Source organism: Flagellimonas alvinocaridis, from assembly GCF_004916895.1.
GTDB classification, from domain to species: Bacteria; Bacteroidota; Bacteroidia; order Flavobacteriales; family Flavobacteriaceae; genus Flagellimonas; species Flagellimonas alvinocaridis.
In genome coordinates, this window is record NZ_SNTZ01000001.1 from 979,320 (window position 1) to 1,036,990 (window position 57,671).

The following is a 57,671-nucleotide window of genomic DNA, read 5'->3' on the forward strand; positions in this document are numbered from 1 at the left end:
GATTTCGCTAAAACCCTATGGAATTCAACACAAGAATGTCCATTATCAACTTTCTCCAGACGAATTGCACGACCTCACCTTGCAAATGGGCATGGGTAAAGAGTCATCTTCTGGTGCTTTGGCCGTAAATACGGGAGAGTTTACAGGAAGGTCTCCCAAAGACCGTTTTATTGTAAAGGACGACATTACAGAGGATAAGATTTGGTGGAGCAACATCAATATCCCTTTTGAGAGTGAAAAATTTGATCTACTGTACGATAAGGTCATTGATTACCTCAATGAAAAAGAGTTGTTCGTTAGGGATTCGTACGCTTGTGCCGATCCCAAATACAAAATGAACCTGAGGGTCATCAATGAATATCCTTGGTCCAATATGTTTGCCTACAACATGTTTTTGAGGCCCACAGAAGAGGAGTTGGAAGGTTTTGAACCGGAATGGACTGTGGTCAATGCCCCAGGCTTTATGGCAGACCCAGAAGTAGATGGAACGCGACAACACAACTTTGCTATCTTAAACTTTACCAGAAAGATTGCATTGATTGGTGGTACAGGCTATACCGGAGAAATTAAAAAAGGCATTTTCTCTGCCCTGAATTTTATTCTTCCCGTTTATAAAAACACACTTCCTATGCATTGCTCTGCCAATGTTGGTGAAGATGGGGATACAGCCATTTTCTTTGGATTGTCAGGAACTGGAAAGACCACCCTATCCACTGATCCGCACAGAAAGCTCATTGGTGATGATGAGCATGGGTGGACCGAGGCCAATACAGTTTTTAATTTTGAGGGAGGCTGCTATGCCAAGGTCATTGACCTTTCGGAGGAAAGTGAGCCTGAGATTTATGGAGCAATCAAAAAAGGAGCCATTTTAGAGAATGTGATTATGGATGATGACGGGGAGGTCGATTTTTCCAACACTTCCATAACGCAGAATACTCGGGTGAGTTACCCTATTTATCACATAGATAATATACAAGAACCTTCGATAGGGGAAAATGTAAAGAATATCTTTTTTCTCACTGCTGATGCTTTTGGGGTATTGCCCCCCATTTCAAAATTAACACCTGCCCAAGCGGCCTATCACTTTATTTCGGGATATACGGCCAAGGTAGCCGGTACTGAAGCAGGGGTTGTGGAGCCCCAACCTTCCTTTTCAGCATGTTTTGGCGCGCCATTTATGCCATTGCATCCCACCAAATATGCCGAAATGTTGAGCAAAAAAATGAAAGAATCCGGAGTAGATGTTTGGTTGATCAATACAGGTTGGACCGGTGGACCTTATGGTGTGGGTACCCGAATGAAGTTGAAGTATACCCGTGCCATGATCCATGCAGCATTGAGTGGAGAGCTTGGGTTGTATTGTTACGACAAGTATCATATCCATTCTGTTTTTGGGGTGGCCCAACCAAGGGAATGTCCCGGGGTTCCAACAGAAGTACTAAGCCCTAGAGCCACATGGAACAATGACGAAGCATATTATAAAACCGCATTTAAATTGAGCAACGCCTTCAGGGAAAACTTTAAAAAGTTTGAAGCCGATGCAAACGAAGAGATAAGGCGAGGTGGTCCGCAACGCTACGCCTTTTAGAATTGGAAGTAAAGGAAAAAAGCCCGGTAATGCCGGGCTTTTTTTATTGGGATACAAATAAAATTCTTACTTATTTACGCTGGTAATGTATTTCTGTAGTGCCATGGTCATGGACGGCGTCTCCGGTGTGGGAGCCTGAATGTCTATTCGAAGACCGGCGTCGGTGGCAGCTTTTACAGTGCTGTTGCCAAATACGGCAATGCGGGTGTTGTTCTGCTCAAAATCCGGGAAATTCTTCAAAAGCGATTCAATTCCTGATGGGCTAAAGAATACCAATACATCGTAATAAACGTTTCTAAGGTCTGAAAGGTCACTGATGACCGTCTTATAGAAGATACCGCGTTTCCAATCTATACCCAACTCATCCAAAGCCTGGGGCACTGCTGCCTTAAGCGCGTCGGAAGAAGGTAAAAGGAATTTCTCATCCTTATATTTTTTGATAAGCGGAACCAGTTCATTGAACGTACGCTTACCAACATAGATTTTACGCTTTCTATAGACCACATATTTTTGCAAGTAGTAGGCCACTGCCTCTGATTGACAAAAATACTTCATGGTGTCAGGAACCTTAAAACGCATCTCCTCGGCAATTCTGAAAAAATGGTCAACAGAGTTTCTGCTGGTCAGGATAATTGCCGTAAAGTTGTTCAGATCGATTTTTTGCTGCCTTACATTTTTGGCTTCAACTCCCTCTACATGGATAAAAGGCCTAAAGTCTACTTTAACCTTTTCTTTCTCGATCAACCGTGAGTAGGGAGAGTTTTCGATTTTGGGTTCTGGTTGGGAAACCAAAATTGTTTTTACTTTCATAAGCTTTTCAATCTTTTAGGTAGCTTCCAATTATCACCAAGGGCGCAATTTCGAGTGCGCAAAGGTACAAAATAAAATAGACAAAATACGGAAACATGGCTTTTTGATAGTTCTTCAGCAGCTTTGCGATTCCGATGCCATTTATAAGAAGAATTAAGATTATCGCAGCATAAATCACTATTTTGGAATCCTTTAGGATGTAAATCAAAATAATATTGGCAGCACAGAGCACAAGACTGCCATAGTTGAAATAGGAAGTCTTACTGAACACCAATTCCGACACAAGTTCTTGGGTATTGAACACATAGGCCTTTAAGAATTGAACAGAGAATTTAAGCAGTTGAAAAAGAGCCAGAAACCCCATCAGCATAAAAAAAACCATCAGGGAAGGACCTTCCGGTAAGGCGCCAAAAATCTTTAACGACAGAAAAACAAAAAGCGAAAGGTTGGCCAATTGGAACAGGGTAAGCCATATATGAAACCAGTTTAAGAGTTGCCCCTTTTTGTGTAGCAGCACATATTTGTCATTAAAAGGCAGGATTATAAAATTTACAAACCTGTTGTGGTACAAATATTTTCCCAGGGTAAGCAAGAAAAGGGCCATAAACAAGACAATGGTCATCCAATCCAAAGAATTGATGGTTTTCTCAATCGGTATCATTCTTGGATTTTTATTGGCGTTCCGTTCAAACCGGGGGGTAATCCGTTTTCCGATATACCAATCCTAAAATAAGTTGGATTGTCTATTTTCTTGGGTAATGGAAGTTCAAACTTATAATGGGCGGTGTCCTTGCTTTTTAAGTAGGCACTTTCCGGATATAGGCTGGTCACTTTTTGTGGCAGCATTTCCTTTACTTGCTTGTAGGGATTGGAATAGGAAATGGTATATTTTAAATTCTCAAGTAGAATATCAAAAGGATAGGGATTGTAAACTTTTAAGTCGTATCCACTACCTGTTTCCGTTTTGTTTACAATGCACTTTAATCTTCTGTAGGACTGAAAATCATCTATAAATATGCCATAAAAGACAGTGCTGTCCTGATCAATGTATTGTAGGTCCCCACTTTTTCTGTATTGGGTAATATAGACCACCTTTTTGCCTCTTACCCTTTCTTCCGAACCATCTATGGAGTATTGATTTTTTCGATACATATAATTGTTCAGCGAAAAAGTAGGTATTCCTGTATGGAACTCGTACATGGGGGAACGGCGATACGAATTTTCAAATACCACTGGAAAATCCTTTGCCTTTTCATGCAGATCATCTACCCATTCTTCGTTGCCATGGGTTTCATATATCTTAGGAAATAGGGGCTGATATATTAACCATGCCCTTGCATAGAAAAGAAGCAGTACACTTATAATTCCCAGGCGATACATCCATTTTCTGCTCTTGGAATTATCCATGAGATAGTTGAATGCCATAACCACCAAAGGAATGGAAATAACTATGGCCCATTGGGCCTGTACACGTCGATTAAAGCTGGAGATAAAGAAAAAAATCAGAATACCATACACTAAATACAACAGTGCTTTGGAAAAGGTGTCGGTAGCCTTGAACCGAAACAAGGAGGCATAGACCCAGTAAAATAGTAAGCCAATGATTACTATGAGATTTAAAAAATAGCCCAAGGTAAACCCTCCAAACGAATAGGCTTGGTTGGGCCTCTCATATAAGTGAAAGGTGATGGGTGCAAAATCGTTCTGGTAGAGCCAAATAAAATGGGGAATGTAACAAACCAAGGCCAAAATTACCGCCATCCAAGCTTTTTTATTGGCAATGAGCTTAACATTGGATAGGAACACAAACAAAATGACCAGAACCGCATGATACTTGCTGTACATTAAAGCAGCCATGACCAACCCCAGCAATACCGTAGTCAAAGTAGAAGGATTTTTCAGGAAGCATTTGTAGAGCCATAAAAAAAGCGCCGTAAAAAATAGAAGGGGCGTATCTGGAAGCGTCAAGAAACCATAGGCATTCATCAGTGTAAATGAAAACACCAACAGGAAAAAATGGATTATATAATCTTTCTTTCTGGGGTCATCCACAAGTAGCCAAAGCAACATATATGTTCCTGCCGATAGCACGCTGCCCATAAAACGAACCCCAAGCTCGTCGTTAAAAAAGAAACTGCTGATTTTTACCAAAAGGGCCACCATGGGCGGATGGTCAAAATAGCCCCACGCCATATCCTGGGCATAATACCAATAATAAACCTCATCATAAATAAGTTCCGTGAAAAAGCCTTGAACAAGATTTAGGACAAAAACTATGGCCAGTAGAACAAGGAAAAGCTTTGGAAACTTTTGGATCATTAAATGGATTTTTGATGGGCAAAGTTACAAATATTGATGGACAGACGGAGATGCCTAACACAGAACAACTTGTATAGGCAAGCAAGAAAACCGTATTTTTACCTCCTAATAGATTACCAATGGCGGACGGCTTGGTTATTATACCCACTTTCAACGAGATTGAGAACATTGAGGCCATCACAAGAACGGTTTTTGACCTTAAGAAAGATTTTCATGTTCTTGTGGTTGATGACAATTCCCCTGATGGTACGGCTGAAGCCGTACAGTCCCTACAATTGGAATTTCCGGATAAATTGTTCTTGGAGGTGCGCAAAGAGAAAGCAGGTTTGGGAACGGCCTATATACATGGATTTAAGTGGGCATTGGATCGTGGTTACGAGTATATTTTTGAGATGGATGCCGATTTTTCACACCGTCCCGCAGATTTGTCCCGGTTGCACCGTGCTTGCCTAAATGGTGCCGACGTGGCCATAGGCTCCCGTTACAAAAAAGGGGTGAATGTGGTAAATTGGCCGCTCTTTAGAATCCTGTTGTCCTATGGCGCATCCTTTTATGTCAAGTTCATAACCGGAATGAAAGTGCATGATCCAACAGCCGGTTTTATATGCTATAAGCGTAAAGTTTTGGAAGAAATAAAACTGGACAATGTGCGATTTATTGGGTATGCTTTTCAAATTGAAATGAAGTATAGGGCGTACCTCAAAAAATTCAAAATAGAGGAAGTCTCCATTATTTTTACCGATAGGATCAATGGAAAGTCCAAAATGAACTCGGCCATTATCCGGGAAGCCATTTTCGGGGTAATCGCCATGAAATTTAGAAGCATATTTTTCAGAAAGAACTTTTAGGATGCCAAGAATAATATTGAAAAACGCAAAGGTGGTCAACGAGAACTGCACATTTGAAACAGATGTGTTATTGGAGGGTGATTATATTGCACGAATGGATGCTGATATTTCAGATGCCAATGCCTCGGTTGTAGATTTAAACGGGGATTTATTGTTGCCCGGCATAATAGATGACCAGGTGCATTTTAGGGAGCCTGGATTAACCCACAAGGGCACCATTGCCACGGAGAGCCGAGCAGCCATTGCAGGGGGCATTACAACCTTTATGGAACAGCCCAACACTAATCCGCAGACCACTACCCTTCAAAAACTGGAAGAGAAATTTTCCATAGCCTCAAAAGATGCTTTTGCCAACTATTCATTCCTCTTTGGAGGTACCAATGATAACTTGGAAGAGCTAAAGCGATTGGATAAAAATGCCTGCTCAGGAGTGAAATTGTTCCTTGGATCTTCTACGGGAAATATGTTGGTTGATGACGAGTCTGTTCTTGAAAAAATATTCAGCAATACAGAAATGGTGATTTCGGCCCATTGTGAAGATGAAGGGACCATAAGGGCCAATATGGCCAAGTATCAGGAAATGTACGGAGATGATATTCCTGTGGAGATGCATCCTATTATTAGAAGTGCTGAAGCGTGCTATCTTTCGTCTTCAAAGGCCATAGCTTTGGCGAAGCGAACAGGGGCTCGTTTGCATGTTTTTCATATATCTACCGGCATTGAAACCGATTTGTTCACCAATGAAATTCCGTTGGAGAAAAAGAAGATTACCTCTGAAGTCTGCATCCATCATTTATGGTTCTCGGATGAGGACTACGCCAAAAAAGGTACTTTGATCAAGTGGAATCCCGCTGTGAAGACCAAGGAGGACCGTGACAAACTTTGGGACGCCCTTTTGGATGACAGGATAGATGTTGTGGCCACCGATCATGCCCCACATACTTTGGAAGAAAAAAATAATCCTTATACCAAAGCTCCATCTGGCGGGCCATTGGTGCAACATGCATTGTTGGCCATGCTCGAAAAAGAGCAGGAAGGCAAGATCAGTTTAGAAAAAATGGTGGAGAAAATGTGCCATAATCCTGCAAAACTATTTGATATTGATCGTAGGGGGTTTGTTCGGGAAGGGTATTATGCCGATTTGGTCCAGGTGACCCGAAATTCTAAAAACGAGGTTAAAAAGGATAATATTTTCTATAAATGTGGTTGGTCTCCTTTTGAAGGTACTACTTTTGACTCCAAAGTAGCGCGAACTTTTGTCAATGGGCATTTAGCCTATGAGAATGGTCGTTTTTCTGAAAAAAGGAACGCCAAGCGACTTACATTTAACCGATAAGGCATGAAAAAAGCTGTTTTTTTCTTTTTTGGGATGCTACTCCTCTCTTGCGGCGAGAAGGTGGTAGAGAAACCTGAAAATCTTATTCCTAAGGAGAAAATGGTGGATATTCTCCATGATCTTTCGCTTTTAAACGCCACAAAAGCCGCTTTTGGCAGCAAGTTTAAAGAATCGGGTATTGATGTCATGGATTTTCTTTACGAGAAATATCAAATAGACAGCGTGCAATTTGTGGAAAGTGATTTGTACTATGCCTCCATTCCGTTGGAGTACCAGTCCATTTATGAAAAAGTGGAGGAAAGGATTGATAATAGGAAAAACATAATGGAAAACATCAGCAAACAAAAGAACGACAGTATTAAGGAGGTTCAGTTACGACTACGCGATTCCATTAAGGCCAAAAGAGAAGAAAACAAGCCAACGGAGCCCTAATCCGGAAATTTGGAACAACAAAAATCTAGGGCTGCATCCAAATCCTCGAATTTAAAATCAATCGCATTTTTAATTTTTTCGTGGCTGTAAATATCTTGGTGTCGCAATCCTTTCACCATATTTTTGGTAAGTCTACGCCTTTTCCCCAACAAAGAACTTCGAAGTCCATCCAAGCGCCACATAATCTCCAACATCCAAAAAGGGATTTTTTTTGTTGGAGGGGATACCCCCAATTTTGGAGCAATTTTTTGGAACAATTCTGCATAGGACAGATTATTGCTCACTAATATGAATCTTTCCCCGACAATGTTGGAATCCATAAGTTTGGTCATGGCATTGATCACATCACTGATGGTCACAAAACCGGTGCCACCCGGAATATAAGAGGTTTTACCTTTGGCTGCATAGGTGAAAAAACTACCGCTGCCTGACTTCCAAAACCCAGGGCCAATGACTACACCAGGATTTACAATGACCACTGACAGCCCTTCTTGTGAAGCGCGCCATACCTCAAGTTCAGCATCGTGTTTGGTAATCCCATACACCGAAGCATTGGTATTGGTCCATTCAGTGTCTTCCGTGACTTCTTTTTTAGTTATACTAGATCCAATGGCAGCAATGGAGCTTACATAGCAAAGTTTTTTTATGCCATACTTAAGACTCAAGTTTACAACATTGGCAGTCCCTTCTACATTGGCCTGGACCAAAGCCTTGTACATTTTAGGGTCAAAAGAAATTAAGGCAGCGCAATGGTAGACCTCCTCAATGCCAATAAAAAGTTGATCTAAATTGCCCATAGAGGTAATATCGGCCTGTACCCACTGTATTTTTTCCAGAAGACTTTCAGGTTGATTGGAATAATACCCAAAAATCTTGGAAACTTTTCCAAGAGACTCTTTGGTTCTATAGTTGGCTCTTACTGTTTTTCCATTTTTCACCAAATGGAACAGCAGGTGCGAACCTATCAACCCAGTACCTCCAGTGACCAATATCATGTGGTAAAAGTACCTATTTGTACTGAAATTATTCAGGGAAGTGGCAACTTCATTTTATATTTGCAGCTATTCTAAAAGTAGATCATGAAGAAGAATTTTGTTCAGGAATTGCAATGGAGGGGAATGATACATGATGTAATGCCGGGAGCGGAGGAGCATCTAATGGAAGCCATGCGGGCTGCATATGTGGGGATTGATCCTACAGCGGACTCCCTGCACATTGGACATTTGGTGGGGGTGATGATGTTGAAACACTTTCAATTGGCAGGACACAAGCCTTATGCGCTTGTGGGAGGAGCAACAGGAATGATAGGAGATCCTTCCGGTAAATCCGCAGAACGAAATTTATTGGATGAGGAAACACTCAGACATAATCAAGAGGCCATAAAAGCACAGTTGGGTCGGTTTTTGGACTTTGAAAGCGATGTGCCCAATGCAGCCGTTTTGGTGAACAACTACGACTGGATGAAAGATTTTTCATTCTTGGAGTTTATTCGGGATGTTGGAAAACATATCACAGTTAATTACATGATGGCCAAGGATTCGGTTAAAAAACGACTTTCGGCCGATGCCAAGGAGGGAATGTCTTTTACTGAGTTTACTTATCAATTGGTACAAGGGTACGACTTTCTGCACCTTTACCGTGCACACGATTGTACGCTTCAAATGGGCGGGAGCGATCAGTGGGGTAACATTACCACGGGAACAGAATTGATAAGGCGTATTGGCAATGGAAAAGGCTTTGCCTTGACCTGTCCTCTGATAACCAAGGCAGATGGGACCAAATTTGGCAAGACCGAAGGCGGAAACGTTTGGTTGGATGCTGAGCGAACCTCTCCCTACAAGTTCTACCAATATTGGTTGAACACTTCGGATGAAGATGCTGAAAAGTATATCAAAATATTTACCTTCTTGAACCAACAAGAAATTGAAGATTTGGTGGCCGAGCATAAAGAAGCCCCCCACCTAAGAACCCTTCAAAGGAAATTGGCAGAGGAAATCACTATTATGGTGCATTCCGAAGAAGATTTGGACAATGCCATAAAGGCCAGTGATATTTTGTTTGGAAAATCCACTTCAGAAGATTTAAAAAAGTTGAACGAAAAGACCTTCTTGGATGTCTTTGAAGGAGTTCCACAAGCGAAAGTATCAAGAGAAGAGATAACTTCTGGTTTGGATATGATCGGTGCCTTGGCCGCAAAAACCCAATTCTTGGGATCTAATGGTGAAGCCAGAAGGGAGCTTAAACAAAATTCCATTTCAGTGAACAAGGAAAAGGTTAAGGAAGATTACCTAATTACCGAGGCCGATTTGATCAACAACAAATTTGTATTGCTCCAAAGGGGTAAGAAAAACTACTTTGTCATGGTAGTGGAATAGAAAACAAGGGCCATCTTTTAAGATGGCCCTTGTTTTTAGGCGATGAAGGATATTCCGTAACGCCCACAGATTTCACTCACTTTGGCAAAATCAGGGGGTCCTGGGGGCAGTTTCCCCAACTCTTCGAACATATGCTCCAGTCCTGCAGGGAAAACGCTTAGAATGGTTCGGCAATCTTGATTGCCCACTACTTTCCAAGTATGGGGTACATTTTTAGGGGCAAAAGCAAGGTCGCCTGCTTTTAAAACAGTGGTTTCACCTCCAACGGTGACTTCCAGTTCGCCTTCCAAAACTTTGAATATTTCATCTTCGTTGGTATGTACATGGGGTGGGATCATGGTGCCCGGTGGATTCACTTCCTCAATCAATGTAAACATGCCATTGGTGTCTTCACCGGTTAGTTTAAAGGTTTGTTGGTCTCCGATAACGTTCACCTTCTTGCCTTCATCCTTGCGCACGATTTTTGGGCTCAAGGGATCATTCTCTTTTTTCGATGTTGAAGAAAAATGGGCAAACGAGGGTAATGATGCAAGTGCGGCAGCAGAAAGGGCACTTCTTTTTAAGAATGCATTTCTATCCATAATTGTTGGTTTGTTTGATTATTCCAATCAAATTACATAAAACTTTGAAAACCATTAAGAATGGATATATAAGAGGTTTGTATTTATGTGTGGATCGAAGGATTTTGTTGTTTTCCCATCAAAGTGCCATTAAATTACATCCCCGAACATCTGAATGGTCAAACCTGCCTAAAATTTCAAAAGACCCATCGGCGTAGGTTTTACCCAAATCTTGGGTAGCTATAAAGGAACACGAATGAAGGTTGGCCAAATCAATTACGTTGATTCCACCTGTTTTTCCATGAGATTGATTGCTTAGTGGATCTTCCGTGTCCCGTGTCAAGATTTTCATCCATGGAGGAGCCATAAAAATGCCGTTACCTTGGGAATAGGCTTGGGATAAGAGTTCTGTCATCCCATATTCAGAATGTATACTGGGAACCCCAAAGGCATTTTTTAGGATGTCATGTAGTTCGGCACGAATCAATTCCTTGCGCTTTCCTTTCATTCCACCGGTCTCCATAATGGTGGTATGTTTTAAGGGTATGGGAAATTGTTCCGCTAAATCCAACAGGGCAAAAGAGACACCGATCAATAAGGTTTTGGAACCAGAAGCCTCCTGCGCTTTCAGTTTTTGATGGAGGTCTTGAAGATTGTACAGATAAAATCCACTGTTGGGATGTTGTGAACGGGATACCAGCTCATTGACCATGTAGACCAACGACGAACCTTTTCGCTCCAAATAAGATGGCAATAAGGCCAGAATACATAATTCCTCCACAGGGCCGTAAAACAATGTAAAGGCTTCCAAAAAACTACGTTCGTACAAGCTTAGATCGGCCACGTAATGTTTACTTGTCGTATTTTGGGTGGTACCACTGCTCTCAAATACGGTTTCCGGTTTTTTTTGGTCAGTAACTACGGTTTTGGTCTTGAAGAAATCAATAGGCAGGAAAGGAATTTGGGATATGTGATCGACCTCTATGGGAGTTCTCCCCAAATGATTGCAATAATCTGTGTAAATGGGATTGTTTCTATATTGAAATTGAAAAATTTCCATGGCCAAGGAATCAAATTCATTGGAATCTTGGATGGAAAATAGCTGTTGGATATCCGTGTTGTCCATTGGGCCGTAAAAGTACCCAAAAATAAAAAAGCCCTTTGGTAAGAGAGCTTTTTAAAGTGTATATTTTACTTCACGACCAGTTTTCGGGTCATGGTTTTTTTCTGTTCGGTTACTTGGAGTACGTAGACCCCTGGAACCAACCTGGATATGTCTAAAGTGTTGGTTGCGATTCTATCGGTAAGAACCACTTCTCCGAAAACATCGAACACTTTTATTTGTTTGGTCCCGTTGGATTCTGTGGTAATATAGACTTCCTCGCCATAAGCGGGGTTAGGGTACATTTTAAAACCCTGAAGCTCTTGTGCGGGCTCTGTGTTTACACTGACCAATTCCTGACCGTAGGTGAATATAGGTAAAGCCATAATGAGAACAAAGTAGAGTTTCTTCATGAATGCTGATTTGGGGTATGCAATGTAAAAGTATGTAAACCAGTAGAAAAGGGCCATAAAATGTTGTGAAATGGCACTTTGTGTTGGTAAAGCAGGAAAAACTGTGGTTTATGACCTTGTCAGCGGGCTAAAACAGTCAAAATCACTTGACTATTAGCTTTCTAGTGGCCACTTTGTTGTTTTCAAAAACCCTGAGGATGTAAACGCCCTTGTCCAAACGCGAAAGATTGAGTTCTTGACCTATAATTGTGGTTTGTAGCACTTGGGTACCCAGAACATCAAAAATAAGGATTTGTTTGGGTGCGTTATAGGCTGTTTCTATAAAGACTTTTCCTTGTGTAACAGGGTTTGGATAGAGTTTAAACCCTTCTATATCCGAGCTTGCCTTTGCATTTTCCTGAGAAAACCCAATAGCGCAGACAAAAAATAGAATTACAAGGTAAAAGTGCTTCATAAAGTATTGATAACAAAGGCTGTGCCACAAATATAAAAAAATATGCTTGCGATGGTGGGACCGTTCAACGATTAGTGTTTCTTTTTTCGATGAAATGCAAAAAAAAGCCCCCTGACAATATCAAGGGGCTTGTAGGTTATTATGTCAAGAGCATTTTCTTAATTGGTTGCCCAATCAAAGATGGTTACATCTACTGTTGCTGGATTATCATAAGCGGCATCCACATCGATGGTTACGCCGTCAACAGTAACGTTGGTAGTGGCACCACCATCCCTAAAGTCAACGTTGGTTTCATATCCACTTAAAGAAAGACCAGTGATTGCAGCACCAGATTCCTTTTTGAATTGTAATGCGGTACCACCTTGACTGGAAACACAGGTCAAGTTTTCCAAAGTTGGCATGTTGTTATCACCATCCGCTTCAACAGCAGTAGAGAAACCAGCTTCAGTATGAAGTACATAAGCATCAGTCAAAGTTCCGTTCCAACCTTCTGTCCAGTCAATAGCATCGTCCTGGTTGTTTTCCAAGTAGAAGTTGGATGCTGAAACGGTACCTCCAAAGAACTCAACACCATCATCTGCACCGTTCAATACGGCAACGTTGCTGATGGAAGTTCCAGAACCTACAGCATAAAGTGTAAGACCGTTGTATTGAGATTCAGAGTTGATCTGCGCACCAGCGTAGTTAATGATCAAGTAATCAATAGAACCTGAGTCGTCAGTATCGTTGGAACCACCATAAATAATGTTACCTACTTCTGCAACTGCATCGGTACCTTTGGTAGTTGTGGCATTTCCGGCGATGACCAAACCACCCCAATCACCAGGAGTTTCACCGCTAGATGTCATAACAACTGGATTGGCAGCGGTTCCTTGGATATCGATCATACCACCTTTTTGTACTACAATGTAAGTACTTGTTGCACCTGCAGCTTGTACATCGGCGGTAATAGTGGTACCAGCAGGGATAGTCAAAGTAGCACCTGATTCAACGCTCAAAGTTCCTTGCAAAGTATATGCAGTTGAGGCATCCAAAGTCAAATCTGAAGTAACACTTCCCTTAAGGTTTGCTGAAGTGGTAATGTCTTCACCTGTTGCCCAAGAGAACATGTTAATGTCAACAGTTGCCAAGTTGGCATATAGTTCATTTGGATCGGAATCTTCGCCTTCAATCTGTACGTTGGAAACAGCGCCACCATCCCTAAAGTCCAAGATAGTTTCGTAACCAGATATGGAAAGACCAGTGATAGTTGCACCAGACTCTTTTTTGAACTGAAGTGCGGTACCTCCTACTGTTGACAAAACTGTCAAGTTTTCTAAAGTTGGCATGTTGTTGTCACCATCTGCTTCAACAGCAGTAGAGAATCCTGCTTCGGTATGCAATACATAAGCATTGGTCAACGTACCGTTCCATCCTTCCGTCCAATCAATGGCATCGTCTTGGTTATTTTCCAAGTAGAAGTTGGAAGCAGAAACTGTTCCTCCAAAGAACTCAACACCGTCATCAGTACCATTTAACAACGCAACATTGCTGATTGTTGTTCCGGAACCAACAGCATAAAGTGTAAGGCCGTTGTATTGGGATTCTGGATTGATTTGGGCCCCGGCGTAGTTGATGATCAAATAGTTGATGGTACCAGAGTTGTCCGTATCGTTGGAACCACCATATTTGAACTCACCAACCTCTGCGGTAGCATCGGTGCCTTTGGTAGTGGTAGCATCACCAAGGATTACCAAACCACCCCAGTCTCCTGGAGTTTGATTATTGGAAGTCATTACTACAGGATCGGCAGCAGTCCCTTGGATGTCAATGGAAGCACCTTTTTGGATTACAATGTATGTCTCGGTTTCATCACCGGATGCAGCCGTAGCTGTAATAGTGGTACCGGCAGGAATAGTTAACTTAGCACCATTCTCAACGCTTACCGCTCCGTCTAAGGTATAGGCGATAGAAGGGTCAAGTTCCAAATCCTCTGTAATGGGACTGATGGAGGTCAAGTCTGAGGCATCTGTACACGCATTTGGACAAGAACCACCGCAATCTACTCCCGTTTCATCACCGTTTTGAATACCATCATCACATGTTGCTTCAACAGGGCAAGCGCCACAAGTACCACCGCAATCCACGCCTGTTTCTGTGCCGTTTTGAATGCCATCGGAACATGTTGGGCCAGCGGGGCCACCGTCATCGCTACTACAACCCGTGAGTACGAGCGCAAATGCAGCTGCTAAGGCTATTGAAAGTTTAAAGATTTTCGTTTTCATAATTAGGGTTTTTGAAGTTTAAAATATTATGGTTACAGGTTTATATTTAGTTAAAAATTATAGGTTACACCCAGGCTTACAGTGCTGCCCAGTTTATAGGATCTTACCGTTTCGGTACGGATAATTCTTTGTGGCGCGTTTGGCCCCAAACGTTCATTTATATCAGATGAAAAATTTCGAATTTCATTTCGGTTGTCCAGAACACCTTGAGTTCTTTTGATTTCTGGATTCAATAGGTTTTGTCCAGTTAAGGAAAGCTGCCAATGTTTACCAATATCTTTACTTAGTCTACCATTTAAGACTACAAACCCATTTTCAACGATATTGTCATTATAGGAATAATCATATATGTTGAATCCTTCGGCACTACCCAAAACAAAGATTTTGTCCGAAGCGTAATTAGCGTTAAGCGATGCACCAAATGGATTTTCACCAGCAGTTTTAAGGTTCAAGTTTGTGTTGACAATAAAGTCGGATGCTCCTTGCAAACCAGTAGAAGTATTGGTTCCAAATCTGAAGAAGTCTGTAGCGCTGGCCCCATCCTCTGTAAGAACAAGTTTCAAATCTTGTTCATGGTGCATTAGGGTAGTATTGAACACAAGACTTAAATCAATACCTGAATCAACGTCATTTACTTCATCATAGGTGGGCTTGATGAGGTTGATTTTGCTTTCCAACTCAATTCCATAAACCTCAGCTTTTTCTCCTGTATTTTCATAAGTCCAAATACTTTCCCCCCCACGCTGTGTGGTTCTGTTGATAGGGTCTGTAATGTCCTTGTAGAAAACCGCTAAGGAAATCAACTGATCGTTGGTAGGAAAAAATTCCCATTTGAGGTCAAAATTATTTGTAAAGGACGCAGTAAGGTTATCTGCATTACCGGTGACTTCTTGCCCAGAAGGGGCAACATACCTAAAGGGGGCTATTTCTTTGAATTCGGGAAGCGTGATGGTTCTACTAGCTGCAAACCTTAACGCATGCTTGTCATTAATGGAGTATTTTAGATTCAAGCTTGGATAAAAGTTGGAATAATCTTGTTGAGTATCTCCAACAATCCTTGTACCACTACCACCCACATCATAACTGACGAATATTTCATCTTTTTGAAACCTGATACCTGTATTTATTCCAATTTTGTTCAACTGGACATTAAAATTGACATAAGCGGCTTTCGAGGTGTATTCCCCGGTATAGATATCTTTTGTTTCACCGTTGGAGTTTGCACTTAACCGAACAACTTGCAATGAACCGTTGGCAAAATTTTGCGTATTTAGGATTCCGTTTAAATTGTCCAGGCTATTCGTTCTTGTGCTAAACCTATCAACACTGTTGGATTCTGTAACCCCAACAAACTCAGAGCTGAAATCACGCTCTTTGTTTCGATAGAAAACGCCTAGTTCAGCATCAAACTTTTTGTTGGATTCGCCTTCTTCACCCTCTTCATTAATAATATTGATTACATCATTTATGTAACCGTTGTATTCAATATCTTCAATCAATTGAGCGGCTTTTCTTTGATTAAAACCACCTTGTGAGTTTAGTGCCACGGAAGTTTCTGGGGCAGCATCAAAGAATACTTGGTTTCTGATTCGGTTAGGTTCATCGGCATTAAGCAAATTATAACCACCTGCCCAAGTCAATTGATTGTTCTCGAAAAGCTTATGCTCACCTAAAAGCTGTGTGACCAACAATCTGGTTTGTTTGGTGTTTTGATCTCTTACAAATTCCAAGGGAATCCCAAAACTTCCAAAAGCTCCTGTATCATCACTAACCTGTGCCTCGCCGTTTCTACCAAATTCTACAACTTCATCTTTTAATGTGTTGAGAAAAGTGGTGGTGGATTTTATCTTGTTCTTGTCGTTTATATAATAGGTTAAATCCAGTAACCCCGTATTGGTGATTTCTGACTCATATGTTGTATAGTCAGATGCGCCTACTTGAACAAAACCATACTCCAAGATTTGATAGACACCTTCATTATGTCTGAAGCTTTCATTATGCGAACCTGTTAGAATGAAAGAAAGCTTATTGTCAAAAAGTTTTTTACCAAAGGTTAGGTTTAACCCATAATTCAATGGGTTTTCTTTGGTAGCCGGATCCCAAGATTGCTCAGTCAATTGTTGAACAAGCGTTCTATTTGAATCATAAAAGCCAAATGTGGTTTCGTCATCCAAATTTGGGGAAACTAAAAAGTTGTCATTGACCCCGTCTTGATAAACGGAAGTGTTTAAACCACCAGAAACACCTATGCTCAACTCTGAAGTTCCAGCAAGTTCTCTGGAGGCAATATCGATATTACCAGAAGCTTGATCTGCTGAGGTTCTGGCTGAATAGGTTTTACTAATACTAATGTTTTGGATAACCCTTGTAGGGAACAAACCTAAGTTTATGTTTTTCCTATCCACATTATCCGATGGTATGGGTAGGCCATTCAATGTTGTTGATAGGTATCTGTCACCTAGGCCTCTAACAAAAATGTCACCTGAAGCTTCGCTTTCTGTTACTCCGGAAATTTTGGTTGTTGCGGTTTTGGCATCGGAGATACCCAAATCGCCGAGCTCTTGCGCACCAATGCTTTCGACTACCGTAACTGCTCTTTTTTGGTCTAATAATAGTGCCGTTTGAGAGTCTTTTCGAGCAACAGTTGTGATTACCACTTCATCCAAGGCCAACCCGGAAGATGCGCTCATGGGAACGTTTACACTGGTTACTTTACCGGCAATTACTTCCACATTTGGAATTTCAACGGTTTCGTAGCCCAAATAGCTATAGGTCAACGTGTAGATTCCAGGCTCAACACTTGAAATCTCATAGAGACCATCAAAATCTGAAGTGGTACCCATTGTGGTACCTTTAATAAGTACATTTGCAAAGGCCAAAGGATCATCATTAAGCTCTTTGTCAGTCAGCTTACCCACGATACTTCCAGTGGTTTGCTGTGCTACCGCCTGCATGGAAACGGCAAGCGTTAAAATCAGTAAAAAATATTTCATTATCAGCTAAGTATTTGGCGCAAAGAACGCCACAGGCTGTAAAAGCGATGTTAGCTGTGTGTTAAGTGTTTATTCGAAAACTGTTACAATAATGTTAGGAGATTAAATCAACGTTAAGCATTTATGGCATTATAGTATTATCTTTACATTTGGGCGATTAACCTTGAAATACCATCCCATGAAAACGAAGGATATTAAGATTTTACTTGTTGATGATGAGCCTGATATTCTGGAAATTGTAAGCTACAACCTTTCTTCTGAGGGCTATGAAGTCTTTACCGCAAAAAATGGCGTAGAGGCTGTGGCAAAAGCCAAAAAGAAAAACCCGCATTTGATCATCATGGACGTTATGATGCCCGAAATGGACGGTATTGAAGCCTGCGAGGTAATTCGCAACACCCCAGGACTGGAGGATACCATCATCACTTTCCTTACGGCTCGTGGTGAAGACTATTCCCAGGTGGCCGGTTTTGATGCAGGAGCAGATGATTACATTACCAAACCCATAAAACCAAAGGTTTTGGTAAGCAAGGTCAAGGCGCTCCTAAGAAGACTTAAAGAAGAAAAGAAAGAAGTTGAGGAGATTGTTAAGGTGGGCAACATCGTCATCAACCGGGAAGAGTATAAGATCATCAATGATGGGGAAGAAATTGTACTGCCTAGAAAAGAGTTTGAACTCTTATCACTTTTGACCTCCAAACCTAGCAAGGTTTTTAAGAGAGAGGTCATTTTGGATAAGGTCTGGGGCAACGAGGTGGTTGTTGGTGGCCGTACCATAGATGTGCACATCAGAAAGCTACGTGAAAAAATAGGCGATCATCACTTTAAAACCGTAAAGGGAGTAGGGTATAAGTTTGTTCTATAATGGCCATACAATTAAGGAAATCCTATAAGTTTGCCTTACGGTCATCCCTGCTTATCACCATATTTACCACCATATCAATTATTGCCTTCCAGATTCTTAATGGGCAAATGTTGTGGTTGCACACCCTGGCTTTTGCATTGGTTTGTTTTGTTATCTGTTTTGCTGTGCTCCAGATTAGGGTGGAACGGTTCATATACAGACGTATCAAAAAAATCTATGATGATGTTTCCTTGCTGGAGTCATCAAGTTTTTCTTCCAAACCGGTCACTACGGACATGAAAACCCTCACCGAAGAGATAGAAAAATTTGCAGAAGGGAAAAAAATTGAGATTGACACCCTTAAAATAAGGGAAGAATATCGGAGGGATTTTTTGGGTAATGTATCACACGAGCTTAAAACACCCCTCTTTACCGTGCAAGGTTACATCCTTACCCTGCTGGATGGAGCGATGAAGGACAAGAAGATCAGGGAAAAATACCTTCAAAGGGCCAACAAGGGGGTGGAGCGCTTGATCTACATCGTAAAAGATTTGGATTTGATCACGAAGTTGGAAGTGGGCGAACTCAAATTGGATCGTGAAAACTTTGACGTGATCGAGCTTATCCAAAATGTGTTTGACCTTCTGGAAATGAAAGCGGCCCAAAAGGAAATTACACTAACCTTTGATATGGAGTATCCCAACTCTATTTATGTAAATGCCGATAGGGAGAAAATGCAGCAAGTCATCAGCAACTTACTGGTCAACTCCATTAAGTACGGCTCTCCCAAAGGTACAACTGAGGTTAGTGTGGAAAACCTTATTAAGAACAAAGTTATTATCAGGGTCACCGATAATGGCGAAGGAATACCAAGACAGCACATTCCTAGACTTTTTGAACGGTTTTACCGAGTAGACCAGAGCGGTAGCCGCAGTGAAGGCGGTTCAGGACTGGGACTTTCCATTGTAAAACACATTATTGAAGCCCACGGTGAAAAAATCTATGTGGAGAGCGAAGAAGGGATCGGGTCGGAATTTTCGTTTACGATGGAGAAAAAGACCGAAAACAAATCTTCATAGTCAACTTCGGATTCAAACTGGGTCAATCCTTCAAATTCATCCATTCGGTTTAAGTCCTCCAAAACAAAATTCTCCTGGATGTTGTATGGGACCAATCCGTGTTTTTCCAATCGTTTAGCCAGATATTCTTGTTCATATTGACCTGGGGTTGGAATAAAAAAGGCCTTTTTTTCCAGTTTGGCCAAATCCATGACAGTGGTATACCCCGATCTACATAAGACTTTGGCACTTTGGTTCAAGGCAGTTTGAAGCTCTCGGGATTGCATAAAATTATACAACAGGATCGAACCATTGGATGTATGCAGCTCTTCTTTGGTCTGGGATTCCTCAATCTTTCCCTTTACAAAAAGTATATTTCCCTCAAAACCTAGAAGTTCGGACAACAGTTTTTCTTCTAAAAAAGTTCTTTGAGGCTCTGGACCGGACAATAGCACCATAAGGTCGTATAAGATTGAATCGTTTGTTTTTTCAAAACGGCTCAACGGACCCAAATACTTGATGTTCAACTTGGATTTTTTTAAATGACCCAGTTTCCCGGTTAGGTTGGGCTTATCCTTCACATCGGGCACCCAACAGGCATTGAATTTCTTTATGATCTTTTGATGGGCCTTGGAACTCATCCACGTGGTGTTTCCAGAAAGCACATTAAGTTGGTGGGTGATAAAAACACAGGGCACCTTTTTGTAAAATGCCCCCAAGCGGTTGTCAGAAATAATACCGTCCAGCCCATGCTCCTTGACCAATTGTTTTACGGCCTTCTTTTCCTTGGCCATGGCCTTGAGTACTTTGGGTGAATCCCAGATCATTTTGATCTTAAAATTCTTTCCTTTTTCAGCATAGGTAATTTTGTAGGAAGGCAATTCAAAAGAAGGCAATCCTGGAAATTCCTTCTGCAAAAGGGAGAGGGCAACCCCATCCGAAGCAATAAAAGGCTGATGGCCGTGGTCCAATAAAGCCTGAATAATGGGAATGCAACGTGTGGCATGACCCAATCCCCAATTCAATGGGGCCACTAAGATGCGTTTGGAACTTTGCATAAATGCAAAAAAACAAAATCCATATTGCTTGCGGATTTCCTTAGTTTTGCCAAAACATTAAATTATTGCTCAATCTGTAAGCGGTGGGAAGTAAGAATAAACTAAAACGGTTCAAGGAAAACGAGACTTTTACCAATGTGGTCCAGCCTACACGGGACGAGGTTTTGGAAGGATTTGGTCTGAAAGGTCAATGGCACACCTTTTTTAAGAACAATAATCCCATTGTATTGGAATTGGGCTGTGGAAAAGGGGAATACGCGGTTGGTTTGGCCCAACGAAGCCCAAATAAAAATTATATTGGGGTCGATATCAAAGGAGCCCGGTTTTGGCGGGGAGCCAAGTCTGCGCTGGAACAAGAATTGGAGAATGTAGCCTTTCTGCGTACCCAAATTGAGTTGGTAGATCAACTTTTTGGGGAAAACGAAGTGGACGAAATCTGGATAACCTTTCCCGACCCCCAAATAAAATACAAACGCACCAAACACCGGCTTACCAACCCCATGTTTCTCAAGAAATACAAACAGATTCTTAAACCCCAAGGGGTTGTTCACCTGAAGACAGATAGTGAATATATGCATGGCTACACTTTGGGGCTTTTGCAAGGGATGGGACATGAAATCTGCTATGCCAATCACGATGTGTACCGAAACGAAGGAAGTCCACCAGAAGTTTTGGAAATACAGACATTTTACGAAAATCAGTATCTTGAAGCAGGAAAACCGATTACCTATATCCAGTTTAGGATCAACTAACCAATGACCCATATCATAATCCTCTTTTTTGCCACATTTTCGGCAGCCTTCATGGCTACGGTGCCACCGGGTTTGCTCAATATGAATGCTGCAAAAACCAGTGTGGAAAAAGGAAAATTAAATGGCATTGTGTTTAGTTTGGGCGTTTCCTCAATGATTATGGTACAGGCATATGTTGCCGTGCTCATTTCCAAGTTTTTATATAGAAATCCAGAAGTGATAGATCTTCTGCTGAAAATTGCCTTGGTGGTATTTGCCTTTTTTGCCGTCTTCTTTTTTATTACGGCCAAGAGAAAGAAAGCCAAAAAAATGCAAAAGGTAAAAGTCAGTAAAAAGAACAGTTTTTACAAAGGTGTGTTGTTGGCTGCATTGAATTTGTTGACCATACCCTACTACAGCGGGCTCAATGCCATGTGGAACGAAGCCGGATGGATAAAATTCGAGGCCCAGGACATCACTACATTTGTTGTGGCTGCTGGTGCCGGAACCTTTTCCGTGCTATACCTGTACACCTTCTATTTTGATAAGCTGGAGACCAAGACCAATCGATTTTCAAAGAATTCGAACTACATTTTGAGTGCACTCATGCTCGTACTATTGGTAATAACCTTGATCCGGATTTTTTATAACTGATATGGAAGAGGAGAACTTTTTTGATAAAGTATACGAAGTGGCCCAACAGATTCCATATGGAAGGGTCACCTCCTATGGGGCTATTGCCAAATATTTGGGTGCCACCCGAAGTGCCCGAATGGTGGGCTGGGCCATGAACAATTCCGCGGCAAAGGATGTGCCTGCGCACCGAGTGGTAAACCGTGTGGGAGTGCTAACGGGAAAACACCATTTTGGTGGGACCAACCTCATGCAACAGCTTTTGGAAAATGAAGGCATCCAGGTCAAGGAAAACCAGATTGTGGATTTTCAAAAATATTTTTGGGACCCTATCAAGGAATTGGGCTAAAAAAAGGCATAAGTAGAGCCAATCCCACCATCTTCATTTTCAATGGGCAAACTTCCAATAATCCATGCCTAAGGCGTATCTTTGTAATTTAGAATCAATACAAACGACTGCAGAAAAAACAAGATTGATGAAGCTGAAAAAAGCAGATATCCTAAAAGCGTTGGAAAAAATATCCGCCCCAGGTGAAGGCCAAAATATTGTGGAGAGCGGAGGGGTGACCAATGTCCAAGTCTTTGGTGATGAGGTTGAGGTGGACGTGACCATAAAGAACCCAAGTCTTCAGGCCAAAAAGAAGACCGAAGTGGAGATTTTGAAGATCATCCATAGCGAAGTCTATGAAAAGGCCAAGATCAAGGTCAACCTAAAGGTTGATGCACCTGCCAAACCCAAGGTGAACCAGATAAAGGGAAATCCCATACCAGGAATCCAGAATATCATCGCCGTTGCTTCAGGAAAAGGTGGCGTTGGGAAATCCACGGTAACGGCAAACTTGGCGGTTACCTTGGCCAAAATGGGCTTTAAGGTAGGGCTTTTGGATACGGATATCTATGGACCATCCATGCCCATTATGTTTGATGTGGCCACAGAGAAGCCCTTGTCTGTCAACGTAAATGGCAAGGCCAAAATGAAGCCCGTTGAAAATTATGGGGTCAAATTGTTGTCCATTGGTTTTTTCACAGAACCCAACCAAGCTGTAATTTGGCGTGGCCCCATGGCAGCTAAAGCATTGAATCAGATGATTTTTGATGCCCATTGGGGGGAGTTGGACTTTTTATTGTTGGATTTGCCTCCAGGCACCGGTGATATCCACTTAAGTATCATGCAATCCATGCCGGTAACGGGAGCGGTTGTAGTGAGTACCCCACAGGAAATTGCCTTGGCCGATGCCAGAAAAGGGGTAGCTATGTTCCAACAAGAGGCCATCAATGTTCCGGTTCTGGGAATTGTGGAAAATATGGCCTATTTCACACCAGCAGAGCTGCCTAACAACAAATACCATATCTTTGGGGAAAATGGGGCCAAAAATTTAGCTGAAGACTTAAAAGTGCCTTTTTTGGGAGAAATTCCCTTGGTACAGAGTATCCGTGAAGCCGGAGACGTGGGAAGACCGGCATCATTGCAAACGGCAACCCCAACTGAAGAGGCCTTTGAAGAAATTACAAAAAATGTGGTACAGGAATTGGTTAGAAGAAATACGGACCTACCTCCCACTGAAGCAATAAAAATTACAACAATGGCTGGTTGTGCCGCCGTCAAAAAGAAATGAGCATGACATCAGAAGAAATCAAAAACAATGTTGAAAAAGCCTTGGATGAAATCCGACCTTTTCTTCAAAGTGATGGAGGTGATATCACATTGATCTCAATAGATAATGATAGTTCCGTAAAGGTACGGTTAGAAGGAAATTGCATTGGTTGCAGCGTCAATCAAATGACCCTCAAAAGTGGAGTAGAGATGACCATAAAAAAGTATGCTCCACAAATAGAAGAAGTCATCAATGTGAGCTAGCTGACAAAAATCATAAATCCTTACCAAAGCAAGTGGTAATTTGCATCCCTCAAAAATTTTTGTTGAATGATTAAGACCGATATACTCATTATTGGAGCAGGACCTACGGGTCTTTTTGCTGTTTTTGAAGCGGGCCTATTGCAACTCAAATGCCATTTGATTGATGCCTTACCCCAGCCAGGGGGCCAATGTTCCGAGATATACCCGAAGAAGCCCATTTATGACATTCCTGGGTATCCTGAAGTATTGGCGGGGGAGTTAGTGGACAATCTTATGGAGCAGATTAAGCCCTTTCAGCCCGGATTTACTTTGGGAGAACGGGCCGAAACCATAGAAAAGCAAGAAGATGGCTCTTTTGTGGTCACTACCAACAAAGGAACCCAACATCAAGCCCCTGTAGTTGCCATTGCAGGTGGACTGGGAAGTTTTGAGCCTAGAAAACCGTTGTTGGAAAACCTGTCCAAGTATGAAGATAATGGAGTGGCCTATATGATCAAGGAGCCTGAAATTTATCGGAATAAAAAGGTATTGATTGCAGGTGGAGGTGATTCTGCACTGGACTGGTCTATCTTTTTGGCTGATGTAGCGAATGAAGTCACTTTGGTGCACCGACGCAACGAGTTTAGAGGTGCTTTGGATTCCGTTGAAAAAGTACAGCAACTCAAAAACGAAGGGAAGATCAATCTGATTACGCCTGCTGAGGTAGTGGCTTTGCATGGAGCGAATCAACTGGAGAAAGTAACAGTCAAGAATACGGATACGGACCAAGATATAGATGTTGAGGTAGATTCTTTTATCCCCCTCTTTGGCCTTTCGCCAAAATTGGGTCCCATTGCCAATTGGGGACTCGAAATTGAGAAGAATGCCATTAAGGTGGACAATACCTTGGATTATCAGACCAATGTGCCAGGGATTTATGCCATTGGCGATGTAAATACCTACCCAGGGAAATTAAAACTGATTCTTTGCGGGTTTCACGAAGCCACATTAATGTGCCAAAGTGCCTATCAGCGTATCCACCCTGATAAAAAATATGTAATGAAGTATACAACGGTCGGAGGGGTCACTGGTTTTGATGGAAGCAAAAAAGAAGCCCCCAAAGCCGTGGTCAAAGCAATAGATTAACATTGAATTGAAATGCCCTTTTTGGGCTAAGGGAAGTTATCCTTTTAATGAGTATGAGCGATATCAAGATTACAATTACTGACAGAGAAGGTGTGGCACACGAAGTGGATGCGCCAACAGATATGAACATGAACCTTATGGAAGTGGTCCGTTCCTATGAATTGGCCCCTGAGGGCACCATAGGGATTTGCGGAGGAATGGCCATGTGTGCTTCCTGCCAGTGCTATGTGCAATCGAACCATCAGCTTCCTGAAAAGTCCGATGATGAGGATGCCATGTTGTCCGAGGCCTTTTTTGTGAAGGACAACAGTCGCTTGGGTTGCCAAATCCATATTACCGAAGATTTGGACGGCCTTAAAGTAGAGCTCGCCCCTGCTGAAGATTGATTCTGTAGCTGACCCGGATTCCGAAAACGAACAAAACCCTATCTTTAGTCTTTCTTGTATCACAACATGAGAAAGGCATTACTTTTCCATTTTTTTCTTTTCATATCGATTTTGGGCATGGCCCAAGATCAGTATTTGCAGTTAAGGGCCATAGTTACCGATAGTGCCCAAATCTTTACACCGGAACAGCTTAACTCCTTGGCCAGTAAGCTCAACCGTTTTGAGTCGGAGACCACCAATCAGTTGGTGATTCTTACCATAAACGAACTGGGCTACGAAACTATAGAAGAATATGCCAATGGCGCATTCAACCAGAATCGGTTGGGACAAGAGGATAAGGACAACGGTATCTTGATCCTGTTCTCCAAAAACGACCGTGAAGTGCGCATTGAGGTGGGATATGGTTTGGAACCTTATATTACGGACGCGGTGGCATCACGAATTATCAGGAACACCATGATTCCTAGATTTAAGGAGGAAGACTATTTTGGAGGACTGGATTTGGCCACGGACCAAATCATAGAATTTTTGCTTGATCCAGAGGCACTTGAAGAATTCAAAAGAAAGATGGAAGAAGATAGTGCCATGCCGCTCTGGGCAAAAATTGTGATGATCTTGTTTCTCTCTGTCTTCGTTTTTGCAGGCGGATTTGTTTTCTATAAAGGGTATTCGGCACTTATTGAAATGTTCAGGGGGATTTTTATTGGAAAGCTTGGTTTGGTACCGGGGATTTTCATGATCCCCTTTGGGATGCTTCAAGCTGGTTTTGGATTGGTCTTTATGTTGATGCCCCTGTTTTTCCTTTCCATGTTTCTGGAACTCAATATCAATATTGACCCACTAATGGAAAACCTATCATGGCTGTATTATGTGCTTCCTGGCTTTTTTGTTTTCACCATGCTTTTGGCTTTGTTGAAAATAATGTTCAAAGGGAAAGAAGATTTTAAACTCTCATGGGTAAAATCGGACAGCAGTTACATGAGCAAGACCTTTTCCTCTTCGGGAACCCATTCCTTTGGATCAAGTTCGGGCGGGAGTTCCAGCAGTTTTTCCGGCGGAGGTGGAAGTTCGGGAGGTGGCGGGGCTAGTGGCAGTTGGTAAATCAAATTGAAATCCTGTATTTTCACAACATAAACAAACTACCTCAAAATGAGAGCATTTATCCTAGCTATAGTTTTTGTTCTAATGGCCTGTACGCCAAAGCCAATATCAGAAGTTGAAAAATGGCAGGCCCAAGCAGAAAATATCACCATAATCCGTGACGATTTTGGAGTGCCACACATCTACGGAAAAACAGATGCTGACGCTGTTTTTGGACTTCTTTATGCCCAATGTGAGGATGACTTTAACCGAGTGGAACAGAATTATATCTGGGCTATCGGTCGTTTGGCAGAAGTGGAAGGGGAGGAAGCATTGTATAGCGATCTACGGGCCAAACTATTCATGACCGAGGAAGAGGCCAAGGCCAATTATGAAGATAGTCCCGAATGGTTGAAAGAATTGTGCAACGCTTTTGCAGATGGTGTCAATTACTATCTGCATACCCACCCCGAAGTAAAACCCAAATTGCTGACCCGTTTTGAGCCGTGGATGCCCATGTATTTCAGTGAAGGGTCCATTGGTGGGGATATTGAACGTATTTCCATAGAAAAAATCAAGGCATTTTATGAAAGTGATATGGAAATTCCGGAAATGGAATTGATCAAACAGCAACAAGAAGTGGAAATGGCAGAGCCCCAAGGATCCAACGGTATTGCAATTTCAGGGGAATTGACGCAATCGGGCAACGCCATGCTCTTGATCAATCCCCATACCTCGTTCTATTTTAGGGGAGAGGTGCATGTGGTGAGCGAAGAAGGGTTGAATGCCTATGGCGCGGTGACTTGGGGGCAGTTTTTTGTGTATCAAGGGTTTAATGAAAAGACAGGATGGATGCACACATCAACCTATACTGATGTGATGGATGAATTCAAGGAAACCTTGGTTAAGAATGATGGCAAGCTTTTCTATGCCTACGGAGAGGAGCTACGCCCTGTAGATTCTCTAGAGACAACACTGAAGTACAAAGAGGGGGATACCATAAGGGAGAAGACCTTTCCCATGTACAGGACCCATCACGGGCCCATCACTCACATGGAGGATGGCCAATGGACGGCAAGTGCCATGATGTGGGAACCCGTAAAAGCCTTGGAGCAGTCCTATATTAGAGCCAAACAGGAGGGGTATGACGGATTCCGCAAGATGATGGACATCCGTACCAATTCGTCCAACAATACGGTCTATGCCGATGCTGAGGGTAACATAGCCTACTTTCACGGAAACTTTGTTCCTAAACGGGACACCATTTTTGACTTTACCCAACCGGTGGATGGAAGCAATCCCAAAACAGATTGGCAAGGTTTGCACACGGTTGACGAAAATATTTTGGTGTTGAATCCTAAGAATGGTTGGATTCAAAATTGTAATTCTACCCCTTACACATCGGCTTTGGAATACAGTCCTAAACGGGAAGATTACCCCAAGTACATGTCTCGGGATGAAGAAAATTTCAGAGGGGTTCATGCTATTGAATTGTTGACTGATAGAAGCGGGTATACCTTGGACAGTTTAATTGAGCTGGCCCATGACCCCTACCTGCCGGCATTTGAGGCCTTGATTCCAGGATTGGTAAAAGCCTATGATGCCCGTCCAAAACCAGAATTAAAAGAACCTATAGAAGTTTTACGCCAGTGGGATTTCACTACATCAAAGGAGTCTGTTGCCATGACCTTGGCGCATTATTATGGAACACGTTGCTATGCAAAAGCTGAAAGGCCAAAAGATAGCTATGCCATGCAGTGGGTGGAATATTGGGGCAGTGGTTTGCCTAACGAAGAAAAGTTGGCTCTTTTCCAAGAGACCCTTGATCAATTGAAAAACGATTTTGGCACTTGGCAAATGCCTTGGGGAGAGGTAAACCGATACCAACGTTTGAATGGGGATATCCGCCAGCCGTTTGATGATACAAAACCTAGCATGCCCATTGGTTTTGCCAGTGGCAGATGGGGGGCTTTGGCGGCCTATGGGGCACGATATGATAACAACACCAAGAAGATTTATGGGACCCGCGGCAACAGTTTTGTGGCCGTGGTAGAGTTTGGTGATCGGGTAAAGGCCAAGACCATGCTGGCAGGAGGGCAGAGCGGAGACCCCAACTCGCCACATTTTAATGATCAAGCACTGCGGTATGCCGATATGGAATTTAAAGATGTAGCCTATTATAAAGAAGACGTATTGAAAAGGGCCAAACGAACCTATAAACCGGGGGAATAATTATTCGTCTTCCTTGACGATGATCAAACTGGCCCGAGAACCTGTGGAAAGGTTCCAACGGTTGTTGTGGATAACCTCGCCTTTCTCATCGGCCACCACGACTTGGGCTGTATTGGGTCCGGACGAGCCTTGGTTGAGCGCTTCAAACTCAATACGATTAAATCCCTTGACCAAATCTACATTGATTCCTTTAAAGGAACCAGTGAGCAAAAGATTGAACTCGACCACTTCTCCATTGACATAGATTTTAATACGATCACCATCCACATATTCGTGATCTCGGCACACTATGCCCACAAACTTGGAAGAGGTCTTAAAATCCCCCAAATATTGATCTCCAAAATGTTCTTTGGACCCTTTTTTCTCTTTTTCTCCCACTTTTGGATCAATGACCATATCATGCCCTGCTTGTAAAAGTTCCCTATCTGGAAGCATTTTCACGCTTGGCTTGTCATTTTTGTCTTTAAGGTTTTCGTCAAGAACTGAGGGCATGCGAAGAAGTGTCCCTTGATTGCTAGATTTTATGTCCAAATCGTTTCGTTCACCAATCTTTAATGGACGGGTGGTAGGAAGATCGGATTGCGCTTGCAAAACACTGATTCCCAACACTAGACCTAAGAAAGAAAAAACAAGTCTTTTCATAGCAAAAAGGGTAAAACGGCTATGATAAAGTTAACAAATACCTTGCCATGAGGGTGATAAATTGAAGTTAAATCGTTGAAAAGCGCATTCGGAAAATGGTAATTTTTTTAATTGCCCATATAATCCACCAACTTTTCTGGCCCTTCAAGTAATACCCTTACAATCTGTAGTGTACCGTCTGCCTTGGTATCTATATGCCATTTGATCAATGAGATCTTTCCATTTTCGACCTCTAATCCGGTAATGCTTCTGGGGTGAACACAGCTTCCGTCATTGAAAAATGGAATCTGCCCCGGTTCTGGAAAGCGCGGTCTATGTGTGTGCCCAACAATGGTAATTTGAAGATTGTTTCGAAGAATCCAGCGTTTTATTCGTTTTTCAATTCTTATGAGCTCCTTGTAATTCTTTGCGGGGCTAGTTGGGTCTGCAATGCCAACCACCTGAAGGGGTTTCCAGAGTATACGGACCAAAAAACGTCCAATGCGCCAACACACATAGTTCCACCAATCGGCTTGATGTCCGTGTGTACAGAAAAGTTTTTGGCCGGTTTCTGTATGTTTTAAGACTAGGCCTTCGTGGTAAGTGATTCCTTCAAAAAGGGCCTTGTCCGATCCATCAATAGGTTCAAAATAATGAGACAGGTGCTTGTCTACATAATCTTTGTCCCTATAGACCATATCATGGTTCCCCCAGATCATGTGCAAACGTTTTTCCAAATGAAACCTACGAAGCAGTTGGTACACATTTTTGTGAGCTTCAAAAATGGAATCGAACCCAATATTTTCCCAAAGCTCGTCGCCGTCACCCAACTCGCAGTAATGGAACCCTTCTCGATAGTAATGATTTAAGGCATGGAAATAAATATTTCTGTTATTGGCAAAATCATCGGCAAAACTATTGTCTCCCCTATGGCAATCACTGAATAAAATAAACTTGGAGTCGTCATCAAAAGGAATGACTTTGGCATTTTTGTAGGCCCGATCTAATCTGGCATTGGAGGACATGCGATAAATTTTACTAAATATCCTTAAAAATGGCGATTAATCCATAAATATTTCCATTATGAAAAGAAGAGTGGGTGTTTTTGTAACTTTGTAAACTAAACTTCGACCAATAGCTGTATGAGGGGAAATTACAATGCTGAAAGTCCAATGGTGCAGTTGGTAAGCTTTAACAAGCTACTTGAGCATTATGACGAACAACTGAACAGCAAGGATAAGCATCTTGCTGAACGGGCAAAGTATATTCTGGACACACAGGCCCCTTACCCAATACTCAGGGAGGGTTTCGACGATTTTAGTTTGTTGGAAAAATATAAGGATGTCATTGGTGTAATATTGGCTGACACCTTTTCTTCCGTGCTTACCCAAAATGAGATAAAGACCGCATCCACTCCATTTGAAAATTTGACTTTCAATTCATCGGAGCGATTTAAAAAAATATTGAAAGATGCCGGAGAGGATTTTGAACTGAAAATCCGAAACATTCCTGATGAGCTTAGCTACATCATGAAATGTACTGTGATCCTTAGCTTTTATTACGGCTTTAAATTGGATTTTAAGCGGCCCTTCTTTTATGATATCCCTGATGCCAATGGGGTAACGCATCACTATCGTATTCTGTACAACGCGGATTTCATGGAAATCATTCCCACGGAGCAGTCCAAGGAACTCACCCAGGAAGATGTGGATGAGCTTTTGGAAAATTTTGAAAACCTGGAGCTTTGGAAGGAAAAAATTCCACCCAATAGTTTTATCACCAAGGGTTTTGTGATCTCCAATATGTTCGATGTCACTGCGGAGCACTCCATTTCTGAAATCAAATCAACCCTTATAGGAAAGCACAAGCAGGCAGGGGATGACTTTATGTGGAGCTTTCAGGATACATTTAGGTCGTTGTTTAAGCTCAAGGAAATTAGAGTGGGATTTGCGGGCTATGATTCCAATGCCAATCATTTCTTTAAGATTTACGGCAAGGGAATGGAAAGCTTTATCCTCCATGGTGAGGATTCACAGCCCTGTGATGCTATGCTATGTGACTATTCGCACGGAAAACTGTTTCGGGAGAGTAAGTATTTTGCCATTTCCAATGTAGAGAAATCGTTGGCCAGGTCCAAGAATGGTCAGCCCTACAAAAGTTTGAACGAACAGGGTATAAAGAGCGCTATTTTGGCACCCATTTCAAATGACGGAGAGCTTTTGGGCGTATTGGAACTGGTTTCAAACAAGGTCAATGAGCTCAATAGTGTCAATGCCAATAAATTGGATGATGTAATGCCGTTTATCATATCTGCGGTATTGCGATCTATTGAAGAAGAGGAAAATCTGGTAGATGCCATCATTCAACATGAATGTACCACCGTACACCCTTCGGTATATTGGAAGTTTCAGGAAGAGGCCAAACGTTTTATGGCCGATGAGCTTGCAGGGAATCAACCCTTGTTCAAGGAAATTGTATTTAAGGATGTACACCCCTTGTATGGTCAAATAGATATCAAGGATTCTTCCAAGGAGCGTAACCTTTCCATTCAGCGCGATTTAATGATCCAGCTTTCGGAAATCAATGAGATTTTAGAGGCTGCTATCAAAAAGTATAAACTTCCCATTTATGAAGAATTGATGTATAGGGTGGAGACCTATCTCAATGAGGTCAAAGAAGCCCTCTATACCCATACAGAGCAGGCGGTGTTTGATTTTGTAAAAGAGGAAATAGACCCAGTTTTTAAGCATTTAAGGAAAGAGGATAAAGAAATCAAGGACCTTATTCAACAATACGAGTACAAGATTGATGAAACCACTGAATCGTATTATGACCACCGTCGTAATTATGATGAAAGTGTCATGGAGGCCAACATGCAACTAGCGGCTTTGTTGGATAAGAAACAGGTGGCTGCCCAAGAAATGTTTCCGCATTATTTTGAAAGGTACAAGACTGACGGGGTGGAGCACAACATGTATATTGGAAGCTCCATTGCACGGGATAGGAAATTCAACAATCTGTATTTGAGCAATCTAAGGTTGTGGCAGCTTCAGGTTATGTGCGACATGGAGAATAAATACTATGCCATGAAGCCCCATTTGCCTGTAAAACTGGATGTGGCTTCGTTGATTTTGGTATACAGTACTTCCTTGTCCATACGTTTTAGAATGGATGAAAAGCGCTTTGATGTAGATGGAACCTACAACGCCAGATATGAGGTCATCAAAAAGCGAATTGACAAATCGTACATAAAAGGCACCAACGAAAGGCTGACCCAAAAAGGCAAACTTGCCATTGTATATTCCCAGCGTAAAGAGGAAAGGGAGTACATGCGGTATATTCAGTTTTTAAAGGCCAAAGGTTATTTCACCAACAATATAGAGATTGTAGAGCTTGAAGGACTTCAAGGTGTTACAGGACTTAAGGCTATTAGGGCGGAGATTTTGTACAAGAAAGACAAGGCGTCTGAACGCACCTATACCTACGATGATTTAATGGAAGAACTGAAGACGTGATTAAAAGGTAAGCCTATCCGGGCCAAAAAAGCGAAAAGCAATTCCAAAAGCCAGTACAGAGACAATCATTCCCAACATAAAAATGTTGTAGGTAATCCTAAGGATTTTGTACTTTTTATTCAAAACAAGACCTAGATAGTATAAGTCTTTGGTCAATGAGGAATACACATAATCCTTGTCTTTGACCAGTTCTTGAAGCGCCCACTCATATTCCGCCAAATCCATTTTATGAAAATTGCCAAAGAATAAAAGGTTCACCCTTTTTTGCTCCACATCTTCCTTGGTGAATTTTCCAGTGGTAACATTCGGCCTAGTGGCCAAAACCGATAAGATCATGGAAGCCACGCTGAACAGAATCAGAATAAATGTGGGATATATGAGATAGGTATTGGATGGGTTGTCCAGTTTGGTGAGCAAATTGGCCAAGACCAAGGAAATGATTATGGCGTTCACGGATAGTAAGATATTCGCCTTGGTGTCTGCAATATCGCTCAGCTTTAAATGATTTTTTAAGGTAACGCGGTATAGGGTCTGCACGCTCCTGTCTGGGCTTTCCTGTTTGTATTTGGCTTTGAGCGCTTCCTTTTTGGCAATGTCTTTTTCGGTTTTTTTCTCCTTTACCAACTGTTTCAGGTTACGTTCCTTACCTTCTTCCCAATTCTCTCTGGCATAATCGGTATAAAAAACGTGCTCATTGCGGAACATTTTAATATTAATGTCGCGCCATTCTTTTGGGGAATAATCGGCCACGCCAAGTTCTTTTAGTTCCATCCTCAAAAAATCGGTGGTTTCCCAATAGCTTTTTTTGGCAAAATGGGAAGAATCGGCATCACGGATTATCTGTTCGGATAAGTTCTGGGGTTCATGGTGTCTTTCGGTGGCCATGATTAAACTGCAGACTTTATCTATATCAGTGGTGGGATAGTCATTTTCCTTCAAAAAATCCGTGGCAATCTTGCATCCGGCTTTTTCATGGCTTTCACGACCATGGACATATCCTGTGTCATGGAGCCATGCTGTTAAAAGCAATTTTTCCTCCTCATCCTTGTCAAAACCATAGAAATTGAGCAATTCTTTAGTACTTTTAACTACGCGTTGGGTATGTCGTAGGTTGTGATACAAAAACCTTGGATCAAGCTCATTTTTCAAAAGTTCCGAAGCAAAATGTTCAGCTTTTTCTACTATTTCCGACATAACTAATAGTTTGATCATCCAAAGTACAAAATTTTGGATTCAACCTCATGGATATGAAGAAACATTACGTGCTTGCAAGCTTGCTCATCTTGGCGTACGGATGCGCCACATATGAAGCAAAATATGAAGCCCCAGCTAATTCTGATGTGGCCTCTAACGAGGAAGTGGAGCACACGTTTTATTTGATCGGAGATGCAGGGGAGTCACCACTGGGAGACATGAACCCTACCTTAAAGCGGTTTAAGTCCGTTTTGGATAAAGCCAGCACCAATAGCACAGTACTTTTTTTGGGCGACAATATTTATCCTGCTGGATTTCCTGACAATGACGATGACCCAAAGGGCCACGGGTTGGCAAAGAATCATCTGGACGCGCAATTGGCTACGGTAAAATCTTTTCAAGGTAAGACCCTGTTCATTCCCGGAAATCATGACTGGTATAGTAAGGGTTTAAAAGGTCTGGAACGGGAAGAGGAGTACATCCAAAAAGCATTGGATAGCAAAGATGTTTTTCTGCCAGACAATGGATGTCCCATTGAAAAAGTTGAAATAAGCAATGAGATAATGGTCATTGCCATAGATACGGAATGGTACTTGACCGATTGGGACAAGCATCCCACGATGAATGATGAGTGCGAGATAAAGAACCGTTCAAGATTTTTGGAGGAACTGGAAAGCCTGATCAAGAAAAATCTCGATAAAACCATTATTATTGCTCTGCATCACCCCATGTTTACCTACGGTTCCCATGGAGGCCAGTTTTCTGCCAAAGAACATCTAAATCCCTCTGGTGGAAGCTTCCCATTTCCCGTTTTAGGCACAATGGCCAATGTTTTGCGCAGGACCTCGGGCGCATCCATCACAGATTTATCCAACAAAAAATACAATGAACTAAAAAAGAGAGTCATCACACTTTCCCAGTACTCCGAAAAGGTAATATTTGTATCGGGCCATGAGCATACCCTTCAATATATTGAAGAATTTGGAAAACCGCAGATTGTTAGTGGTTCTGGAGCAAAGGAAGGAGCTACGCGCTTACTCAATGGCAGTAAGTTTTCCACTGGGAAGAACGGATATGCCATTCTCAGGGTGTACAAGGATGGCTCAAGTAGTGTAAGCTTTTTTGGTGCGGACGAAAGGTCAGAAGAGTTGTTGTTCCAGACCCAAGTACTGCCTGCAGACCGATCTACAAAAAGTGTATCCATGCCGGCGGATTTTCCCTCTTTTATGGAGGCATCGGTGTATACTGAAGAAGAAATTGACAAAAGTGGCTTTCATAAATTTTTGTGGGGAGAACGCTACCGAAAGTATTACGCAACCAAGGTAAAAGCGCCAACGGTTAGGTTAGATACGCTTTTCGGGGGCTTAAAAGTAGTTCGTAAAGGAGGGGGTAACCAGTCCAATTCCTTACGATTGGAAGATGATCAAGGTAGACAGTATGTTATGCGTGGTCTCCGTAAAAGTGCAGAACGCTATCTACAAGCCATAGCGTTTCAAGAGCAGTACATTATAGGTCAATTTGAAGATACCTTTACCGAGGACTTACTTTTAGATCTATATACTGGGGCACACCCTTATGCACCATTTACCATTGGTAAATTGTCTGATGCTGTTGGGCTTTACCATACCAATCCAAAATTGTACTATGTGCCCAAGCAATCCGTTTTGGGAGGCTTTAATTCAGATTTTGGTGATGGGCTTTACATGATAGAGGAGCATGTTTCCGATGAGCATGATGATCTTGAGAGCTTTGGTAGAACCAAGAAAATTGAAAGCACCTATGATTTAATGAACAAGCTAAGGGAAGATGAAGAATATCGTATAGACCAGAAGGAGTATATAAAGGCTCGATTGTTCGATATTCTCATTGGGGATTGGGACCGACACGTAGATCAGTGGCGATGGGCCGAATTTAAAGAAGGGGGCTACAAAGTTTTTAAACCTATACCGAGGGATAGGGATCAAGCATTTTCCCGATGGGGCGATGGATTGGTCATGGGGTTTGGTTCAAGAGCAGTTCCAGGGCTTCAAATTTTTGAAGGGTTTCAAAAAGAAATTAGAAGTGTAAAGGGCTTTACCTCATCTCCAAGGACTTTTGCACTGGATATGGCTCTTTTATCCGCATCTGATGTGAATCTGTGGATAGAACAGGCCCAATTCATCCAAAAAAATATAGATGAAAATGTTATTGACAATGCTTTTATGGATTTTCCCGAAGAGGTCAGGGATGAATCCTTGATGAAAATAAAGGACATTTTACTGGCCAGAAAGCGAAACCTTGTGGAAACGGCCAAGGAATACTTTTCCGTACTCAACAAGTATAGTGTGGTTACAGGAACGGATAAAGACGATTATTTTAATGTTACATCCATGCCCAATGGTTTTGTTGAGGTGCGTGCCTATCGAATAAAGGGAGGGGAAAGGAAAGATTTGTTTTTTGAAAAGGTGTATAACCCTACGTTCACAAAGGAAATCTGGTTATACGGCTTGGACGACGATGATGTTTTTGATGTAAATACGCCGACTTCCAAAATTAGGGTAAGGATTGTTGGAGGTCAGAATAATGATGTCTACAAGATTTCCGAAGACTCCAAAAAAGTACACACTTATGATTTTAAGGCCAAGAAGAATACATACGATGAGGCCTTTGGGGGAAGCGTCCATCAACTGAACGACTACGAGACAAACACGTATGATTTTTTAAAGGTAAAGGCAAGCAATAATCAGATTTTGCCCACTTTAGGATTTAATCCAGATGACGGGTTCCGGATTGGTTTTACCAATACCTATACCTTTAATGGGTTTAAGCAGAACCCTTTTACCCAACAACATATAGTAAACGCGGCCTATTATTTTGCCACAAACGGTTTTGATGTGGGCTATACAGGTGAATTTGCGAACGTTTTCAACAAGGTAAACCTTGAAATGAAAATACGGTTTACCAGCCCTAATTTCACCCTTAACTTTTTTGGTTTTGGCAATGAAACCGAAAATAACGATGATGAAGAACCTTTGGGCTTGGACTACAATAGGGTAAAGCTGCGAACCTTACGATTTAATCCTTCTTTGGTTTGGAGAGGCTACTTGGGGTCCAAGGTTAGTTTGGGCGTTTCATATGAAAGTATCGAGGTAGAGGAGACCGAGGACAGGTTCATCAATGAATTTTATATTGGAAACGGAGAAGAGAGTCATCAGAATTTCTTTGGTGTTGATGGGGAGTACCGTTATTCCAATACAGATAATGAAGCATTTCCGACTATGGGGATGGATTTTTCGCTACAAAGTGGATACAGGACCAATATTGATGAATCTGGCAGGTCATTTGGGTTTATTGTCCCCAGTTTGGCCGTGGATCATAAAATATCCTCGGATGGTAGATTGGTGCTGGCCACCAAACTCAAAGGTCATTTTATTATTGGTGATGATTTTGAATTCTACCAAGGTGCCAGCATAGGAGGAAATAATGGTCTTCGTGGATTTCGTTTCCAAAGGTTTACAGGAAAAACGGCATTCTATCAAAACACAGATATTCGATATAGCTTTAGAAGCCAGCGAACCGGGGTGTTGCCCGTAACTCCTGGAATTTATGGAGGGTTCGATTATGGAAGAGTTTGGCTTCCCTCCGAAGAATCAAGCAAATGGCACAATTCGTATGGAGGTGGTTTTTTTGTGAATGGGACCGATATCATCACGGCAAATTTTGGCTTGTTCAATAGTATGGATGGCCTCCGGTTTGCCTTTGGGGTAGGGTTTGGTTTCTGATGAAAAAATCAATTTAACTTAAACCGATATAGTTTTCGCCCTGTTTTTTTGTTTTCCTCATCAGCAAGTAGCAAAGTGCTGTTGTCCAAAAATCCAATGGATTCTATCTGGGTTGAAGAGTTGAGATCAATAATTTTTATGTGGGCTTTGGTAATATTGGGAAGATCAAAATCTGTCATCAAAAATACAAACCCATAGCTTAAAAGGGCAATGGACTTGCCGTCCGGTGAAATATCCGCCCCGGTAACGGAGCAATGGTCCTGGTCCATGCAGAGGGACAGACTCCCTAAAAATTCGGCATTATAGTCCCCTTCTGTGTCTGGAATCCTATAGGCTAAGGTTTTCCCTGTGTAAGGCCGTGTTCGGTTTTTGGTAAAAATGTAGAGGAAGCCTTTCCAATGAAAGAAGGCTTCAGCATCATAAAGTAAACCATCTCTTTTAGGGGGAAATTTGTTTTGCTGTGGATAATGGAATCGTATCTTTTTGGCATTGGGCTCTTTTTTGCCAAACTCTGCATGGGATACTTTGTAGATGACCAAATCTTCCCGCATATTGTTGTTGTTGCCAAAGTCCCCAATATAAATATTGCCATCAGAATCTTGGGCCAAATCTTCCCAATCCTTATTTTTTGCATGGTCAATTTTAAAGGTCTCAATAATTTGGGCAGTAGTATCGATTTTATAAATGGAACTTTTGTTGCCACTATCCTGGATAACCCAAATGTTTTCGTTGGAAGCTATTTCCAACCCAGAAACTTCAGAAAGTTTTGATGGAAACTTGCCAAGTGTTTCCAATTGCCCGTAATAGGTTTTTTGGGCGCAGCCCTGTATAAAAAAAAGAACCAATAGGATGGAAATCCTGCTCATTCAGATTCTTTTAAGGGCATATATACCTCAGTTTTCCACAAGAGTTCGTTTCCTCCCATGTTCGGGTTGTTGAAGAAAACCTCAATGGGTTTTTCCTCAACGGGGACATTGTTCTTTTTGGCATACTCCAATAAGGCGTACCATGCCCTATCCGAAGAAACATAATTGCCATTATATACAGCTTTTAAAGCCCTTTTGGCAAAAATGCGCTTGTAATGGATGTTGGGATGATTGGGGAGCTTTTCAGAACGTATTATGGGATAGCAAAAGTTATAGGAAAGGCGGTCTGCTTCCAGGTTCCAATCCACAACTTCAATAAAGGGAGGGCCATTTACCTGCACCTCATTTTCGACCAAAATTGAACTTAAAAACGAATAATTGGCCATCATGCCAGATGCCTTTTCAGCTTGAGGGGTCTCTAAAGAAACACAGGCACAAAAGGTAGAAAAAAGCTCATCTTCTCCCAATATGGTCACCTTGATGTTATTGAGGTGTTCGTTCAAAAACTCGTTAAAATCCAAAAGTGTCTTACGGGAACCTTTTTCAAAATCAGTATCAGAAAATGGAATTTTTATTTTGTTCACCAAGGAGTGATCCAAATCCTTGATGTTCACCTTAACTTGGCTTAAAGAATCATGTATAGGGGTAACGTTCCATTCGTATAAAATTACGGAGTCATTAGATATAATGGTTTGTTCAAAACGGTTTAGACTTTCATAATCAACCGGAATGGTAGTATCCATGGTCTTGTTCCATGCCTTTACGGTTTCATAGATCGTCCCGGGAATTGCCTTGGCCTTAAAACTCACTTGATAATCTTGTGGTTTTAGGAACAGGTACCAAAAGAGCAATAGAGATACAAGGGCAAGAACTGTTACACTGATTCTCTTCATAATTGGTGGCAAAGATAGGGAATCACCCTTTTGTCATGTCCAGTTTGTTAACGATAAATGCTCCTAAATCACGTCCTTGTGTAACACCTACTTCTACGGCGGCACGATAATGGATTCCACCATACATTCTACTTATCGCGGCCTCATCTGCCGCTTCTTTAAATGACTTAAAGGAGCGAACGGGTAAACCAAACGGGATTTCAGTATCGTCATCAAAGGCAAAATTATCTCCAAAAACATCGGTAAGTGCAGTAGATGCTGCTCCAGATACCACACTATGGCCACTGGTATATTCAGGGAATGGAGGGGTTTGCAATATAGGTTCCCAACTATCATCAAAATGTTCGTTGATCAAGGTTTCGGGACGAATGAGATTACTTCTATATTTTTCGTCCCAGCAGCTGATAAACCCATCTGCTATGGCTATGGAAGCCTTGGTGTAAGCATAAATTGTCTTGGCCATATCGGCATTGTCTTTTCTACATGCAATTTTGGTGATGCCAATCCAATGGGCACCTGGTGTTATCTTTTTGGTAGCAAACATTAAATGTCCTCGTGTTACGGAGACATAGGGGTTACAATCCCAGAATTTAGCAATGGCCACTTCTTCTGATTCGTCCCCTCGGGAACTAATATCTTTGCCAATCTCATATACTTCTCTAACTTCTTTATAAAAATCTGAACCTTCTTCCATGGAAAACTCTGGAGGGGGAGCAGGTTTAAATTGATCTGCGGAATCAATGGCAAACGGCCGTATTTTGCTCCAATGAGGCTCCAAACCGTTCATGTATGCCGGTGGAGTTGGTTGCCAACGGGAGGGTTCTTCAGAATTTACCGAAAATTTGGGCATGGTTCGGGTTTGCTTGTAGTTGTCCTTATCCATCCAAGCGGCAATGTGATTGGCTACTTCCAAACCATAAGCCTTGGAAGCATTAAACAGCGTTTCATTTTTGTTGGCCCAAATAGAGTAAAGACTGTCACGGAAGCTTTCAATGCGGTCTTCGGAGAAAATCAACTTTTTGCTCAAATCCATATGGGCCACTAGGGCGGCCAGCTCAAAATTAATGCTGTCCCCTGCTTTGGGGTCTGGTATGGGGGTTAAATCGTGTACCTGGCCCGCCAAGGATTTATAATGATCGTTCTTCTTTGCTATGATTTCATAGGCTGCAATATTGGGATACGCAAAAATTCTACTTGCAACTGGAGGTGAAAAGATATCGTGGATCATTACCTCGATTACCTTGTCCACAGATTTATGGTATTCCTCTGAAGTAATTACGATTTGCTCGGGCTCTTTCTTACAAGAGGTGAAAACCATCAGCAGTATGGCTAATAGACTTAATCTTTCTTTCATGGTTCCTTTTTAATTATTGATTTTATAGACTTGTGCTTTATCGTTGTTGAAAATTGCAAGCAGATAAACCTGCCCATTTAGGGTGACCGTTCCCAAATGTCTGACAGATTTTTTGGTAAAGTCAAGTCCTAATTCATTTCCTAAAATTATGTCATTTTCACTGTTGAGCAATGCCCCGGGAAAAGAATCCAAGCGACCGTGGTATGGTTTTATCCCAAAAAAATTGCCTCCTGCCAATGCTTCCGTTTGTCCATCCCCATCAAAATCGCCTGTTGCAAAAACGGTAAGGGGAGACACTTGCATTGCACTCCCAAATGGGATAAAGTTGAATTTTCCATTGTCATTTCGCAAAAACCCGGATTCCAGGGTATTTACCTCCAACAGTGTGGAATTATCCAGAAGTTCTGATCCGAACAATTCTTCCATTGTTTTTCCAGCGAATTCCCGATAGGTATTGTATTTCTTCTTTAAAAAAACCAGCTGCGAAGCAAGTCCATCCAAGGATTCCAATGGATAATATTTTCCGTTTTTTTCCAAAGCCGTAACGGTTTCGGTCTGTCCGTTGCCATCAAAATCATTGAAAAACAGTTTTAGCGGATATTTTTTGGAAGCCTTGAACTTGGAATTGGTTCCCCAATTTCCGAGTAGGTAGTCCGTGTCGCCATCACCATCAATATCAAAAGGCTTAATACTCTGCCATAGCCCTTTTACATCCAAGGGATTGGATTCGGCAAATGAATCTCCTTGATATTTTAAGAATTTGGGAGACATCCATTCTCCCACCAAGATAAGGTCGGTATGGCCGTCGCCGTCAAAATCGTCCCAGACTGCGTCAGTGACCATTCCCTTAACAGTGAAACCTTTAAAGATTCTGAACATTCCATGATCATTCTCCAAAAGATGGGAGGTGGCCGGTGCTCCAAATTTTGAAGTAATGGTGTGCCCGCCTACAAACACGTCCAAGTCCCCATCCCCATCAAAGTCAAAGGGGCGCACTACCGATGAGTTTTGGAAGAATTTGGGCAGCTCCATAGCAGAAAAAGTGGAATCGGTTTGCAGATAGTAGGCTTCCAAAAGAGCTTCTGATTCACCAAAAAAATCTCCACCACCCGAAGAAGTGAACAAATCGTTCCTTCGATCGTTATTGAAATCGGCAATGACCGCAGATATGGTTTCCTTAATGGAATCTTTGGAAATAGCATCAAACCTGCTAGCCACAAAAGAGGAGTCCTGTTGGAGGTAGATTTGCGAAGGGATGAATTTGGAACCGCCCAAAAAAAGATCCTCCTTGCCATCCCCGTTTATATCGCCCATGGCAAATGCAGGGCCTCTGTCCGAAACTTGATATGGAATCAGCTTTTCGCGGTTAAAGTCGGTATAGTTGTCCTCAACATGGGTAAAATCAAAACCTAAGTTATTGGGAACAGGCGTAAAAAGTGGTTTGCCTTTTTTGTGCAGACTCTTGTAATTGAAGGGTTTTGCATTCTCTGGTTGTACGGTCAAGGTTTGATTTACGGGCACGTTTTTAATCACTTGAAAGGTTTTATTGGGCCAAATGATTTTGATGGAATCCACGTGTTGGATATTCCCATACCCAAAATGGATTAAAGGCTCCGATGATGCCTGAAAACCTCTTGTAGGGAATAATTCCTTGAACTGAAGCCCTCCATTTTGATAAGAGAATACCTTGGTGCCGATTCCAAAGGTGTTTTTTTTGGTGAATTTGAACTTGATTTTTAGGTAATTACCTTTGTTGGATGCCTTGTTGATGTACAGTGAGGCGGGATGGTTAATATTACTGGTGACCAAATCCAAATCTCCATCATTATCCAAATCCCCCATGGCCGTAGCTCCCGAAATCAGGGTGTCATTGGCTATCCATTTGTTGGACATGTCCTGAAACATAAGGTCTTCAGTGCCCTTAAAAATATAATTGTGCACATTCCCCGAAGGCATAAGATTCAGTGCCTCTTGGTCCACTAATTTTGTGTTATCAAGTTTTTTCTGGATTTGATCATTGGAAACAAAATTGATGAAGTCCAGATCGTTTGGTCTTTTTGGAATCCCATTCGAAATAAAAATATCTTGCATACCATCCTGATCATAATCGCCAAAAAGAGCGCTCCAACTCCAATCCGTGGCAGCAATACCACTCATTAAAGCGGTCTCCATGTAATTGCCGTCCGGTTGGTTTACATAGAGCATATTTCGGGTAAATTGATAGTGGTATCCATAACGGTCTACCCGTAGTTTCTGGGTCTGAATGTTATCGTCGCCTTCAGATGATTTTAAGGCTACCTCATCTTCTGGTAGCATGTCCAAAGACAGAAAATCGGGTCTCCCATCGTTATTGATATCCGCCACATCGTTCCCCATGGAAAACCTGCTGGTATGGCCAAAATATTTTTTAAGGCTTTCGGTAAATGTACCATCGCCGTTGTTCAAATAATAGTAATCGTCTTCATGAAAATCGTTGCCCACGTAGATATCCGGATAGCCATCTTGATTAAAATCGGCAATGGCCAGACCAAGACCGTATCCGTTTACACCGCCATAAATTCCTGCTTCTTCACTGACATCCACAAATTTTCCATTGTCGTTTCGAAGGAGTTTGTCACCCGTTTCATATCGGCGTTCAAACCGTAGGTCGAACCGGCCAAAGGAATTTTGGGTATGCACGGCATGGTTAAGAAGGTAAAGGTCTAGGTCTCCATCCAAATCATAATCAAAAAACGAAGCATTTGAGCTGTATGAATCAAAGTCCAAACCATATTGGGCGGCACTTTCGGTAAAGGTATTGTCACCGTTGTTGATGTAGAGCTCGTTGAACCCATTAAATCCGTTGATGCCCACCACGGCGCAGACATAAATGTCCATAAAGCCGTCACCATTTACATCGGCCATGGTAACCCCGGTATTCCAACTGCTGTTTCCTTCAATACCGGCAGAACTGGAAATATCCTCAAATGTTAAATGTCCCTTGTTCAGGTACAGTTTATTTTTGACCTGATTGCCCGTAAAGAAAATATCAGGAAGGCCATCGTTATTGATGTCTCCAATGGAAACACCCCCACCATTGTAAAAATACAGATAGTCCAAAATACTGAGGTCGTCCGAGGGGGTCAGCGTATTGGTAAAGGTAATCCCCGTCTTGTTGGGATCGGGATTCTCAAAAAGGTCCCCGCCCTTCTTGCATCCTACCAAGAAAATAGGTACCAACAGTATGACCAACAGTTTATTCATTTATGGCAAAAATCTTGGGTTTGCTATTGTTGATTGCCGCTATGACAAAAGTTTTTCCCGTTTTATCCCTGAATTGTTTCAGGTACTTTACTTCTTCTTTGATTTTAAAACCACTCACATTATAATTTTGCCATTCAAAACCCAACTTGCCATCGCCCAGTAGAAGGTTACCATAGCCGGCATCTAGTCGGGAAAACTGGGGTTTGAAATCATAATTATTACCTGCCATGATAAGGTCCAGATTGCCATCGTTGTTCACATCGGCACAAGTGATATCACAAACACACGATAACTGTACCCTTGGCGGTAGATTTTGTATGGTAAATTTCCCGCCGCCGTCATTAATGGCAATTACCGAGGCCGAAGTTTCCACTTTCTTTACAATGGATTTGTCCAACACGTCTTTCGGGAAAATTTGATTTATGGTACGATGGGCATAATCCGATGCTTTTAAATTTTGCTTTTTAAGCGGGGGCAATTGTTCCGTAAGTTCTCTTTTTTGGTGTATGGGGTAATCACCTCCATTTTGTGCCAAGGTCACCACCTGTTCAATGGTGCCATTATTGTCGTAATCATTGATCCACATTTTCATAGGGTGCTCATGGGAAGGTGTGTAATGAAGGTTCAAACCTTGATTGCCCAAAATAAGGTCTTGGTCACCATCTCCGTCCAAATCTGCGGTTTCCACGGTGTTCCACCATCCATAAAGACTGTCCAAGGAAGAGAACATCTTGGTAAGTCTACGCCCCGTGTTCTTATATATTTTTGGAGTATCCCACTCGGCAGTTATGATGAGATCATCCTTTCCATCACCATCCATATCAACCCATTTGGAGTCGGTGACCATGCCAGCATCCTTAAGGTCATATGCTAGGCGTTCGGTGACATTGGTAAAAGTGCCATCCCCCATATTTTCCAAGAATAAATGATCTGGGGAAAGACCATAGACCCCTACCACGCTTCTTGACCCAATAAAGACATCCATGTCACCGTCGTTATCAAAATCATAGGGAGAAATTGTGGAAATATTTTTAAACGTGGATGGTAATTCGTTGTCCGATTTTGTGAAATTTCCGTTGCCATCATTAAGATATAAACGCGGTCTGTAGCTTCGTTGTAAGCCTACATTGTTACCCCCGGAACCTACAAGGAGATCAAGGTCGTTATCCCCATCGGCATCGAAGAAAGCGGCGGCCACATCTTCATAATCCCTGTCATCTTCAAAAACTTTTGATATTTTTTGCTTGACTTTTCCACTTCCTGTGTGCAGATATATGGTTCCAGATTGGCCACGAGCACCACCTATGAAAAAATCTTCGTTGCCATCACCATTAATATCCGCCACGGCCAATGAAGGGCCTTCTTGGGACAGTTTTTGATAGATAAGCCCCTCATAGTCAAAATCGTTATAGCTATCTTCCATGTGCGATTCCATGGTTGCTGCATCCAACTCTTTCAGGAAGGAATTTTGGATATTTTCTTTTGGGATTGTATAGGTTTGGGTGGCGTCTTCATAATGTAACACCAATACTTGGTTGGCTTTTACATTTTCCAGTTTTTGGGTTTTCTCATCGGGCCAAACAATGCGGATGGAATCCAATGCTTCGGTTTTACCTAGACCAATTGTCATTTCGTACCCCATGGAAGATTGAAATCCCCGGGATGGAATCAGTTCTTGGTTGATGATGTTTCCATTAAAATAGAATTTGGCCAAAGTTCCTATCGCAAAGGGGTTGTTTTTGGGTCCTTTGAATTTTAATTGAACAAAGTTGTTATCCAATTGGGTTTCTGAATTGTTACGATAGACAAACGTTTCGGTGTTGACATTGTTGATGACCAAATCCAAATCGCCATCATTGTCCAAATCCCCATATGCAGCGCCGTTGGATCGGGACGGTAGTTCAAACCCCCATTCCTTGTTGGCATTTTTAAAAGTAATATCCCCATTGTTTTTATAGGCATAATTGGGTTGGGGCTTAATGGGCATTTTACTGATGATGGAATCTATGGATTCCTTTTTTCCGGTGAGGGCCATTTTTTGCACGATTTCGTTGGCAAAAAAGTCCACAAAATCCAAATCGGTAAGATCATGATTGATACCGTTGGTCACGAAAATGTCCTTTAGGCCGTCATTGTCCATGTCGAACATAAGGCCGGCCCAGCTCCAATCCGTGGCATCGATACCACTGTAATAGGCTACTTCGGAAAAAGTACCGTTGCCATTATTGAGCTGAAGTGTATTTTGAATGTACTGTTGGTAGAAATCCTTGCTCTGTTTTAGGTCGAAGACATTGTAGCCATCGAATTCCATTACGGATTTGACCCTATGTTCTTCTTCGGGCAGCATGTCCGTAATGAAGATGTCGTTATGGCCATCATTGTTGATGTCCGCAATGTCTATACCCATGGCCGACAAACTCAGATGAGATGTCCATGCCTTGATTTCTTCCTTAAAGGTGCCGTTTTTTTGGTTGATGTAGAGGTAATCCCTTTCATAAAAATCGTTGGACACATAAATATCCGGGTAGAGATCCCCATTAAAATCGGTGACCAATACCCCCAATCCGAAGCCGATAAGACTTCCATAGATTCCTGCTTCTTCGCTGACATCAACAAATTTGCCATCATCATTGCGGAGTAGCATATCCCCAACACCTTTGAAAATATCGGGAACACCTTCCCAATCTTGGGCCCTTACTTCTCTTTGTTCTGCATATCCTAGGCTACTCACGGGAATGTTGCTGTTGTTTAGAATATAGACATCCAAATCCCCATCCTTGTCATAATCAAAAAAGGAAGCGTGGGTGGTAAACCCGGTTTTTGCCAAATTGTACTCGTTGGCCTTTTCCGTGAAAGTAAGATCCCCATTGTTAATGTACAGGTCGTTATCATGGTTATTGCCTTCCATATTCCCGGCATTGCAGACGTAGATATCCAGAAGCCCATCTTGGTTCACATCTACCATGACCACACCTGTGGACCACGGTTTATTTCCCATAATGCCTGCACTTTCGGAAATGTCCTCGAATTGAAGATTGCCTTTGTTCAAGTAAAGACGATTGGAAACCATGTTTCCGGTTAGGTAGATATCGGAAAGCCCATCGTTGTTAATGTCGCCTATGGCAACGCCTCCCCCATTGTAAAAATTACGATACTTGAAGATGTTGAAGTCTTTTTGGTTCTCAACGACATTTACGAACGATACTCCAGATTCTTCAGGGGATAAGAGCGTAAACAGCGTTTCTTGTTGCTCTTCCCCACCATTATTTGATTCTTTTTTTCCGCAAGACGCAACAAAAATCAATGTAGCGCATAGGATTGTATATCTGAGTTTCATTCCGAGTTCTGTTTTTTGTTTAAAAAGAAAGGAGAATTGTTGTTGAGTGTAATGATGAATCCCGTATCCCCGTTTCTTGTTATCTTCTCAATTTTACGGGCAGCTCCAGAAATGCTCAAGCTTTGTTTCCAGATTAAATTGCCCTGCCCATCATTTTGTAACAAAAGCCCATGTGAAGCATCTAATCTACCAAGTTGGGTACTTATCTCAAAATTATTGCCGACCATTAATATTTCATTAATCGTTTCTTTATCATTCTTTTCAATAAAGATGTCATTAACGGTAGAGGCTTGTACCATAAAGGGCAATTCCTTTGGGGCAAAGACACCGTTTCCATTGTTTTGGAAATAGGTTGTCTCTAACATGTACACCTTCTTCTTGAGGGCCTTGTCCAATTTATCATTTTCAAAAAGATCTTCTAAGGATGCCTTGGCAAAATCTTTATAGAATAGGAATTTTTTATTGAGGAAAGGCATCTGTTTGGCGAGTTCATCCTTGGATGAAAAAACGGTTTCCCGCTCTCCGTGAAAATAGGTGACCACTGTCTCAATGGAGCCATTGTTGTCAAAATCATTGATGTAAAGGGTTACAGGACGTTCTTTTGAAGCTCTGAACTTGGTGTTAAGGCCCCAATTTCCAGCCAAAATATCCAGGTAGCCATCATTGTCCAAATCGGCCACTTGTATGCAGTTCCACCATCCGTTGGTGTTTTCAAGACCGTTGTTGGCCTGTTTGATGAGCTGCTTGCCGTTATTAAGGAAAATAGTGATGGGAGTCCAATGCCCAGCTATAATTAAATCTGGCAATCCATTTCCATCCAAATCCGTCCAGACGAAATCTTTGACATTGATATTATTTTCAAGATCTGGAGCAAAGGTTGGAGTGATTTCCGTAAACATTCCGCTGCCATCATTTAGAAAAATATATTGCTTGGAAGACTCTCCAAATTTAGTGGGCAACCCATTGGAGGCAATACATATATCTAAATCTCCATCATTGTCAAAATCCACGGCAGCTACCTTGGAGGCATTCACTTCCACTTGAGGAAATTTTGTGCGATTTTTAACGAACTTCCCATTCTCATTAAGATATAATCTGGGCTGTAAAGGTTCCCCTTGGGTAAATTCATTGCCACCACTTACCACAAGAAGGTCTAAATCCCCATCATTATCTGCATCAAAAAGCGTGTGATCAGTATCTTCACTTATGGTATCTTCTTTAAATACATCTTCTTGGTGGTTGGTGAAGTTCCCATTTTCATCTTGTATGAAAAGAACAGAAGCCTGTTTTTTGGCACCACTGATAAAAATATCATCAAAACCATCATTGTTTATGTCTCCTACAGATACAGATGGACCTTCATTTGAATAAGAAAAAGGAATCAGTGGGTTTCTATCAAAATCCAAGGAGGGTTGTTCTTTGTGAACAAAATCGAATGGTTGAGTAGGCTTTGAAAAGATTGGATCACTCTTGTGAGGTCTTGAGGTATAATAATCGCCCTTGGAATCTGTATGGGATACCGTCAAAGTTTTGTTGGTTTCCAAATGATGGAGCGTTTGGTGCGACCCCCCAGGCCAAATAATTTGTATGGAGTCTATGATGCTATCCTTCCCAAGACCAAAGTTTAAGGTGTTGTCTTTTGCGGAAAGAAATCCACGGGTTGGAATGTTTTCCTGGACTGCCTTTTGGGAGTTTTGGAATATAATGACCTTTGCCCCAATGCCAAATGGGTTTTTGGTTGGGCCTTTAAATTGTATTTTGATATAGTTTGATTTTTTTAAGGTATTTTCAAGGACAAAAGCTTCTTGATTGACATTGTTCACCACAAGATCTAAATCGCCGTCATTATCAAGGTCGGCATAGGTGCAACCGTTACTGTAGGAAGCTTTTTTCTGACTCCATACATCCGTGACATTGGTAAAAGTGACACCATCCTTATTTTTATAGAAATAATTGGGGACTTTCTTTTTGGGAAGCTTTTCAATAAGGGACATGTCCTTATCCGAGAGCCCGGATGCTATATTTTTTTGAATTTGTTCATTGGAAATATAGTTGATATAATCCATGTCGTTGGTTACACCTTGAATGCCATTGGATATAAACAGATCCTTGAAACCATCATTGTCAAAGTCTGCAAATAGGGCTCCCCAGGACCATTCAGTAGCCTCAATGCCACTTAAATTGGCAATTTCCCCAAAGCGTTCCCCGTCCAGATTAAGGTGGAGTGCATTTTGCATGTATTGGGGGGCAAATCCATTTTTCAAGTATTGCTGATAAACAGGATAGGGGTGCTCCGCCCCGGATGTTTTGTAGGTCTCCAAGTCTTCTGGGAGCATATCTAGGGATAAAATGTCTGGTAGGCCATCATTGTTCACATCGGCCACGTCATTACCCATGGAAAAATGAGTAGTATGCCCAATTTTGGTATTATCCTCCGATATAACCTCTTTAAATGTGCCATCTCTTTGGTTGATGTAGAGATAATCGTTCTCAAAAAAATCATTCCCCACATAAATGTCCGGATACCCATCATTATTGATATCACTGATAGCCAGTCCAAGGCCATAACCAATACTTCCTTGAAATACTCCAGCTTCCTTGGAAACATTGACAAAATTACCATGGTCATTTCTGAAGAGAACATCACCGGACATAGAGTCGGTTATTGTTCGTTTAGAGCCTTTCCCGTAGGAACGATTGGGGTTTACCGAATGATTTAGTAGGTACATGTCCAAATCTCCATCAAGATCGTAATCAAAAAACGCAGCTTGGGTGGAATAGCCGATAAAGTCCAATCCATACTTTGAAGCTTCCTCCTTAAAAATAGGGGTTCCATTTTCGCTGACTCCTTTATTGATGTAAAGAAGATTTTTTCCAGTTATGGGACCATGGTCCCCAACTTTGCAGATGTATATGTCGATGAGTCCATCGTTGTTAACATCGGCATGCGTTACCCCTGTGGTCCAACCGGTATCGTTTTTAATTTGAGCTGCTTCCGTAATGTCCTCGAACTTAAAATCGCCATGATTCAGGTATAGCTTATCCTCACCTTGATTGGATGTGAAATAAAGATCAACTAGGTTGTCTCCGTTAAAATCTGCCGCCGCAACTCCTGCTCCATTATAAAAATAGAGGTAGTTTAGAATGTTCAATTCTGGTGTTTGATGGAGTTTATTAATGAAGGTTATACCTGTTTGGGACGGTTTTTTATCCGCAAATAGGGAATTTGGATTTTTATTAGTACAACTTGTGGTCACTAAAAAAATCCCAAGAACAAACCAGTATGTGCTGTTCATTTTACCCATAAAAATAGATGGTAAGTTAACCATTTCCATAGGAAACCAGAAGACTGTAAAGGTTAACAATCGTCTAAGGTTTGACTAATGATTGTATAATGGTGAGCTATTGAATGTTTGTGGTTTCACAAATAAAAGAGGCCGCCAATTGGCGGCCTCCTTAGATATATAAAAGCCTAAACTATGGATTGTCTAGTATCCAGGATTTTGAACCAAATTTGGGTTTGACAATAGGGCGTTGTTGGGAATTGGAAACAATAGCTTTGTTTCATCCCCAACAGCATCGGGATCTTTGAATTCCCAATCCCTTGTGTACTGTCCAAATCGAATCATATCACCTCTACGAACAAATTCGACGTAAAGCTCACGACCTCTTTCTGCCAAAAGATCTGCTTCAGAGACAGAACCTAGAGGAGTTGCTCCCCTAAGGGTACGCAATTCATTGACCATGGCCGTTGCATCTCCACTACTGCGCATCATGGCTTCTGCCTTCATAAGATGTGCATCAGCATATCTGAAGATGATTTCATGACCTAGGAATTCCCCATATCGTGCGCCATATTTTTGGACACGAATACCGGTTCTTTCATTGTTACCTACCAAACCAGGAAGTTCTTTGGTGAATTCCAAATTGTTTCCAGGTCTATCCTTTAATGGGTTTCCGTTTGGAGCATATTGCTGTCCAATCAAAAATCCGAAACCAACATTTGATCCATCCTCAAAACCGTCACCGTTTTCATCCTTGGTGCCTGCAGCACTTGTAAACGGGGTTCCAGCGTTTGGTACCCAACCTCTACGCTCTTCTTGACCGTCAAGTGGAGTACCATCCAGTTCTCCTCGGTTGCTATTGGGGTCCCCTTCAAACATATCATAGAATTCTGCCAAGGTGCTGAATCCGTTCCAACCACCACCACCTAGCTCGGTAGAGTTGTAGTGTAGTCCGTTGAAAATACGGTTACCCACTGACGTTTCCAACCACCATATGGTTTCGGTATCAGGAGAATCACGGAAAATATCAAAATAGCCAGCTTGTAGAGCATATCCTTCAGCAGCAATTTCATCCACTAAAGAAATAACACGTGCCATATCTGCAGATTCTGGAGTTCCAGAGCCATTATAGATATGCTTATTTAACAGAATACGGGCCAATAGGAATCTTGCTGCAGCTTTGCTGGCTCTCTTGTTGTCATCCCCACTTGGGGCGGCAACTGATGGTAGGCCAGTGATGGCTGCTTCCAAATCCGAAATAACAAAGTCCATGGCTTCGCTTCTTGATAGCACACGAGGGTTGATTTCTGGTCCTTCATCAACTTCCCTGAACGGAACTTGACCATACAAATCCAAAATCACCCACATACTTAACCCTCTGATGAATTGAGCTTCAGCCAATACACTTGCTGGGGAGTTACTTCTGGAATCAATAACCTCCGACGCTCTAAAAACGTTTTGGTTAAATTGGTTCCAAGTGTTTAGTATGTATTGATGGGAAGCATCCCACGTGTGTTGGTGTAAGGTTCTCCAGATACCATTATCACCCCAGTCAGTACCCCTGGTTGGGACCAACTGTTCATCCGTTGAAACTTCTGTAAGGGCATAATAGTTTGCTTGATCCCCAAAATGGCCATTAAGATCGTTATAGAGACCATCTACCTGACTTGCTGGATTTCCAACTCCTGAGAATCCTTCGCCGGTATTTTCTGGGAAGTTCGAATCAGTCTCCTCGATCTCCAGATTTGTACAGGAGACCACGAGGGCTAAACTTAACGCAATTGGCGCAAATATTTTAAATCGATTTCTTTTCATTGTCTTCAATTTTTTTGTTTAAAAAGTAGCATTTATGCCAAAGGTCACTGTTCTTGGTCTTGGGAAAGATGTGTAATCGATACCAGCCGTAGGAATACCATTCAGCAAATCGCTAACTCCATTGTTTGGTGTGCCTGGCTGCACACTTACTTCTGGATCCAAACCACTATAATCTGTTATCAAGAAAAGGTTTTGTCCTGTAACAGATAGTCTTAGGCTTTTTAATCCGCCGTCACCACTAAGAGGCACAGTATAGCCAATGGATGCGTTCTGCATTCTAACAAAATCACCTTTTTCCAAAAATCTTGTGGAAACTGGGGCGGAAGCCAGATTACTTTCCCCGGAGGTAAGTACATCTGGAGTAACATTTCTGGCATTACCAATAGAACCAGCGGTAAAGAAGGCGTTCTTGGTATTGTTATATACAGAGAAGCCAAATTGTCCGGCCATATAGGCGGAAACGTCCCAATTCTTATACCCAAAATTCAATGAAAGACCTGCGTTGACATCAGGTAATGCATCTTCGCCTACAAATCCTTGGACATCTCCAATTGGAAGACCGTTTTCGAATCCGCCAAATTCACGAAGGAAGTATGAAAACAATGGACGGTCTCCTGCCAAAATTTGGGCAAATGCCAATGAAAGACCTTGTCCTCGGATCGTACCGGAAGGAATTTGTCCGTCAAAATCCTGTAGTTCGTTTTCATTGTACGCTATGTTGAATGATGTGGAGAAGTTGACATCTTCTGTGGCAACCCAATCTACGTTCATTTCAAATTCCACACCTTGGTTGATCAAAGTGGCATCCAAGTTTTCAAAGAATCTTGGTTGCGGAGATGGCTGTGCCGCCTCAATGTTCAACAGTAGGTCAGTGGTCTGCTTGCGATAAACGTTAATACTACCTGAAACCTTGTCTTGGTTAAATCCAAAATCAACACCTACGTTGAAGTCCAAAGTTTCTTCCCATTTCAAATCTGGGTTTGCAAAGGTAACGGGCGAAATCCCAGGTGGTACAAACTCACCGTTGTCATTGATGGATGGGTCTCCAAATCTTTCACGCCTGATGAACTGACCATATCCAAGACCTTCTTGGTTACCTGTTATACCAGCCCCCAAACGTAATTTAAGGGTGGAGAAGGTGTCGCCCATAAAATCTTCTTCGCTTATTTTCCATGCAAATGCTGCAGAAGGGAAGTATCCATATTGGTTGTTTCCACCAAATCTGGAAGATCCATCAGCACGGACAGTAGCGGTGAACAAGTACTTATCCATTAGGGTATAGTTTACCCTGGCAAAGAATGACTGTAGTTCATCGGTATTGTCAAAAGTATTGGCGGCAAGTGCTCTAACAGAGCGAGTGGAATTGCCCAAGGGCACGGCCACTGCGGCCTCAACGGTGGGCAAAAGACGATTTACGATAATATCCTCAGATCTGGCATCATAACCAAACTGTTGGAAGCGACCATCTATTTCTGCCTGAGTAGTTCGGGTAGATCTTTTCAAGTCAGTTTCCATGGTGTTGAAATCAGAGGAGTTAAAACCAAATCCTTCCACATTTCGGCCACTGGTGCCAAAGTCTTGGAAAGAGTATCCCACAATTGCATCCAAATAAGAATTTTCAAACTCTTTGCGATAGTTCAAAGTAGCTTCAACAAGACGGTTCTCCAAATCAAGGGTATTGTAGTTACCCCGACCATTACCTTGGACATTTCGTCCTGCGTTGATGGCATCTTTAGTGGTAAGTGCTATAGTTTGACCATTGGATTTGTCATAACCTACATTGATTTTACCGGTTAGTTCAGGAGTAAATTTATACTCAACCGACCCATTCAATAGTATGCGGTTCACATTACTGGTAGTTCTTACTTCTTCCAATAATGTTGCAGGACTTAATAGTCCACCTGCCGCTGAAAATGATGCGCTTGTAGGCCAAGTAGGGTTGGCAGAATATGCCGCACCAAGTAAATCCCCGTTAAAACCTGCACTACCGCTCAATGGCGCTCTTTGCTCGTTTACTCTTGAAATTGTTCCTTGGAAATTTAAGGTTAGGTCATCATCCAAAAATCTATGTGTGGCATTGATACGTCCTGTGATTCTTTCCAAATCTGAGTTTTCAACAACACCAAATTGTTTGCCATAGCCAAATGTTGCCCTAACATTGCCTTTTCCATAATTATGGGAGTAAGAAAGGTTTTGGTTTTGTGATGCAACAGTACGGGTAACATAATCTTGCCAATCTGTATTGTTGCCAAAGTCCTGTGCACTTCGATCTCCTCCAAATTGCTCAACAGCATCCAAGAAAGCCTCTCTGTCCAAAAGGTCGTATTCATTGGCAGGGGTTGAAATACTGAGGTTGGAAGAAAATTCGAATATTCCTCCTTGACTTCCTCTTCCTGTCTTGGTGGTAATAATAACCACACCGTTTGCCCCACGAGAACCATAGATGGCAGTTGCGGAGGCATCTTTTAGGACACTGATGCTTTCAATGTCATTGGGGTTAAGGAAGTTAAGTGGGTTGGAAGATGTAGAGGTTCCAAGACCGGTGTCTCCACTGGAAGGAGATGTGTCAGCTCCAGAAAGTGGCACTCCATCCACCACAAAAAGTGGATTGTTGTTAGATCGAACCGAGTTAGTACCCCTGATACGAATGGCCACTCCATCTCCTGGAGCACCACTGGCTTGGGTAATCTGCACACCAGCTGTCTTACCTTGAATGAGCTGTTCAGGTGAAGCAATGACCCCACCATTAAAATCTTCCGAGGTAACGGCAGCTACGGCTCCAGTTGCATCTTTAATGGTTGTTTGACCATAACCAATAATTACAACCTCGTCCAAGGCTTGGGTATCCTCTTCTAGGGTCACACTTATTGTAGAGCGTCCATTGACGGCAACTTCAATGGATTTGTAACCAATATAACTGAACACCAAAACGGCAGAGTCAGCTATGCCGTCCAAGGTGTAGTTTCCGTCAAAATCGGTTTGAGTACCATTGGTAGTGCCTTTTACAAGTACGCTTGCCCCGGGCAACGGTCCAGTTGCGTCCGAAACAGTACCTGACACTGTCTGAGCTTTTGCTAAGCCAAAGCATAAAAATGCCCCAAGCATCAAAAAGCTTTTTAGTAGCGTAATCTTCATAAATAATTAATTTTAAGTTTAGTTAATTTTAATTCAAGTGTTAAACATATATAAAAAATATGTTAATTAAAATCAACACATATCTGCAATGCAAAACGAAAACGGTTTCGTGTTAATAACTTTGGATATGTGAAGGGTTGACAAAACTTAATGGGTTGGTTTGTTTATATTACAATATAAGAAAAGAAAATTAAGAATTTTGTAATACATGGCTAATATAACATTTTTTATTTTCTTAGACGTTTTAACATTTAATTAAGATTTTATTTCTAACTAAAAGGTATTATGTGTTAAAAAAACATATTTTGATAAAGGCTCTTTTTTTTAATGCGTACTTTCAAAATACCAAATCATGAAAATCTAAAATTTTGGATTGTTGAAAACAAAAATCACCTTAAAAGATATCGCAAGAGAATTGGAGGTGTCCATCTCCACTGTTTCAAAGGCACTAAAGAACAGTGAAGAAATCAGTAGGGACACCAAGGAAAAAGTACAGGCTTTTGCAAGGCTGTATAATTACAAACCCAACAATATAGCCATTAGCCTCAAAAATAAGAGGACCAAGAACATTGGTGTGGTAATCCCGGATATTGTGCACCATTTTTTTACCACAGTTATTCGGGGTATTGAAAAATATGCCAATGCCAGGGGCTATAATGTAATTGTATGCCTTTCCGAGGAGTCCTTTGATAAAGAGGTAATTAACATGGAAATGTTGGCTAATGGAAGCATAGATGGCTTCATTATGTCGCTATCATCGGAAACCCAACAAAAAGGGGACTATAATCACCTTAAGGAAGTTACCGAGCAGGGGATTCCTGTGGTACTTTTTGACCGTATCACCAATGAGATTGAATGTGACAAAGTTATTATAGATGATGAGCTTGGGGCGTATATAGCCACAAAAAAGCTCGTGGAACAGGGTAGAAAAAAAATAGCGTTGATCACTACGGACGATTACCTCAGCGTAAGCAAATCACGTACCATGGGTTACAAAAAAGCACTCATGGAAACCGGTATTGAGGTGGATGAATCCAGAATCCTAAAACTACCTACCATGGAAATGGACGAAGCAAGCATCAAAGACTTCTTGGAAAACCAAAAACTTGATGCAGTCCTATGCGTTAATGAAATATTCGCCGTCTATAGCATGCGATTGGCACAGAAAAATGGACTTAGAATTCCGGAAGATGTTTCTGTTATAGGTTTTACGGATGGAGTTTTGTCCAAATATGCCAATCCAAGTCTTACAGTAGTAGCCCAACATGGCGAAAAAATGGGCGAGGTCTCTGCCCAAATGCTGATAGACAAGGTAGAAAGTGAAGAAGATGAAGAAACCTACCAGACCAAAATTTTGGAGCCTACCTTGGTGATCAGGGATTCCATTGTACATTAACCAAAATGCGGGCAATAGGTTAACTTCAGCCAGCATATTAATTCAGAAAAAATGAATCAAGAATACATAACCACACACCCTTGGTCCATTATTGAAGAAGGGTTTGACAAAGAATTGGTACAATCGTCCGAGAGCCTATTCAGTCTTGGGAATGGAGCCATGGGGCAGCGCGCCAATTTTGAAGAGCAGTATTCAGGGGAAACTTTTCAGGGCAGTTATATAGCTGGGGTCTACTATCCGGACAAAACCCGTGTAGGATGGTGGAAAAACGGTTATCCAGAGTACTTCGCAAAAGTCCTTAATGCGCCAAATTGGATTGGTATCGATATTTCCTTGAATGGCCAGCCATTGAATTTGGCCAACTGCAAAAAAGTTGCGCATTTTCTTCGGGAACTCAATATGAAAGAAGGATGGTACAAGCGCAGTTTCGTTGCCACCATGCCCAATGATTTGGAAATTGCTGTTGAGGTGGTTCGTTTTTTGAGTTTGGATTTGGATGAATTGGGTGCCATACAATATAATGTACAGCTCCTCAATGCCGATGCAGAAGTCACAGTAACGCCTTATGTGGATGGTGGGATAAAGAACAGGGATAGCAACTGGGACGACAAATTTTGGAACATCACTGGAATTGACTCCAAACAAAATAGGGCTTTTGTGGAATCGCACACCATGAAGACCCAATTTAAGGTCTGTACCTTCATGGGTAGTGAGCTATATGTTGATGGAGTAAAGGCCGATGAAATCCCTGCCGTTAA

At 41.8% G+C, this 57,671-nt stretch carries 42 protein-coding genes (2 of these 42 cut by a window edge); 20 read left to right on the plus strand and 22 right to left on the minus strand.

Translation table 11 applies throughout. From position 1 onward, the window contains the following. Positions 1 to 1,588: the 3' portion of a phosphoenolpyruvate carboxykinase (ATP) gene (gene pckA, locus EZV76_RS04460; protein ID WP_136565363.1), read on the plus strand. 29 nt of this gene lie to the left of the window's left edge; the window shows 1,588 of its 1,617 coding nt (coding positions 30–1,617); the start codon falls outside the window, past its left edge; it ends in the stop codon at positions 1,586 to 1,588. Positions 1,589 to 1,654: 66 nt separating this feature from the next. Here the strand turns inward: pckA and EZV76_RS04465 are convergent, their stop codons facing one another. From EZV76_RS04465 to EZV76_RS04475, 3 genes are read right to left on the minus strand one after another with little or no spacing between them, the layout of a single operon-like run. After that, positions 1,655 to 2,398: a uroporphyrinogen-III synthase gene (locus tag EZV76_RS04465; protein ID WP_136565364.1), complete on the minus strand. Its 744-nt coding sequence runs from the start codon at positions 2,396 to 2,398 to the stop codon at positions 1,655 to 1,657. 7 nt (positions 2,399 to 2,405) lie between these two features. Beyond that, complete coding sequence (locus EZV76_RS04470; RefSeq protein WP_136565365.1) at positions 2,406 to 3,059, minus strand: DUF4271 domain-containing protein; 654 nt, start codon at positions 3,057 to 3,059, stop codon at positions 2,406 to 2,408. Continuing rightward, entirely contained in the window at positions 3,056 to 4,717 is a 1,662-nt protein-coding gene (locus EZV76_RS04475) for an ArnT family glycosyltransferase (RefSeq protein ID WP_136565366.1), read from the minus strand. The genes EZV76_RS04470 and EZV76_RS04475 overlap by 4 nt, the downstream gene beginning before the upstream one ends. Positions 4,718 to 4,836: 119 nt before the next feature. Here EZV76_RS04475 and EZV76_RS04480 point away from each other — a divergent pair, with 119 nt between their 5' ends. From EZV76_RS04480 to EZV76_RS04490, 3 genes are read left to right on the plus strand one after another with little or no spacing between them, the layout of a single operon-like run. Then, the gene (locus tag EZV76_RS04480) at positions 4,837 to 5,565 is read left to right on the plus strand and encodes a polyprenol monophosphomannose synthase (RefSeq protein ID WP_136565367.1); all 729 of its coding nucleotides are present in this window, start codon (positions 4,837 to 4,839) and stop codon (positions 5,563 to 5,565) included. 1 nt (position 5,566) lies between these two features. Beyond that, the gene (locus EZV76_RS04485; protein WP_136565368.1) at positions 5,567 to 6,901 is read left to right on the plus strand and encodes a dihydroorotase; all 1,335 of its coding nucleotides are present in this window, start codon (positions 5,567 to 5,569) and stop codon (positions 6,899 to 6,901) included. A gap of 3 nt (positions 6,902 to 6,904) precedes the next feature. Next, positions 6,905 to 7,333, plus strand: a complete 429-nt coding sequence (locus EZV76_RS04490) for a DUF4296 domain-containing protein (RefSeq protein ID WP_136565369.1) — start codon at positions 6,905 to 6,907, stop codon at positions 7,331 to 7,333. On the opposite strand, the gene EZV76_RS04495 is transcribed toward EZV76_RS04490, so the two are convergent. Then, positions 7,330 to 8,328 (minus strand): NAD-dependent epimerase/dehydratase family protein, encoded by a 999-nt coding sequence (locus EZV76_RS04495; protein WP_136565370.1) that lies wholly within the window; start codon positions 8,326 to 8,328, stop codon positions 7,330 to 7,332. The genes EZV76_RS04490 and EZV76_RS04495 overlap by 4 nt on opposite strands. Before the next feature lie 84 nt (positions 8,329 to 8,412). On the opposite strand from EZV76_RS04495, the gene tyrS reads away from it, so the two are divergent. Beyond that, complete coding sequence (gene tyrS / locus EZV76_RS04500; protein ID WP_136565371.1) at positions 8,413 to 9,708, plus strand: tyrosine--tRNA ligase; 1,296 nt, start codon at positions 8,413 to 8,415, stop codon at positions 9,706 to 9,708. 35 nt (positions 9,709 to 9,743) lie between these two features. Here tyrS and EZV76_RS04505 read toward each other — a convergent pair whose 3' ends face one another. The 6 genes from EZV76_RS04505 to EZV76_RS04530 form a co-directional block, all read right to left on the minus strand. Then, on the minus strand, positions 9,744 to 10,289 hold the full coding sequence (locus EZV76_RS04505; RefSeq protein WP_136565372.1) for a quercetin 2,3-dioxygenase: 546 nt from the start codon (positions 10,287 to 10,289) through the stop codon (positions 9,744 to 9,746). 118 nt (positions 10,290 to 10,407) lie between these two features. Beyond that, positions 10,408 to 11,394, minus strand: a complete 987-nt coding sequence (locus EZV76_RS04510) for an acyl transferase (RefSeq protein WP_136565373.1) — start codon at positions 11,392 to 11,394, stop codon at positions 10,408 to 10,410. Between the two features lie 65 nt (positions 11,395 to 11,459). After that, entirely contained in the window at positions 11,460 to 11,783 is a 324-nt protein-coding gene (locus tag EZV76_RS04515) for a T9SS type A sorting domain-containing protein (protein ID WP_136565374.1), read from the minus strand. A gap of 142 nt (positions 11,784 to 11,925) precedes the next feature. Continuing rightward, the gene (locus EZV76_RS04520) at positions 11,926 to 12,237 is read right to left on the minus strand and encodes a T9SS type A sorting domain-containing protein (protein WP_136565375.1); all 312 of its coding nucleotides are present in this window, start codon (positions 12,235 to 12,237) and stop codon (positions 11,926 to 11,928) included. A 158-nt stretch (positions 12,238 to 12,395) separates the two neighbouring features. Continuing rightward, positions 12,396 to 14,501: a beta-helix domain-containing protein gene (locus EZV76_RS04525; RefSeq protein WP_136565376.1), complete on the minus strand. Its 2,106-nt coding sequence runs from the start codon at positions 14,499 to 14,501 to the stop codon at positions 12,396 to 12,398. A 50-nt stretch (positions 14,502 to 14,551) separates the two neighbouring features. Continuing rightward, positions 14,552 to 17,494 (minus strand): TonB-dependent receptor, encoded by a 2,943-nt coding sequence (locus EZV76_RS04530; RefSeq protein WP_136565377.1) that lies wholly within the window; start codon positions 17,492 to 17,494, stop codon positions 14,552 to 14,554. Between the two features lie 178 nt (positions 17,495 to 17,672). Here EZV76_RS04530 and EZV76_RS04535 point away from each other — a divergent pair, with 178 nt between their 5' ends. Together EZV76_RS04535 and EZV76_RS04540 are read left to right on the plus strand one after the other, a co-directional pair. After that, positions 17,673 to 18,359, plus strand: coding sequence for a response regulator transcription factor (locus EZV76_RS04535; protein ID WP_136565378.1), 687 nt, complete (start codon positions 17,673 to 17,675; stop codon positions 18,357 to 18,359). Next, positions 18,359 to 19,417, plus strand: coding sequence for a sensor histidine kinase (locus EZV76_RS04540; protein WP_136565379.1), 1,059 nt, complete (start codon positions 18,359 to 18,361; stop codon positions 19,415 to 19,417). The genes EZV76_RS04535 and EZV76_RS04540 overlap by 1 nt, the downstream gene beginning before the upstream one ends. Here EZV76_RS04540 and EZV76_RS04545 read toward each other — a convergent pair. Continuing rightward, a complete protein-coding gene (locus tag EZV76_RS04545; RefSeq protein ID WP_136565380.1) occupies positions 19,339 to 20,454 on the minus strand; it encodes a glycosyltransferase in 1,116 nt (371 codons plus the stop codon). The two genes, EZV76_RS04540 and EZV76_RS04545, sit on opposite strands and share 79 nt — an antisense overlap. Before the next feature lie 83 nt (positions 20,455 to 20,537). Between EZV76_RS04545 and trmB the strand changes: the two genes are divergently transcribed. The 9 genes from trmB (at position 20,538) to EZV76_RS04590 (ending at position 28,499) form a co-directional block, all read left to right on the plus strand. Continuing rightward, positions 20,538 to 21,206 carry a tRNA (guanosine(46)-N7)-methyltransferase TrmB gene (gene trmB, locus EZV76_RS04550; protein WP_136565381.1) on the plus strand — a complete coding sequence of 223 codons (669 nt, stop codon included), beginning with the start codon at positions 20,538 to 20,540 and terminating at the stop codon, positions 21,204 to 21,206. Positions 21,207 to 21,209: 3 nt separating this feature from the next. Beyond that, on the plus strand, positions 21,210 to 21,839 hold the full coding sequence (locus EZV76_RS04555; RefSeq protein WP_136565382.1) for a LysE family transporter: 630 nt from the start codon (positions 21,210 to 21,212) through the stop codon (positions 21,837 to 21,839). Position 21,840: 1 nt separating this feature from the next. Continuing rightward, positions 21,841 to 22,167 carry an MGMT family protein gene (locus EZV76_RS04560; protein ID WP_136565383.1) on the plus strand — a complete coding sequence of 109 codons (327 nt, stop codon included), beginning with the start codon at positions 21,841 to 21,843 and terminating at the stop codon, positions 22,165 to 22,167. 127 nt (positions 22,168 to 22,294) lie between these two features. Further along, the gene (locus EZV76_RS04565) at positions 22,295 to 23,434 is read left to right on the plus strand and encodes an Mrp/NBP35 family ATP-binding protein (protein ID WP_136565384.1); all 1,140 of its coding nucleotides are present in this window, start codon (positions 22,295 to 22,297) and stop codon (positions 23,432 to 23,434) included. Positions 23,435 to 23,436: 2 nt separating this feature from the next. Then, on the plus strand, positions 23,437 to 23,676 hold the full coding sequence (locus tag EZV76_RS04570) for a NifU family protein (protein ID WP_136565385.1): 240 nt from the start codon (positions 23,437 to 23,439) through the stop codon (positions 23,674 to 23,676). Positions 23,677 to 23,742: 66 nt separating this feature from the next. Further along, positions 23,743 to 24,801: an NAD(P)/FAD-dependent oxidoreductase gene (locus tag EZV76_RS04575; protein ID WP_136565386.1), complete on the plus strand. Its 1,059-nt coding sequence runs from the start codon at positions 23,743 to 23,745 to the stop codon at positions 24,799 to 24,801. A gap of 53 nt (positions 24,802 to 24,854) precedes the next feature. Continuing rightward, complete coding sequence (locus EZV76_RS04580) at positions 24,855 to 25,187, plus strand: 2Fe-2S iron-sulfur cluster-binding family protein (protein WP_136565387.1); 333 nt, start codon at positions 24,855 to 24,857, stop codon at positions 25,185 to 25,187. Positions 25,188 to 25,304: 117 nt separating this feature from the next. Further along, entirely contained in the window at positions 25,305 to 26,288 is a 984-nt protein-coding gene (locus EZV76_RS04585; protein ID WP_236640856.1) for a TPM domain-containing protein, read from the plus strand. Positions 26,289 to 26,336: 48 nt separating this feature from the next. After that, positions 26,337 to 28,499, plus strand: coding sequence for an acylase (locus tag EZV76_RS04590; protein WP_136565389.1), 2,163 nt, complete (start codon positions 26,337 to 26,339; stop codon positions 28,497 to 28,499). Here the strand turns inward: EZV76_RS04590 and EZV76_RS04595 are convergent, their stop codons facing one another. Together EZV76_RS04595 and EZV76_RS04600 are read right to left on the minus strand one after the other, a co-directional pair. Beyond that, on the minus strand, positions 28,500 to 29,141 hold the full coding sequence (locus EZV76_RS04595; RefSeq protein WP_136565390.1) for a hypothetical protein: 642 nt from the start codon (positions 29,139 to 29,141) through the stop codon (positions 28,500 to 28,502). It abuts the gene before it with no gap. Between the two features lie 107 nt (positions 29,142 to 29,248). Further along, complete coding sequence (locus EZV76_RS04600) at positions 29,249 to 30,145, minus strand: metallophosphoesterase family protein (protein WP_136565391.1); 897 nt, start codon at positions 30,143 to 30,145, stop codon at positions 29,249 to 29,251. Between the two features lie 117 nt (positions 30,146 to 30,262). Between EZV76_RS04600 and EZV76_RS04605 the strand changes: the two genes are divergently transcribed. Continuing rightward, entirely contained in the window at positions 30,263 to 32,635 is a 2,373-nt protein-coding gene (locus tag EZV76_RS04605; RefSeq protein WP_136565392.1) for a GAF domain-containing protein, read from the plus strand. On the opposite strand, the gene EZV76_RS04610 is transcribed toward EZV76_RS04605, so the two are convergent. Beyond that, entirely contained in the window at positions 32,636 to 33,829 is a 1,194-nt protein-coding gene (locus tag EZV76_RS04610) for a Pycsar system effector family protein (RefSeq protein ID WP_136565393.1), read from the minus strand. A gap of 53 nt (positions 33,830 to 33,882) precedes the next feature. Between EZV76_RS04610 and EZV76_RS04615 the strand changes: the two genes are divergently transcribed. Continuing rightward, positions 33,883 to 37,590 carry a metallophosphoesterase gene (locus tag EZV76_RS04615; protein ID WP_201741820.1) on the plus strand — a complete coding sequence of 1,236 codons (3,708 nt, stop codon included), beginning with the start codon at positions 33,883 to 33,885 and terminating at the stop codon, positions 37,588 to 37,590. An 8-nt stretch (positions 37,591 to 37,598) separates the two neighbouring features. Here the strand turns inward: EZV76_RS04615 and EZV76_RS04620 are convergent, their stop codons facing one another. From EZV76_RS04620 to EZV76_RS04655, 8 genes are all read right to left on the minus strand, one after another. Further along, positions 37,599 to 38,456 carry an NHL repeat-containing protein gene (locus tag EZV76_RS04620; protein ID WP_136565395.1) on the minus strand — a complete coding sequence of 286 codons (858 nt, stop codon included), beginning with the start codon at positions 38,454 to 38,456 and terminating at the stop codon, positions 37,599 to 37,601. Further along, on the minus strand, positions 38,453 to 39,349 hold the full coding sequence (locus EZV76_RS04625; RefSeq protein ID WP_136565396.1) for a GyrI-like domain-containing protein: 897 nt from the start codon (positions 39,347 to 39,349) through the stop codon (positions 38,453 to 38,455). The genes EZV76_RS04620 and EZV76_RS04625 overlap by 4 nt, the downstream gene beginning before the upstream one ends. A 22-nt stretch (positions 39,350 to 39,371) precedes the next feature. Next, positions 39,372 to 40,703, minus strand: a complete 1,332-nt coding sequence (locus tag EZV76_RS04630) for a vanadium-dependent haloperoxidase (RefSeq protein ID WP_136565397.1) — start codon at positions 40,701 to 40,703, stop codon at positions 39,372 to 39,374. Positions 40,704 to 40,712: 9 nt separating this feature from the next. Then, entirely contained in the window at positions 40,713 to 43,946 is a 3,234-nt protein-coding gene (locus tag EZV76_RS04635) for a VCBS repeat-containing protein (RefSeq protein ID WP_136565398.1), read from the minus strand. Beyond that, the gene (locus EZV76_RS04640) at positions 43,939 to 47,283 is read right to left on the minus strand and encodes a VCBS repeat-containing protein (RefSeq protein ID WP_136565399.1); all 3,345 of its coding nucleotides are present in this window, start codon (positions 47,281 to 47,283) and stop codon (positions 43,939 to 43,941) included. Before EZV76_RS04640 ends, EZV76_RS04635 begins: the two co-directional genes overlap by 8 nt. After that, the gene (locus EZV76_RS04645; RefSeq protein ID WP_236640857.1) at positions 47,280 to 50,435 is read right to left on the minus strand and encodes a VCBS repeat-containing protein; all 3,156 of its coding nucleotides are present in this window, start codon (positions 50,433 to 50,435) and stop codon (positions 47,280 to 47,282) included. Before EZV76_RS04645 ends, EZV76_RS04640 begins: the two co-directional genes overlap by 4 nt. Positions 50,436 to 50,771: 336 nt before the next feature. Next, positions 50,772 to 52,382: a RagB/SusD family nutrient uptake outer membrane protein gene (locus EZV76_RS04650; RefSeq protein WP_136565401.1), complete on the minus strand. Its 1,611-nt coding sequence runs from the start codon at positions 52,380 to 52,382 to the stop codon at positions 50,772 to 50,774. A gap of 18 nt (positions 52,383 to 52,400) precedes the next feature. Then, positions 52,401 to 55,517 (minus strand): SusC/RagA family TonB-linked outer membrane protein, encoded by a 3,117-nt coding sequence (locus tag EZV76_RS04655; RefSeq protein ID WP_136565402.1) that lies wholly within the window; start codon positions 55,515 to 55,517, stop codon positions 52,401 to 52,403. A gap of 376 nt (positions 55,518 to 55,893) precedes the next feature. Between EZV76_RS04655 and EZV76_RS04660 the strand changes: the two genes are divergently transcribed. Beyond that, on the plus strand, positions 55,894 to 56,913 hold the full coding sequence (locus EZV76_RS04660) for a LacI family DNA-binding transcriptional regulator (RefSeq protein ID WP_136565403.1): 1,020 nt from the start codon (positions 55,894 to 55,896) through the stop codon (positions 56,911 to 56,913). Positions 56,914 to 56,964: 51 nt separating this feature from the next. After that, positions 56,965 to 57,671: the 5' portion of a glycoside hydrolase family 65 protein gene (locus EZV76_RS04665; RefSeq protein ID WP_136565404.1), read on the plus strand. The gene runs 1,600 nt beyond the window's last position; the window shows 707 of its 2,307 coding nt (coding positions 1–707); its start codon is at positions 56,965 to 56,967; the stop codon falls past the right edge of the window.

What these genes read in the sequence shown, in the direction of transcription:
- EZV76_RS04605 (WP_136565392.1), top strand. Translation starts at nt 30,263, where the DNA reads ATGAGGGGAAATTACAATGCTGAAAGTCCAATGGTGCAGTTGGTAAGC.
- EZV76_RS04640 (WP_136565399.1), bottom strand. Translation starts at nt 47,283, where the DNA reads ATGAAACTCAGATATACAATCCTATGCGCTACATTGATTTTTGTTGCG.
- EZV76_RS04585 (WP_236640856.1), top strand. Translation starts at nt 25,305, where the DNA reads ATGGCCCAAGATCAGTATTTGCAGTTAAGGGCCATAGTTACCGATAGT.
- EZV76_RS04485 (WP_136565368.1), top strand. Translation starts at nt 5,567, where the DNA reads ATGCCAAGAATAATATTGAAAAACGCAAAGGTGGTCAACGAGAACTGC.
- EZV76_RS04570 (WP_136565385.1), top strand. Translation starts at nt 23,437, where the DNA reads ATGACATCAGAAGAAATCAAAAACAATGTTGAAAAAGCCTTGGATGAA.
- EZV76_RS04540 (WP_136565379.1), top strand. Translation starts at nt 18,359, where the DNA reads ATGGCCATACAATTAAGGAAATCCTATAAGTTTGCCTTACGGTCATCC.
- EZV76_RS04615 (WP_201741820.1), top strand. Translation starts at nt 33,883, where the DNA reads ATGAAGAAACATTACGTGCTTGCAAGCTTGCTCATCTTGGCGTACGGA.
- EZV76_RS04595 (WP_136565390.1), bottom strand. Translation starts at nt 29,141, where the DNA reads ATGAAAAGACTTGTTTTTTCTTTCTTAGGTCTAGTGTTGGGAATCAGT.
- EZV76_RS04575 (WP_136565386.1), top strand. Translation starts at nt 23,743, where the DNA reads ATGATTAAGACCGATATACTCATTATTGGAGCAGGACCTACGGGTCTT.
- EZV76_RS04560 (WP_136565383.1), top strand. Translation starts at nt 21,841, where the DNA reads ATGGAAGAGGAGAACTTTTTTGATAAAGTATACGAAGTGGCCCAACAG.
- EZV76_RS04565 (WP_136565384.1), top strand. Translation starts at nt 22,295, where the DNA reads ATGAAGCTGAAAAAAGCAGATATCCTAAAAGCGTTGGAAAAAATATCC.
- EZV76_RS04515 (WP_136565374.1), bottom strand. Translation starts at nt 11,783, where the DNA reads ATGAAGAAACTCTACTTTGTTCTCATTATGGCTTTACCTATATTCACC.
- EZV76_RS04530 (WP_136565377.1), bottom strand. Translation starts at nt 17,494, where the DNA reads ATGAAATATTTTTTACTGATTTTAACGCTTGCCGTTTCCATGCAGGCG.
- EZV76_RS04610 (WP_136565393.1), bottom strand. Translation starts at nt 33,829, where the DNA reads ATGTCGGAAATAGTAGAAAAAGCTGAACATTTTGCTTCGGAACTTTTG.
- EZV76_RS04490 (WP_136565369.1), top strand. Translation starts at nt 6,905, where the DNA reads ATGAAAAAAGCTGTTTTTTTCTTTTTTGGGATGCTACTCCTCTCTTGC.
- EZV76_RS04470 (WP_136565365.1), bottom strand. Translation starts at nt 3,059, where the DNA reads ATGATACCGATTGAGAAAACCATCAATTCTTTGGATTGGATGACCATT.
- tyrS (WP_136565371.1), top strand. Translation starts at nt 8,413, where the DNA reads ATGAAGAAGAATTTTGTTCAGGAATTGCAATGGAGGGGAATGATACAT.
- EZV76_RS04600 (WP_136565391.1), bottom strand. Translation starts at nt 30,145, where the DNA reads ATGTCCTCCAATGCCAGATTAGATCGGGCCTACAAAAATGCCAAAGTC.
- EZV76_RS04590 (WP_136565389.1), top strand. Translation starts at nt 26,337, where the DNA reads ATGAGAGCATTTATCCTAGCTATAGTTTTTGTTCTAATGGCCTGTACG.
- EZV76_RS04650 (WP_136565401.1), bottom strand. Translation starts at nt 52,382, where the DNA reads ATGAAAAGAAATCGATTTAAAATATTTGCGCCAATTGCGTTAAGTTTA.
- EZV76_RS04620 (WP_136565395.1), bottom strand. Translation starts at nt 38,456, where the DNA reads ATGAGCAGGATTTCCATCCTATTGGTTCTTTTTTTTATACAGGGCTGC.
- EZV76_RS04510 (WP_136565373.1), bottom strand. Translation starts at nt 11,394, where the DNA reads ATGGACAACACGGATATCCAACAGCTATTTTCCATCCAAGATTCCAAT.
- EZV76_RS04545 (WP_136565380.1), bottom strand. Translation starts at nt 20,454, where the DNA reads ATGCAAAGTTCCAAACGCATCTTAGTGGCCCCATTGAATTGGGGATTG.
- EZV76_RS04480 (WP_136565367.1), top strand. Translation starts at nt 4,837, where the DNA reads ATGGCGGACGGCTTGGTTATTATACCCACTTTCAACGAGATTGAGAAC.
- EZV76_RS04475 (WP_136565366.1), bottom strand. Translation starts at nt 4,717, where the DNA reads ATGATCCAAAAGTTTCCAAAGCTTTTCCTTGTTCTACTGGCCATAGTT.
- EZV76_RS04520 (WP_136565375.1), bottom strand. Translation starts at nt 12,237, where the DNA reads ATGAAGCACTTTTACCTTGTAATTCTATTTTTTGTCTGCGCTATTGGG.
- EZV76_RS04525 (WP_136565376.1), bottom strand. Translation starts at nt 14,501, where the DNA reads ATGAAAACGAAAATCTTTAAACTTTCAATAGCCTTAGCAGCTGCATTT.
- EZV76_RS04580 (WP_136565387.1), top strand. Translation starts at nt 24,855, where the DNA reads ATGAGCGATATCAAGATTACAATTACTGACAGAGAAGGTGTGGCACAC.
- EZV76_RS04505 (WP_136565372.1), bottom strand. Translation starts at nt 10,289, where the DNA reads ATGGATAGAAATGCATTCTTAAAAAGAAGTGCCCTTTCTGCTGCCGCA.
- EZV76_RS04535 (WP_136565378.1), top strand. Translation starts at nt 17,673, where the DNA reads ATGAAAACGAAGGATATTAAGATTTTACTTGTTGATGATGAGCCTGAT.
- EZV76_RS04635 (WP_136565398.1), bottom strand. Translation starts at nt 43,946, where the DNA reads ATGAATAAACTGTTGGTCATACTGTTGGTACCTATTTTCTTGGTAGGA.
- EZV76_RS04625 (WP_136565396.1), bottom strand. Translation starts at nt 39,349, where the DNA reads ATGAAGAGAATCAGTGTAACAGTTCTTGCCCTTGTATCTCTATTGCTC.
- EZV76_RS04655 (WP_136565402.1), bottom strand. Translation starts at nt 55,517, where the DNA reads ATGAAGATTACGCTACTAAAAAGCTTTTTGATGCTTGGGGCATTTTTA.
- EZV76_RS04630 (WP_136565397.1), bottom strand. Translation starts at nt 40,703, where the DNA reads ATGAAAGAAAGATTAAGTCTATTAGCCATACTGCTGATGGTTTTCACC.
- EZV76_RS04555 (WP_136565382.1), top strand. Translation starts at nt 21,210, where the DNA reads ATGACCCATATCATAATCCTCTTTTTTGCCACATTTTCGGCAGCCTTC.
- EZV76_RS04465 (WP_136565364.1), bottom strand. Translation starts at nt 2,398, where the DNA reads ATGAAAGTAAAAACAATTTTGGTTTCCCAACCAGAACCCAAAATCGAA.
- EZV76_RS04495 (WP_136565370.1), bottom strand. Translation starts at nt 8,328, where the DNA reads ATGATATTGGTCACTGGAGGTACTGGGTTGATAGGTTCGCACCTGCTG.